Below are 56456 nucleotides of genomic sequence, written 5' to 3'. Positions count from 1 at the left end.
GCGATGCGCGAGGCCGACGACTTGCTCGACTGGCCCGATGACCCCGCACCGAAGAAAGCGCAGTGGCGGGCGCTGGCGGAGATCGCAGGCACGGCATGGCGCGAGCGCATCAGCCTGCAGGCAGCCTCGACCCGCGATATGGAATGGAACGGCCCGCTGCAGAGTTGAATCATCCGATTCAGGAAACCTGGCTATCCTGTTGCCAAGGCTTGGCTTTTCCGCAGGCTGCGCCCTCAGCCGGCGCCAGCGTTTCTGTTACGCTGGCGTCACAGGCTCATTGACCATGGCCTCGATGTTGTAGCCATCGGGATCAAGAACAAAGCAGGCATAGTAGTTCACGGCATAGTCCGGACGCGGGCCGGGCGCGCCATTGTCGGTGGCACCCGCGTCGAGAGCAGCCCGATAAAACGCCTCGACCTCTGCCTTGCTGTTGACCCGGAAAGCGACGTGCAAATGCGTCAGGGGTGGTTTGCTGTCCGATGTCTGGATCTCGAACAGGGCGCCGTCGCCAACATCAAAGGCCCAGAACACGCCCTCCTTGCCGAACGAGAGGCGATATCCCAAAGGCTCAAGCGCTCTCTCGTAGAAGAGCTTGCTCGTCTGCAGGTCGCTGACCGCGATGGTTATGTGATCGATCACGTCTTGGGCGCTCCAGGAAGGCGGACTTTGCCAGGGAAGCTAGCACTTATCGGAGGGTCGAAAACAGGCATCATTCCGAAAACCGGCTTTCGCTAAAGCTCGATCTGGTGGACGCGCGGCCTGGCCGCGGATGCCGGCATCTCGCCGTCCATGATGGCGGCGATGTCGCGGCGCAGGAAATCGAGCGGACCGATCGCCGGGCGCGCCGGCGGCTCGAAGCGGGCGTTGTCGCTCGCCGATTTCAGCACGCGGCGATCCTGCTCGAGGGCGATGTTGAACAGCGGCTTGAAGGCGAGCGCCTTGATCTCGCCGAGCCATCCCTGGCGCGGGCCGATCAGCCAGCCGACACCCTCGACGGTGCGCTCGTCGGCCTGGCGCAAATGGAAGGTCGTGGCCAGCGCCAGCCCGCCCTTGCCCCAATATTCCAGCTCGGCGATGCCGGGGTGGCGGAAGCGGCCGATGGTTTTCGCCCGCTCGCCCTCCAGCAGCCGACTGATCAGTCCTTGCTGGCGCTCCTCGCCGGTGTAGCAGGCCTCGACCCAGCCCTCCCCGCCGGTCACTTCGACGCGCACGAGATGGCGCTTCGAACTCAGGCCGCGCAGCAGGCCCTTGTGGGTGAAGTGGGTGTGGGTGGCATCGAGGATGTTCTCGGCCGCGTCGACGACCGTCGATTGGGTCGAGGAGCGCACCCGCCGCACGACGATGTCCTTGCCCTGCATGCAGTGGAGATAGGGTTCGCTCTCAGGCGCGCCCGACGACACGAAGACGACGCCGTCGCGTTCGATGGCGCTAAAGCTGCGCACCCGGTAGTGCGGCATCTCGCCGACATGGCCGGGAATGGCGGTGCAGCGTCCGTCGCCATTGTAGCGCCAGCCGTGATAGGGGCATTCGATCTCGCCGCCGACCACCTTGCCGGTCGACAGTTCGACCAGCCGGTGCGGGCAGCGGTCGAAAAGCGCTGCAATGCCTTGCTCCGAGCGGAACAGCACCAGCGGCGCGCCGTCGAACAGGATGCGCTTCGGCTTGTCCCTGATGTCGGTCGACAGCGCCACCGCCTGCCAATGATTCTTGCTTTTTTGGCGCTCGCTCATAGTTCGAACCTCCTGAGCAGCGGGATGCCGATCCGCGCCAGCACGGTTTCCATGATGCGGATCGCCACGCGGCGGCGGCGCGGCAGATGGCCGGCATAGACGGCGTTGTACTCGATCGCCGGTACGGCGCCGCGCCGGCGTTTGAAGTCGGCGGCACCGGCGCTCATGTTGAAGAACAGGCCGCGCGCCGTGGCATGGTCCTGCGCCATCGCCATCACCATGCGGTAGAGGCCTTCCTCGATCGGCAGGCCGGTGTCGTAGCCGACGATCGGCTGGGTCAGCGTGCGGCCGTTCTCGAACAGGGCGGTCACGGCGACAAGCTCACCACCCGGCCGGCGCAGGCCTGCCAGGCTGATTATGCCGCGGCGGTGCATCTCCGCAATGTAGCGGGCGGTGTAATGCGGATTGAGCGGCGTGTATTTGTCGAGATAGAGCATGCGGTAGAGTTCTTCTGAGCGCGCATAGTCGGCCTCGCCGAAATCGGCATTGCTGACCCTCTCGAAGCCGGTCATGCGCAGCCGCTTGCGGTCGCGCTTCATGTCGTTGGTCATGGCCGGCGCGGCGCTGCGGTCGGCAAAGATGTAGATCTGGCGCGCCGCCAGCATGCGAAAGCCTTCGGCCTTCAACGCCGCGATGGTCGCGGGATCGGCGATCTCGTTCAGCGAACGGATGACGATGGCGCGGTCGAGGAACCGCGCGGCAAGGTTGGCGCGCAGTGCGATGACCGCGGCGCGGTCGAGCAGAGGCACCGGATTGGTCGAATAGAGCCAGTTGTTGACCTGCACCTGATGGTCGAGACCGCTCGCCCTGACCAGCGGCGCGCAAGCGCCGATCAATGCCCGAAGCGCCCGCCGCAGCAAGGGGTGCGCGACGAAATTGCGTGTCTCGTCGACGGCATAGTCGATATAGGCGCTGGACGGGCAGCAGATGTAACAATTCGGCGCCTCGCTGGCGTCGTTCAGCGTCAGCGGGAAGGCGCGGCCGGCGATCTCCAAGGTCTCGACCGAGACCGTCAGATTGGCAACGAGATCATGCACCGGGATGTCGTTGAAAAGCTCGACGAATGCCCGGACCTTGGCGGGGCTGTTCTCGACCCGGTCCGCCTGCTGAAGCGGGATTTCCAACGTGGCAGCATCCGGCCGGCTCACCGCGCCACCCGACATTCGACACGGCGCAGCTTGCCGACGGTCTCCAGCGGCAGCGGCACGCGGATAAGAGCGACCGTCGCGGCAGACTTTCGCACCGCCAACAGCGCCAACACCGCCTGATGCGCGGCGGCTGCGGCTTCGTCATCGAGATCAGGCGCGAGCCTGAGCTCGATCGCATCGGGCGCGGTCTGGATCAGGCGGAAATCGTCGATGCGGCGGTCGGCCTTGAGCACGGCGTTGCGCAGGATGTCGGGTGTCAGCAGGATCGGCCCATCCGCCGAGGCAAGCCGGAAGACATCGTCCATGCGGCCGACGATCTCGTCCACGGTGCGCAGCGGCGAGCCGCAACGGCATGGAGCATCCGACAGCCGTAACAGGTCGTTCATCCTGTATCGCGCCATGATCTGTGTCTGGCGGCGGAAGGCGGTGACCAAAGGCGTGACCAACCCGTCGCCGGCCGGCTCGAATTCGAAGAAGACCGAGTCTTCCGCAAGATGCAGCCCGCCCTGCCGGCAGGTCACCGCGAACAGCCCTTCGGTCGCCATGTAGATCTGGTCGAGCGGCAGCCGGAAGAAGGCCTCGATAACAGTACGATCGACCGGATCGAGCGTCTCAGCCGCCGAAAAGACGCGATGCGGCGAGAGCCGGAAGTCGGCTGCGGCGAAGTACCGGAGCATCTTGGGCGGCGCGATGATCACCGTCGGCGCGAAATCCTCGAGTGCTGCGCGCCAATGTTCGGGTCCGAGCGTCAGGTCGAAGAAGCGCAAGTCGATACGCCGGGATTTGCGCGCGCTGTCGTAGAGGCCGGTGTTCTGCGGCAGGATCACGGCGACGCGCATGCCGTGCCAGAGCAGGTCCGGCACCGCCTTGGCCAGGATCGTCCCCAGCCAGCGGTATTTTTCCACCTCGGAAATGACGAACAGGCCGCGATTGCCCGATGTGCCGGTGCTTGCTCCGACCGTCAGGTCGCCGAGGCGGCCATCGGCGGAAGCGGCGGCCCAGGCATCGCGGGCCGACACACCGCCGATGTTGAAGCGCTCGAAATTCGCCATCAGCAGCGCCTTGTCGGTCACCGGCAGCTCGCCGAGGTGATGCGGTGCCTTGCCATAGAATGGCGCCAGCGGCAGGTCGCGGTCGAGCCAGCGGCGCAAGGTGCGCGCCTGCCAGCGCTCGAAGGCGGGACGGCTCTTGCGCGACACCCATCGAGTGACGGCAAACGACCGGAGCGCTTCGGCGAGCCCGTTCATCCGCTCGCGCCGCCCAGGTCATATTGCGTCGGCGCCGGATCATGGCAGAGCATGACCTCGCCGCCGGCCGAGAGAAAACGGCGCAGCATGGCGCTGGTCGGCTCGATGGAGGCAAAATCCTCGGCCAGCAGGCTTGCCGGAAAACCTGGCGTCCGCTCCTCCTTCAGCGCGCCGAGCAACCACTGCACATCGACGGCGTAGAGCAGTGGACGCTCCATATTGGGGAGGAGCAGGCCGAACTGGCCGTCGGCATGGCCGGGAAGGTCGACCGCCACCACGCTGCCGTCACCGAACAGGTCGGCCCCGCCGGGCATACCATCGTGGGGTGCTATCTGTTGCTTTGACGACAGTCCGTCGAGCCGGCTCTCGAAATCAGCCGGAAACAGTTCGGTGAATACGCCATGGCGCAAATTCTGCCAGGCTGTCCGTGCCTTCAGCCGCGCCCAGGCCGCATCGCTGGCGATGAAGCGAGCCTTGGGAAACAGCGACAGGCCCGAGATATGGTCGGCATGGAAATGGGTGACGATGACGGCGCTGATGTCGCTGGGCGCAAGGCCAAGGCGGGCCAGCACGGGCAGCATCTGCCCGGCCGCATTGAGCTCGGGCTTCAGCAGCGCCCCGTAAAGGCGCAGCATCGTGCCGCGTCCCGGCCCGGTGACCGCTTCGGGCGTGTAGCCGGTGTCGACAAGCACCGGCCCGGCGACGGGATGCAGGATCAGCCCGTAGCGGACGCGCAGCCGCACGCTCTTCCAGCTGCCGCCGCGCAGGATGAGCCGTTCGGCCGCACTCACCCAGGCGCTGTTGGCAAAGACGATCTTCACGCCAGGCCTCCCCGGGTGAAGGTACGGTCGAGCCCTGCCTCGAAGGAGATTTTCGGCGCCCAGCCCAGCACGCGCTTCGCCTTCGCAAGGTCGAGGCTCTGGGCATAGGCGAACAGGCCGAGTCCATAGCGCGTCACCGCCGGTTCGGGACGACCGGGCAGTCGCAGCGCCACCGCCTCCATTACACCTGCGGCCAGCATCGCCGGCCACAGCGGCATCTTGCGCCAGCGCGCCGCAAAACCGGCCCGCGCGCAGGCCGCGTCGGCGATGCGGCGCACCGGCAGCACCTCGCCGCCGGAGACGTTGAAGATCTGGCCTTCGGCCTGGCCCGGCGCCGACAAGGCGGCCAGCACGGCGTCGACGACATCGCCGACATAAGTGAGATCGATGCGCGCCCGGCCGTCGCGAAACAGCGGCAGCGGACGGCTTTTTGCGGCCTTGAGCAGGCGCGGCAGCAGTGCACGATCGCCGGCACCGTAGATGCCGCGTGGCCTGAGCACCACCGGGTGGCTGACAGGCGCGGCCAGCACGAGCCTCTCGGCCTCACGCTTGGTGCGGGCATAGTGGTTGACCGGGTCAGGCAAGGCCGCGTCTTCGGCGAGATCGAGCTGGTCGCGATAGGCGAAGCACACCGAGGGGCTGGAGATGTGGACGAAGCGGCCGATGCCTTGCCGCGTCGCGAAATCGAGGAGGTTGCGGGTTGCCGTCACATTGGCCGCCTCGAAATCCGCGAGCCGGCCGAACGGCGCCGACAGTGCGGCGCAATGAACGATCCGGTCGACCTTGCCGAGCCGTTGATCGAGTTTCGTGTCCAAAGGCGCCGACAGATCATGACGGATGAGTTGATGGCCCTCTGCTTCCAGCATGGCACAGCGCGCCGCGTCACGACCAAAGCCAAACACCGGGGTACCGGAGGCCGCCAGCCGCGCCATGACGTGTGCGCCGAGGAAGCCGCTGGCGCCGGTGACGAGCACATGTCCCATGCTCATGCTTCCAGCGCCATGCCGCCGAAGGACACGCCGGCGGAGGTTCCCAGGAACAGCAGCTTCGCGCCTGCTTCGACGCGGCCCTGCCGTCGCGCGACATCGAGCGCGAAGGGAATGGAGGCGGCGATCTGGTTGCCGTAGCGCGCCGAGATGTCGACGATCTTTTCCGGCGCAAAGCCGGTCTGGCGCGCCATGTGGGCGAGCGCGAACGGGCTTGCCTGATGCGGCACGACGAGGTCGACATCCTCATGCCGCCAGCCGGCGCGCTCGAGCAATTCGGCGACGAAGCCATTGAAATGGCGCGAGGTGACTCGGAACAATTCCTTGCCGTCCATGTGGAACAGGCTGTGACGGGCAAACTCTTCCGGCTGGCGATGGAAATCGAAACGCGTGCCGCCGGAGCCGATGCCGCAGGCCTCCCAGGCCGAAGGGTAAGTGCGCATCAGGTTTGCCGCCATCCTGCCCTCGCCGGGCTCGCCCCTCTGCAAGATGGCCGCCGCCGCGCCATCGCCGAACAGTGCCGCGACCTCCGGCTGCTCCTCCCACGGCAGAGCCCGCGAGGCGACCTCGGAAGAAAACACCAGCGCCGTTTCGCATTGCCCGGCCCCGATCAGGCGGGCGGCGGTCTCGAATGCGGTGAGAAATCCGAGGCAGGTGCTGTTGACGTCGAAGGCGGCGGCCGAACCGTCCGCCAGGCCGAGGCGCTGCATGACCAAAGGCGCCGTCGACGGCAGCGGCTGGTAAGGCACGCCGCAGCCGCCGATGATGAGATCGACGGCGCCGACCTCGATCCCGGCATCGGCGAGCGCCAGACGCGCCGCCGCGCAAGCGAGGTCAATCTGCGATTCAGCCTCGCAGACATAGCGCTCGACAACGCCCGTGGCGGCTTCGAGTTTGCCCTCGGCGAGGCCGAGCTTTTGCTCCAGCGCGCGCGACGTCACGCATGAAGCCGGCACCGCCCTGCCGGTTCCGATGATCCTGACCCGCATTCTCAACCCGCCGAATGAGTTCGCGTCTATAACCCGGATTGCGTGTGATGGTAATGATGTGTCTCGAAATGCCGGCTGGCTCCGGCGAGTAGTGCTCCGTCGACCGAGGTGCCGGATCAGGCCGCCACCTCGACGGCCATTCCGGCGGCCCTCCACTCGGGCATGCCATCCGCGAGCCGGCGCGCGGCATAACCGTGGCTGCGAAGTGCCGCCACCGCCTCGAAGGACATCACACACCATGGACCGCGGCAGTAGGCGACGACTTCCTTGTCCTTGCCGAGCTCGGCAAGCCGGGCCGGAAGATCGCCAAGCGGTACGTTGATCGCGCCTGGTACGTGGCCGAGCGCAAACTCGTCCGGCGGGCGGACATCGATCACGGTCACCAGCCCATCGCGCATGCGCGTGGCCAGTTCCTGGCGCGTGACCGGCTCCATGTCGTCGCGGGCTTCGAAATAGCCGCGCACGATGCGGTCGACTTCCGCCAGATGGCGCTCGGCGACGGTGCGCACTGAGGCAAAGGCCGCCAGCCCGCTGTCGTCCACGAGACGGTAGTTGACGAACTTGCCGTTGCGCTCGGCCGACAACAGCCCGGCGCGGCGAAGTGTCTGCAGATGCTGGGAAACGTTGGCGATCGGCAGGCCGAGCTTCATTGCCAGCGCCTCGACGCTGCGCGGACCCTGCGCCAGGTGCTCGATCAGTTCCAGCCGCTGCGGATGGCCGAGCGCCTTGGCGACGATCGCGAACTGCTCGTACAGCTTCTGTTTCGGATTGCGGATTGACATCGACTTCCAGGTCACGATACATCATTCAATAAAATCATTGAATGACAGCCCCCAGCCGAGCTGTCAAGCTTTCGCCCGTTCGCGGGCGCGCCGGAGCGTGGCGATGATCCTGAGACAATTCCTTCATTCGCAGCCGGTCGGCGCGTCCTATCTGTTCGGTTGCGGCGGCAAGGCGGCCGCAGCCGTCGTCGATCCGATCGGCGACATCGCGCCCTATCTCGAGGTAGCGCAAACGACCGGCATGCGCATCCTCTACGTCATCGACACCCACATCCACGCCGATCATATTTCGGCGGGCCGCGCGCTCGCCGCGGCCGCCGGTGCCGACTACGTGCTGTTCGAGGGCGCGCAAGCCGCCTTCCCGTTCCGGGCGGTCAAGGATGGCGATGTCCTCGAACTCGGCAACGTGACCGCGACGGTCATGCACACGCCCGGCCATACGCCGGAGCACATAACGCTGCTGGTGACCGACCGCACCCGCGCGCCGGAACCGTGGTTCGCGCTGACCGGCCACACGCTGATGGTAGGCGACGTCGGCCGCACCGAACTCGCCTCCAACGCTGAGGACGGCGCCAGGGCGCTGTTTGCGAGCGTCGGGCGGCTGAAACAACTGCCCGATCATATCGAGGTGCTGCCCGGGGCCTTTTCGGGCTCGGTCTGCGGACGGTTTCTGAGCGGCAAGCCGACGTCGACGATCGGCTTCGAGAAGCGCTTCAACAAGGCCTTCCGCATCGACGACGAGGCCGCGTTCGTCCAGGCGATGACCGCCGATATTCCACCACCGCCGCCCGATGCAGCCCATAACCGCGCCTCGAACGCTGGCGCTGCGCAGTGACGGCGGCGGTGGCCGAATCCTCCATCGCACTCGGTCTCAAGGCAAACTGGCGGCAATTCGCCCTGCTGGTCCTTATCAACGCCTTCGTCGGCGGCATGGTCGGCATTGAGAGAACCGTGGTGCCGCTGATCGGCTCCAAGGAGTTCGGCATCACCTCGACGACGCTGGTCGTTTCCTTCATCGTCAGCTTCGGCGTGGTGAAGGCCTTCGCCAACCTCGTCTCCGGCCAGCTTGCCGACAGCTGGGGCCGCAAGCGCGTGCTGGTGCTCGGCTGGATGTTCGGCCTTCCCGTGCCGTTCATGATCCTGTGGGCCCCTAGTTGGAGCTGGATCATCGCAGCCAACGCCCTGCTCGGCGTCAGCCAGGGGCTGGCCTGGTCGATGACGGTGCTGATGAAGGTCGACCTCGTCGGGCCGAAGGGGCGCGGACTGGCGGTCGGCCTGAATGAGTTCGCCGGCTATTTCGCCGTCGGCATCACCGCTTTCCTGACCGGCTATCTGGCCGGGCAATACGGCCTTCGCCCGGTCCCCATCTATCTCGGGATCGGCTACGCGATCGTCGGAACCGCGCTGTCGGTCCTGCTGGTGCGGGACACGCGCGGGCATGTCCAACTGGAGGCGGCAAACGTTGCGAAGGCGGCCTCTCCCCTCACCTTTCGCGAAATCTTCGCCTTGACCTCGTTCCGCGACCCGAACCTGTTCGCGGCCTCGCAAGCGGGGCTGGTCAACAACCTCAACGACGGCATGAGCTGGGGCATCTTCCCGCTGTTCTTCGCCGCGAACGGCCTCGGCGTGGAGCGGATTGGAATTCTGAAAGCCGTCTATCCGGTCGCCTGGGGGGTGCTTCAGGTCGCCACCGGACCGCTCAGCGACAAATGGGGCCGCAAGGGCCTGATCGTGGCGGGCATGTGGGTTCAGGCGGCAGCCTTGCTGCTGACCGCCCTCACCCGCGACTTCCGCTGGTGGCTGGCGGCAAGCCTGCTGCTTGGGCTCGGCACGGCGATGGTCTATCCGAGCCTGATCGCTGCCGTGTCCGATGCATCCCACCCGTCGTGGCGGGCGCGCTCGCTCAGCGTCTATCGCTTCTGGCGCGACCTCGGCTACGCGATCGGCGCGCTCTCGGCAGGTCTTGTCGCCGACTTCTTCGGCTTCGCCTGGGCGATCGGATCGGTCGCGGCGCTGACATTTGTCTCAGGCGCTGTCGTTGCCCTCATGATGCGCGCACCGGACAGAGGGCCAAACAGCTAGAGTGTGGTCCGACATGGCCGGTTCGCAGCCTTCCGCGTCCGCCTCTAAGCCTTGCGCTCCCAGCGCCGGTCGGACGTCTGCTGCCAGTAGGTCACCGTATGGCCGGCATCCTTCATCGTCTTCCAGTGGCTACGCGCGCCTTCGAGCTGGGCCGTGTCGTGGCCGTCGAACAGGAAGACGGCGCGCTCGTAGCCGCCGAGATCCGCAGGTGCCGCGCCATCGACGAGGAAGCGGATCTGAGCCTGGTTCGGATTCTCCTGCCCCGTGGTCAAAAGAATCGGCTGCTCGGCCGGATAGGCCTCGCGGTCGGTCGTATGCGCCAGGAAGGAATCGTCGCGGAACGTCCACAGGTGCTGGTCGAGCGCGTCGCGCCGCTCCTCGGTGCCGGTCTGCACCACGGCGCGCCAGCCGCGGTCGACACTGCGCTCGAGCAGCCCCGGCAACGCATCTTCCAGCGTCGATTCGGTCAGGTGATAGAACAGGACTTCGGCCATGGCGTTGGCCTCATCCCTCGTAGTGGTCGCGCACCAGCCGGTCGAGCAGCCGGACGCCGAAGCCCGAGCCCCAGGACTGGTTGATCTCGCTCGGCGGCGAGCCCATCGCGGTGCCGGCGATGTCGAGATGCGCCCAGGGGGTTTCCTTGACGAAGCGCTGCAAGAACTGCGCGGCGATGATGGCGCCGCCATAGCGGCCGCCGATGTTCTTCATGTCGGCGTTCTTGGAATCGATCAGCTTGTCGTATTCAGCGCCCAGCGGCATGCGCCACAGCCGCTCCTGCGTCGCCTGCCCGGCATTGGCCAGCCTCTCTGCCAGTTCGTCATTGTTGGAGAAGAGGCCGGCGTAGTGCTGGCCGAGCGCCACCATGATGGCGCCGGTCAGCGTCGCCAGATTGACCATGAACGCCGGCTTGAAGCGGTCGTTGCAGTACCAGAGCGCATCCGCCAGCACGAGGCGGCCTTCGGCGTCGGTGTTCAGCACCTCGATGGTCTGGCCCGACATCGAGGTGACGATGTCGCCAGGGCGCTGGGCGTGGCCGTCGACCGCGTTCTCAACAAGGCCGATGACACCAATAACGTTGGCCTTGGCCTTGCGCGCGGCCAGCGCATGCATCAGCCCGGTGACGGCGGCGGCACCGCCCATGTCACCCTTCATGTCCTCCATGCCGGAAGCCGGCTTCATCGAATTGCCGCCGGTGTCGAAGGTGACGCCCTTGCCGACAAAGGCGACGGGGCTCGCCTTGGCTTTGCCGCCGTTCCACTGCAGGACGGCCATGCGGGCGCCGCGCGGCGACCCTTGAGCGACGCCGAGCAGCGAGCCCATGCCGAGTTTCTTCATTTCCTTCTCGGTCAGGATCTCAACGGTGACGCCGAGCGCCTCCAACTCCTTGGCGCGGGCGGCGAATTCCACCGGGCCCAGCGCATTGGCCGGCTCGTTGACCAGGTCGCGCGCCAGAAGCACGCCGTCGATCACCGCCACCTCGTCGGCGAAGGCCTTTTTCGCCGCGGAAGGATCGGCGCAATGGATGGTCACCTTTGCCGGCTTCTTCGGCTGTCCGTTGTCCTTGTCCTTCTTCGTCTTGTACTTGTCGAAGGCATAGCTGCGCAAAAGGATGCCAGCCGCGACGTTCGCCGCTTGCCTGCCGCCGGCCTGGGCGCCCGCAACGTCGAGCACGACGGCGACCTCGGCTGCCTTGCGCAGCGATGCGGCGATGCTGCCGCCGAGTTTCAGCCATGCATGATCGTCGAGGCTGGAAGCCTTGCCGGCGCCGACCGCCACGAGACGGTCGAGTGCTGTTCCTTGCGGCGCGAACACCTCGACGACGCTGCCGAACTTGCCGGAGAAATCCGCCGCCGGAAACGCCCGCGCAAGCGTGCCGGCCGGATCGCAGGCCTTGGCGGCATCGCTGACGCCGCCATCGTCCGCCGCCAGCACGAAGACGCTGCCCTTCCTCGACGTTGCGGTCTGGGGTGCGGCGAATTTGGCGAAGGCGATCGTAGGTGTCGAATTCATCAGGTGCTGCTTTCAGGGGTGCTGGGTGCCGGACAACGGCTTTCAAGAGTGCGCGACATTTGGTCGTTTTACGGCATTTGGCAAGACTTTGGCCGAAATCGCAGCCTATATGCGCGCCTCGATCACTATCGGATTCGCTGCGGCATGACACCACCCTGTTGTCGCAACTTATTGTTAACCATCAATGTTTTGCATTTCTTATCCATTGGAGCCGACACTCCGCCCGCCGGGGCGAGTGATGTGGGAAGAGAAACCGGATCGAGCCGCCGATGGAGCCAGTTGTGCAGGCGTCGCCGGATGACTACTTTGTCCGCGGGCATGATGCCGTTCGGCAAAATCGAGAAAAGCCTTCATGAAGGTCGTTGAACGCTACATCATGCGTCGGACATCGGCGGTCTTCCTGGCTGCGCTGACCTGGACGCTGGCGATCGTGTGGACGACGCAGGTGCTGGCCAAGATCGACCTCGTCACCGACAGCGGCCAGTCGGCGCTGACCTTCTTCGAGGTCGCGGCGCTGATCATCCCGACGATCATCCCGATCGTCGTGCCGTTCGCGCTGGTGGTGGCGGTCGCCCAGACGCTCAGCGTCATGAACACGGATTCGGAACTGGCCGTGATCAATGCCGCCGGCGCCTCGCGCTGGACCATCGCGCGGCCGATCCTGCTCCTGGCGCTGGCGGCAAGCGTGTTTTCCTTCGTCGTCGACAATGGCGTCGACCCCTATGCCAGGCAGAAGAACCGGCAGCTGGTGGCGGCTTCGCGCGCCGACCTGGTGTCGCTGATCATCCAGGAGGGCACGTTCCGCAAGATCGACGACGGCCTGTTCCTGCAGGTCGGCGAACGGCTGCCCGACAACAAGCTGGGCGGCATCTTCGTCGCCGATTCGCGCGAGGAAGGCGCCAACCTGATCTATTACGCCAAGAGCGGCAGCATCGTCGAAAAGGGCGACGAGAAGGTGCTGATGATGAATGACGGCGTCATCCATCGCAAGACGCTGACCGGCGACCTCTCGGTCATCCGCTTCACCTCCTACGCCTTCGACCTCTCGGCCTTCATGTCGGCCGCCAACGAAATCACGCTCCTGCCGAAGGACCGCACGACCCAGTACCTGCTCAACCCGAGCCCCAACGACAAGATGTTCCAGCGCAACCCGGGCGAGTACTCGGCCGAACTCGAGCAGCGTTTTTCCGAATGGTCCTACTCGCTGGTGTTCGCGCTGATCGCGCTGGCGGTGGCAGGCGACGCGCGTTCGCATCGCGAGGCGCGCATCCACCCGCTGATCACCGCAATCGTCATTGCGCTGTTCGTGCGCTGGCTTGGTTTCTTCGCCGCCGGCAAGGCGGACAAGGTTCCGCAATACGCCTATATGGTCTTCGGCGTGCCGATCGTGGCCTCGGCGATCGCCGGCTGGTTCATCCTCTCTTCGAGAACCATGGAACTGCCGGTCGCTTGGGCGGACTGGATGACCAACCTCGCCAGCCGCGCCGGCGAAACCTGGACAGCCCTCAAGCTGCGCTTCTCGCGCCGGGCTACCGGCCAGGGAGCCGGCTGATGGGCTGGACTCTGGGCCGCTATTTCTTCTTCCGCTACGTGTCGATCACGGTGTGGTTCTTCCTCGGCCTTTTGGCGCTGGTGTTCCTGATCGACTTCACCGAGCTGTCCGGCCGCACCACCGGCCTGCCGGGCTTTACCTATGGCACGGCTTTCGCGATTTCGGCGCTCAGGATGCCGATGATCATGCTGCAGACGGTGCCGTTCGTCGGCCTGTTCTCGGCGATGGCGACGCTGGTGTCGCTCAACCGCAAATACGAGCTGGTCATTGCCCGCTCGGCCGGCGTCTCGGCCTGGCAATTCCTGTTGCCGTGCTGCATCGGAGCGCTGATGGTCGGCATGCTGTCGGTCGGCGTGCTCAACCCGGTGGCGGCGCATGCCTTCTCCTGGTCCGAGCGGATGGAAAACCAGCTGCGCGCCGGCAAATCCAACACCGTTTCGGCCGACTCGACACCTTGGATCCGGCAGAAGACCGCCTCCGGCGACACCATCATCGGTGCCCGCGCCATCCTCAACCAGGGACTGGAGATGGCGGATACCGTCTTCTTCGTGCTCGATCAGCAAGGCAACATCGTCGAGCGCAAGGACGCGGCGCGTGCCTTCCTGCGCGACGGCTATTGGGAATTGCAGGACGTCAAGGTCTTCAAGAACGGCACCATCCGCTCCGAAGCGACCGACCGCGTGGACACCAATCTCAAGCCGGAATTCGTGCAGGAGCGGCTTGCCCGGCCGGAAACGATTCCCTTCTACGACCTGCCGGGCAAGATCGAGGTTGCCCGTTCCTTCGGCCTCAAGGCAAATGCCTTCGCCATGCAGTTTGATTCGCTGGTGGCGTTGCCGTTCCTTCTCGTCGCCATGACGCTGATTGCGGCAACAGTATCAATGCGATTTGCAAGGATGGGGCAGTCGGCGACGATGATTCTGGGTGGCGTCCTCGCCGGCTTTCTGCTTTATGTCGTTTCGGTATTGGTCAAGGCATTCGGCGTGGCGGGATTCGTGCCCACAGCCGTGGCTGCATGGGTTCCGGTTGTCGTGGCTATGTTCTTCGGGGTGACGTTCCTGCTTTACAAGGAAGACGGCTAGTGAGGGAGGCGGTTTTGCGCAGCCATAGGCAGGCCGGTTTGGCGCGCCTTTATGGGGCGAGCGCCTTGGCATGCCTGTTCGCCTGCGCGGTCCCGCTGGCCCCTGCGCTGGCGCAGGACGTCACCGACATGGCGACGAACGTTCCTTCCGGCTCGCAGATGCTGCTTGCCGCCGATACGCTTGTCTACAACAACGACGATCAGACCGTGACCGCCGTCGGTGCCGTGCAGATCGACTATGGCGGCAACAAGCTCGTCGCCCAGCGCGTCGTGTACAACCGCAACACCAAGCGCATGGTCGCCAGCGGCGCCGTCGAGATCATCAACAGCGACGGCACCAAGATCAATTCCGAGCATCTCGACATCACCGACGATTTCGCCGACGGCTTCGTCAACGCGCTGCGTGTCGAAACCCCGGAAAAGGCCTATTTCGCCGCCGAAAGCGCCGAACGCATGGGCGGCGTGCTGACGACCTTCCACAATGGCGTCTACACGGCTTGCGAACCCTGCGAGGACAAGCCGGACAAGGCGCCGACCTGGCGCGTCAAGGCGCGCAAGATCATCTGGAACGGCGAGAAGAAGACGGTTCGCTTCGAGAACGCGAATTTCGAGTTCTTCGGCTTTCCGCTTGCCTATCTGCCGGCGTTCGAGATCGCCGACCCGACGGTCAAGCGCAAGAGCGGCTTCCTGATCCCCGGCATCAACTACAAGACCGACCTCGGCTTCGGCGTCAAAGTCCCCTATTATTTCGCACTGTCGCCGACTTACGACCTCACCGTCACCGGCACCGGCTACACCAAGCAGGGCTTCCTCGGCGAGGCCGAGTGGCGCCAGCGCTTCAACAATGGCGAGTACACGCTGAAGATGGCCGGCATCCGGCAGGAGAGCCCGGAAGAGTTCATCAACAGCAGCGGCGTCAATGTCGATTCCGGCCCCGCCAGCGATCCGAACAAGTTCCGCGGCATGATGGGCACCAAGGGCCAGTTCGCCATCAATCCGCGCTGGAATTTCGGCTGGGACGTGCTGCTGCAGAGCGACAAGAATTTTTCGCGCACCTACTCCATCGACGGCTTCAGCGACGTCACGCATCAGTCGACGATCTACCTGACCGGCCTCGACGGCCGCAATTACTTCGATGTGCGCGCCATGCGCTTCGAGGTCCAGGAGAACACGCTGTCCAGCGATCCGTCCGCCCGTGCCGCCCAACAGCCATGGGTGCTGCCGTCGCTCGACTACGCCTATATCCCCGACATGTCGGTGGCCGGCGGACAATTGTCGTTCAACGTCAATGCGCGGGTCATCAGCCGCGACCGGCTGGATCAGGCCTTCGAAACTCCCTATGACGACAGCACGCCCGTCGAGCGGGTGCGCGGCATCGAAGGCCAGTCGAGCCGCCTCACCGCCGAAGCCGAATGGAAGCGCACCTTCACCACCGATGGCGGCCTGCAGCTGACGCCGCTGCTGGCGCTGCGCGGTGACGCCGGCTATGTCAACGCGACCTCTAACTCGCTCGCCGCCATCAACGAGATGGCGACGAATCTCGGCGTCGACGACAATATGCGCACCTCGCTGGCGCGCTACATGGCGACCGCGGGGCTCGAAATGCGCTGGCCGGTGCTGTTCTCGATGCCGAGCTCCAGCCATATCGTCGAACCGATGGCGCAGGTGTTCGTGCGCCCGAACGAGCAGTATGTCGGCGGACTCGCCGTACCCAACGAGGACGCGCAGAGTTTCGTCTTCGACGCCACGACGCTGTTCGAGCGCGACAAGTTCTCCGGCTATGACCGCATGGAAGGCGGCACCCGTGCCAATGTCGGTTTCCGCTATTCCGGCGCCTACGACAATGGCTGGAGCACCAACGCGATCTTCGGCCAATCCTACCAACTGGCAGGCCAGAATTCGTTCACCGCGCCCGACCTGGTCAATGTCGGCGCCTATTCCGGACTGGACAAGCCGACCTCCGACTATGTCGGCCTGATCGGCTTCAGCAGTGCGAGCGGCTTCTCCGGCTCGGTCAGCGGCCGTTTCGACGAACAGAGTTTTGACGTCCGGCGCGCCGAGGTGAAAGCCGCCTATTCCGGCCTGCCGGTTTCGCTCAGCGCCAAATATGCCTTCATCCAGGCGCAGCCGCTCTACGGCTTCACCACCGATCGCCACGAGGTCACGCTCGGCGCCTCGACGCATCTTGCCGAGAACTGGCGCGTCTTCGGCACCGGCACCTACGACCTGAAGCAAAGCGTGCTGGTCAAGGACGGCGTCGGTTTTGCCTATAATGATTCCTGCTTCACCTATTTGATGACGTTCTCCGAATCGCGCGACACGATCACCAAGGAAGTGTCGCAGAATGTCGGCTTCAACCTGTCGTTCCGCACGCTCGGCGATTTCGGCACGTCACAGAGCTCGATCGACACGATCCAGTAGAGACGGGCCAGTAGCAGACTGGGCCATGCGCTGGTGACATCGTTTCGCCGTATAGAGCGGGCACGGGTTTCGATCACAGCGCATGACTCCGAAAATCGATCTCGATTTTCGGAAAGGATCATGCGCAAAGTTAAGATGCTACAGCATCCTTTGCGCGTCCGAGGAACGCGCGGCGCTGTAGGAGCGGGATGGAATATTTGGGATGCTCTCGATGAGGAAATATCTGTTTTCGGCAGGATTCGCGCTGCTGATCGCGGCAGCCTCGGTCTCGATTACGGTCATGACGCCGCCGGCTTTCGCCAGCGAGATCAAGTATGTCGTCAACAACGTGCCGATCACCACCGGCGACATCGCGCATCGGGCCGCTTTTCTAAAACTGCAGCGCAAGAAGGGCGATGCCGCCCAGGAAATGATCGACCAGACGCTGCGCATGGCCGAGGTTAAGCGCCTCGGCATCAAGGTCACCGATGAGCAGGTCGACGCCGCCTACCAGCGCTTCGCCACGAACAACAAGATGCAGCTCAAGCAGCTGGACGGCGTCATGGCGCAGTCGGGTGTCGGCAAGGAGCATTTCAAGGAGTTCATCCGGGCCCAGATGGCCTGGAACCAGGCGCTTTCGGCCCGTTATCGTTCGGGTGACGGCGGCTCCGTGACCGAACAGGACGCGGTCAGGCGCATGCTCGACAAGGGCGGCTCCAAGCCGACCGCCATGGAATACATGCTGCAGCAGGTCATCTTCGTGGTGCCGGCGTCGGAACGCAGCGCAACCCTTGGCAAGCGCAAGCGCGAGGCCGATGCCATGCGCGCCCGCTTCAACGGCTGCAACACCACGCGCGAATTCGCCAAGGGCCTGATCGACGTCACCGTTCGCGATCTTGGCCGGGTACTGGCGCCGCAATTGCCGGCGGAATGGGCCGACCAGATCAAGGCCACCAAGGTCGGCGGCGCCACCGCCACGCGCGAGACGGAGCGTGGCGTCGAGTTCATCGGCATCTGCTCGTCGCGCGAGGTCTCCGACGACAAGGCCGCGCAGATGGTGTTCCAGAGCGAAGGCAACAACGACAAGAACGCCGACGATCTCAGCAAGAAGTACGTCGAGGAGCTGCGGAAGAAAGCCCGCATCGTCGAGCGCTAGGCCGTGGTCGGACAAGACGGAGCCCTGCCCTCTCTCGGTCCGGACGGGTCCGCCGGCAAAGCGGCATAGACATGCGCCGGACAGATGCCCCGCTGGCCTTGAGCGTCGGCGATCCATCCGGTGTCGGCCCGGAGATCGCCATCGCCGCATGGCAGGCCGGCGACAGCGCCGGCGTGCCGCCCTTTTATCTGCTTGCCGACCCGGCGCTGATTGTGGCGCGGGCGCGCCAGATCGGCGCCAACGTGGCGATCGCGGAAACCATGCCAGAGCAGGCAGCGCGGATCTTTCACCGCGTCCTGCCGGTCGTGCCGCTCGACGCCACCCAGGTCGACAGGCCCGGCAGGCCCGACAAGGCCAACGCCGCCGGCACCATCGAGGCCATCGACCGCGCCGTGGCCGACTGCCTCGGCGGCCGCGCTGCGGCGGTCGTCACCTGTCCGATCGCCAAGAAGCCGCTCTACGACGCGGGCTTCCGCTTTCCCGGCCACACCGAATATCTGGCGCATCTGGCATCACTCCATACCGGCGCCGAGGTGACGCCGGTGATGCTGCTTGCCGGTCCGGAATTGCGCACCGTTCCGGTCACCATCCATATCCCGCTCTCGGAAGTGCCGAAGGCGCTGACGACGGAGCTGATCGTCACCACGGCCCGCATCACCGCCGCCGACCTCGAGAGCCGCTTCGGCATCGCCAGGCCGAGGCTGGCGATAGCCGGCCTCAACCCGCATGCCGGCGAAGGCGGCTCGATGGGCCTGGAGGACCAGCGCATCATCCGCCCGGCGGTCGAGCAGCTGAGAGCGGAAGGCATCGACGCCTTCGGGCCGCTGCCGGCCGATACGCTGTTCCATGCCCACGCGCGCGCCAGCTATGACGTGGCGCTGTGCATGTATCATGACCAGGCGCTGATCCCGGCCAAGGCGCTGGCCTTCGACGAGGCGGTCAACGTCACGCTCGGCCTGCCCTTCATCCGCACCTCGCCCGACCACGGCACCGCCTTCGACATCGCCGGCCAGGGCATTGCGCGCGCCGACAGCCTGATCGCGGCGCTGCGGCTCGCCCGCCGGCTTGCCGACAGCGGGACGGAAGCAGCTGCCGCATGAGCGCATCGGCATGAGCATCGACGGGCTGCCGCCGCTGCGCGAGGTGATCGAACGCCACGGGCTGCAGGCGAAGAAGGCGCTTGGCCAGAATTTCCTGCTCGACCTCAATTTGACCGGCAAGATCGCACGCGCGGCCGGCGACCTCAGCGAGACCACTGTGATCGAGGTCGGCCCCGGCCCAGGCGGGCTGACGCGGGCGCTGCTTTTCAGCGGCGCCAGGCGGGTCGTCGCCATCGAACGCGACGAGCGCTGCCTCGAAGCGCTGGCACAGGTCTCGAACCACTATCCAGGCCGGCTCGAGATCATCCCGGGCGATGCGCTGAAAACGGATTTTTCCGCCCTTGCCGAGGGCGCCTCGGAAGGCGGCCCGGTGAAGATCATCGCCAACCTGCCCTACAATATCGGCACCGAACTGTTGATCCGCTGGCTGACGGTGACAGCATGGCCACCCTTCTATGCTTCGATGACGCTGATGTTCCAGCGCGAGGTGGCCGAGCGCATTGTAGCCAGTGCCGGCAGCGACGCCTATGGCCGGCTCGGCGTGCTGGCCGGCTGGCGCACCGAGGCGAGGATCGCCTTCGACGTGCCGCCGCAGGCATTCACGCCGCCGCCCAAGGTGACGTCGTCGGTGGTGCATCTGGTGCCGCGCACGAGCCCCTTGCCCGCTGACGTGACGAAACTCGGCCGCTTCACCGAGGCCGCCTTCGGCCAGCGGCGAAAAATGCTCAGGCAGAGCGTGAAAAGCCTTGGCGGCGAAGCCCTGCTCACCCGCGCCGGCATCGACCCGACGCGGCGCGCCGAAACGCTCAGCGTCGAGGAATTCGTGCGGCTGACGAACGCGGTGTGAGAAGCTGCCGATCTCCCCCCTCGTGGGGGAGATGTCCGGCAGGACAGAGGGGGGCGCGAAGGATCACTACCTCTGTCTGGTCGACCTAACCAACGGCCGTCAGCCGGCTTAGGATGGAGTCTAATTCACTCGAACGCCGGCGGGACAGCGCCCCCCTCTGCCCTACCGGGCATCTCCCCCACAAGGGGGGAGATTGGCGCTCCACCGCCTCAATCCGTCTTCTCGTCCAGCAGCCCCGAGACGAAGTCGAAGAGACCGGGCCGGCGGTCGCGCCTCAGCCGCTCGGCGATGACGATGCCGCGCACTTCGGCGAAGGCGCGATCAAGATCGTCGTTGACGATGACGAAATCATATTCCTTCCAGTGCTCGATCTCGTTGCGGGCGTTCTTCAGCCTGGTCTCGATCACCGATTCCTGGTCCTCGGCGCGGCGCTTCAGCCGTGCCTTCAACTCCTTCATCGACGGCGGCAGGATGAAGATCGAGACGATGTCGACGCGCATCTTCTCCTTGAGCTGCTGGGCGCCCTGCCAGTCGATGTCGAACAGCATGTCGCGCCCTTGCGCCAGCGCCAGTTCCGCCGGCTCGCGCGGGGTCGCGTAGCAATTGCCGTGCACCTCGGCCCATTCGAGCAGCGCATCGGAATCGCGCAGCCGTTCGAACTCGCGCATGGTGCGGAAATGATAGTGGACGCCCTCGATCTCGCTGCCACGGCGCGGCCTGGTGGTGACCGAGACCGACAGTTCGAGGCTTGAATCGCTTTCCAGAAGATTGCGCGCGATCGTCGACTTGCCGGCGCCGGACGGCGACGACAGAACCAGCATCAGCCCGCGGCGGCGGATGCGGGAACCCAAATCCCTGGCGACCATTCGGGCTACTCCAGATTCTGGACCTGTTCGCGAAACTGATCGACGACCGCCTTCAGTTCGAGCCCGATGGCGGTCACCGCGGCGGCGTTCGACTTGGAACACAGCGTATTCGATTCGCGGTTGAATTCCTGCGCCAGAAAATCGAGCTTGCGGCCGATGGCGCCGCCATTGGCGAGCAGCACCCGTCCCGATGCGACATGCGTCTTCAGCCGGTCGATCTCTTCGCGGATGTCAGCCTTGGTGGCGAGGAAGGCCGCCTCCTGATGCAGCCGGCTGGCGTCGAGATTGGCGGAGGCATCCATCAGCAGGCGGACCTGCTCGGCAATGCGCTCGCGGATCGCCGCCGGCTCGCGCGACGGATCGGCCTCGGCCCTCAGCGTCAGCGCCTCGATGGCGTCGATATGGCCGCTGAGCAGCGAACGAAGCGCATCGCCCTCGCTCTGGCGCGCCTGCTCCAGCCCGGCGAGCGCCACGTCCAGCGCCGACAGGATCGCCGCATCGAGCGCGGCCCGCGCCTCTTCGGTCTCGATGGTTTCCGGCATATCCAGCACGCCACGTAGCGCCAGCAACCCATCGGCCGTCGCAGGGGCCAAGCCGAACTGCTCCTGCAGCCGCTTGGCCAGTCCCGCCAGATCCTTCAGGAAGGCCTCGTTGACCACGGGCTGGGTTTGCGCGCCGGCGGCCCGGCCGACGGTCAGTGTCGCCTGGAAGTTGCCGCGCGAAAATCGCTTCTGCATCGTCTGCCTGACGGCCGGCTCCAGCCGCTCGAAGCCTTGCGGCAGCCGCAGCCTGACCTCGACGCTCTTGCCGTTAACCGACTTGACCTCCCAGGCGATCGAGGTGCCCTGGTGTTCGGCGACCGCGCGCGCAAAACCGGTCATGCTCTGCAAATTCATGATGCCCGTACGCCCCTTGGCGCGTGATCCCGGAACCCGTTCCCGATCAAACCACGCGCGGCTACAAAATGCCGAAACGTCCAATGCCTTCAAGCCGGCGCCGTACGTTTTCTTCAAAAATCAGCGCATCGCTTGCGTTAAACCCGCAAGGGATGATTTCAAAACCGCCCGGCGCTACTGGGCGGCCCCCGCATCGCCACCGGCGTCGCCGCTATCGCCGGCATCGGCGGGGGCATCGGTCTGGCCTTCCACCTTGGCTCCGGCCTTGGCGGCGTCGTCGGCCTGCTTCTTCTGCAGTGCCCGGTAGCGGGCGACGTTCTGGTTGTGCTCTTCCAGCGTCGAGGCAAAGACGTGGCCGCCGGTGCCGTCGGCGACGAAATAGAGGTCGTCGGTCTTGGACGGGTTGGCGACCGCCTCGAGTGCCGCACGGCCCGGATTGGCGATCGGCGTCGGCGGCAGGCCGTTGATCAGATAGGTGTTGTAGGGTGTCTGCTTGTCGATGTCCGACTGATAGATCGGGCGGTCGGCGGGTTTGCCCTTGCCGCCGAACAGGCCGTAGATGATCGTCGGATCGGACTGCAGCCGCATGCCCTTGGCCAGCCGGTTGAGGAAGACGGCGGCCACGCGCGAGCGCTCGTCGCCCTTGCCCGTCTCCTTTTCGACGATCGAGGCAAGCGTGACGAAGTCGTCGATATTGGCCAAGGGCAGGTCAGGGGCGCGCCGCTGCCAGACCTCATCGACCAGCTTCTTCTGGTCAGCCAGTAGCTTGTCGACAATCTGCTGGCGCGAGTAGCCGCGGGTAAAGCGCAACGTGTCCGTGGCAAGACTGCCCTCGGGCGGAACGGTCTTGGGCATGTCGCCGCTCAGCGTATCTTCTTGGGCAACGCGCTGCAGTGCCTGCTCGACCGTCAGCCCCTCCGGGATGGTCAGCGAATACATCACCGACTTGCCGCTCTTCAAAAGCTCCATGATGTCGCGCATCGAAGCCCGCGGCTTGATCTCGTACTCGCCGGGCTTGAGCACCGAATCATTGCCATAGGCGCGCACGCCGAGGCGGAAGATGCGGGCGTCGCTGATCAGCTCGCGCCGCTCGAGCTGTTCAGCAATGTCCTGGACAGGCGTGTTCGGCTTGACCAGGAAGGTGTCGCCGGCGGCAGACGGGCCGGGCTCGTTGAAGGCCTGCTTGCCGAAATAGAGCGCGGCGCCAGCGGCCAGAATCATCAGCATCACCATCGAGATGACGAAGTTCATGAACACGACGACCTGGCTGCGCGAGGCGCGCGAGCGCCTTGGCGGCGGCGTGCCGGCCTCGGGCCGCAAGGCCTCGGCGGCCGTCTTCGGCACGATCGGACTGGATGCGGCCTGCTGCTGTCCGAATTCTCCGCCGCCCGGATTTGTGTTCATAGCGCCCTACCATCTGTCATTGCGACGAATCCCCTGGGGCAGAGTAGGGGCGAATATGGCAAAAATGACGACAGGGTGCGAGGACGCCTGCCTGCCGGCCGTTCAGCCATTGTAGCGTTGGAAGACGAGCGAGGCGTTGGTGCCGCCAAAACCGAAGGAATTGGACAGCGCCACGTCGATCTGTCTGGAACGCGGCGTGTTCGGCACCAAGTCGATCGCCGTCTCGCGTTCCGGGTTGTCGAGATTGATGGTCGCCGGCGCGATGTTGTCCCTAATGGCGAGGATCGAAAAGATCGCCTCGGCCGCACCCGCCGCGCCCAGCAGATGGCCGATCGACGATTTGGTCGACGACATCGAGATCTTCGACGCCGCGTTGCCGACCAGCCGCTCGACGGCGCCGAGCTCGATCGTGTCGGCCATGGTCGAGGTGCCGTGCGCGTTGATGTAGTCGACGTCGGCGGGCGACAGCTTCGCCCGGTTCAGCGCCGCCGTCATGCAGCGGAAGGCGCCGTCGCCGTCTTCGGCGGGCGCGGTGATGTGGTAGGCGTCGCCGGTCAGGCCATAGCCGGTGACCTCGGCATAGATTTTCGCGCCGCGCGCCTTGGCGTGTTCGAGTTCCTCGAGCACGACGACGCCGGCACCCTCGCCCATGACGAAGCCGTCGCGGTCGCGGTCATAGGGACGGGAGGCTTTTTCCGGTGTGTCGTTGCGCTCGGTCGACAGCGCCCGGCAGGCGGCGAAGCCGGCAAGCGAAAGCCGGGTCACCGGCGATTCGGCGCCACCGGCCAGCATCACGTCGGCATCGCCGAAGATGATCAGCCGGGCGGCATCGCCGATGGCATGCGCGCCGGTCGAGCAAGCGGTGACGACGGCGTGGTTCGGGCCTTTCAGCCCGTGCCGGATCGACACCTGGCCGGACACCAGGTTGATGATGTTTCCCGGAATGAAGAACGGGCTGATGCGGCGCGGTCCGCGCTCGTGCAGGATCAGCGCGTTCTCGGCGATGCCCTCGAGGCCGCCGATGCCGGAGCCGATCATGACGCCCGTGGCGCAGCGCTCCTGCTCGGTCTGGGCCTCCCAGCCGGAATCCTTCAGCGCCTCGTCGGCGGCCGCAATCCCGTACAGGATGAAGTCGCCGATCTTGCGCAGTTCCTTCGGCTCGAGCACGGCTTCGGGATTGAGCGAGCCGTCGGAGCCGTCACCGCGCGGAATGACGTGGGCGATCTTGCAGGCAAGATCCTCCACTTCGAATTCGGTGACGCGCTTGGCGGCGCTGCGGCCGGTCAGCAGTTCCTTCCAGCCATGCTCGAAGCCCATGCCGAACGGCGAAACCAGGCCAAGGCCCGTGACGACGACACGCCTCATCGCAGGTCCTCCCCGGTAATGCCTGCGAAAAGCCTCAGGCCGAAGCCTTGTCGATGTACTTCACGGCATCGCCGACGGTCAGGATGGTCTCGGCCGCATCGTCCGGGATCTCGACGCCGAATTCTTCTTCGAAGGCCATGACGAGTTCGACCGTGTCGAGGCTGTCAGCGCCCAGATCGTCGATGAAGCTCGCCTGCTCCGTCACCTTGTCGGCGTCGACGCCAAGATGCTCGATGACGATCTTCTTGACGCGCTCTGCGGTGTCACTCATTTGGGGCATCCTCGTCTTTTGGTTGTCTGTCTTCGTTAGCGGGCGGAATGCCGCTAATCAAGCTGAAAGATGGTCCTGCCGGAAACACAACAAACAGGACCGGTTTTTGCCCGAACCGCCGGGTTGCGGGCCGCATTACACGAAAAATGGCCGAGGTCCAAGCCGAAATGGGCCTTTTCACAACCCGCCGGACCTTGGTCCGTCAGATCATGGCCATGCCGCCATTCACATGAATGGTCTGGCCGGTCACATAGGCCGCTTCATTGGAGGCGAGATAGGCGACGGCCGAGGCGACCTCGGCGCTGGTGCCCATGCGCCGGGTCGGGATCGCCGCCATGATCGTCTCCTTCTGCTTGTCGTTGAGCTTGTCGGTCATGGCCGATTCGATGAAGCCCGGGGCGACGCAGTTGACGGTGATGTTGCGGGTGGCGATCTCCTGCGCCAGCGACTTGGAAAAGCCGATCATGCCGGCCTTGGAGGCGCAGTAGTTGGTCTGGCCGGGATTGCCCGTCACCCCGACCACCGAGGTGATGTTGATGATGCGGCCATGCCGGCGGCGCATCATCGGATGGGTGAGTTCGCGCGTCAGCCGGAACACGGCTGTCAGGTTGACCTCCAGTACCGCATCCCAGTCGGCATCCGACATGCGCACGAACAGGCCGTCCTTGGTAATGCCGGCATTGTTGACGAGGATGTCGACGCCTTCAAGATCGGCCTCCGCCTTCTGGCCGAGCGCCTTGACCTCGTCACGGTCGGACAGGTTGGCCGGAAACAGTTTGACCCGGTCGCCGAGCTCGGTGGCCAGCGCCTCCAGTTTTTCGACGCGGGTGCCGTGCAGACCGACGATGGCGCCCTGCGCATGCAGCACTCTAGCGATCGCCTCGCCGATGCCTCCGGTTGCGCCGGTGACAAGCGCCTTGCGGCCGGTCAGTTCGAACATGTCTTTTCCTTCTCTCTAGTCGGACAGCCGTCGAGTTTGGCTATCTGTAGACGTCGCCGCGGCGGCCTATGGTCACTACCAGAATGACGAGCCGATCGTCCTGCACATCGCAGATAATCCGATAGTCTCCAACCCGATACCTCCAAAAGGTGGCAAGCGGCCCCTTCAGCGGCTTGCCAGCCTCACGCGGATTGTCGAGGACGGCAATACGGTTCTCAATGAAGTCGCGGACGCGGTGACGTGTTTGCGGATCCAGTTTTTCGATGAATTTGCGCGCCGAACGGGCGTATTCAAGCGTCCAGGCCACGCCAGAAGTCCTCGGCTTTCACGACCTCTTCCTCGCCGCTTCTGATACGCTCCAGAACTTCGGCTGCGAGGTAGTAGTCCTCTACGTCCTCAAGACCGCGTTCGATAAGCTCACGCAGATAATAAGCCTTGCTGCGACCGGTCTTGGTCGCAAGAAAATCCAGACGCTCTTCGATTTCGGGAGCAAGGCGGATTGAGGTTGGCATTTCCGAACTCCTGTGAATACATGTATTCATGTACTGCAACGGGACTAGGAATTCAAGTTCACAACGCCGCCAGCGCCGCCTCGACGTCGGCCGCCGTGCCAACGGCGGCGGTCGCGACATCGCGGTTGATGCGTCGCGCCAGACCCGACAGCACCTTGCCGGCGCCGACTTCGTAGAGCGTCGTGACCCCATTGGCGCCAAACCACTCCACCGTTTCGCGCCAGCGCACGCGGCCGGTCACCTGGTCGACCAGGCGGCGGGCGATCTCGTCCGGATCGCTGGTCAGCGTGACCGAGACGTTGGAGACGACAGGCACCAGCGGCGCGTTCTTCCTGACGCCGGCCAGCGCCTCGCGCATGATTTCGGCCGCCGGCTTCATCAGCGCCGAATGAAAGGGCGCGGAGACCTGCAGCATCAGCGCCCGCTTGGCGCCCTTTTCGGTGCAGAGTTTTGCCGCCAGCTCGACCGCGGCCCTGGCGCCCGAAATCACCAGCTGGCCGCCGCCATTGTCGTTGGCGATCTGGCACACCGAGCTTTGAGCGGCTTCAGCGCAGGCGGCTTCGACATCGGCCTGCTCCAGCCCGATAATGGCCGCCATGGCGCCCTCGCCGGCCGGCACCGCCGCCTGCATGGCATTGCCGCGCACGCGCAGCAGGCGCGCCGCATCGGCGACCGAAACGAAGCCGGCGGCGGCAAGGGCCGAATATTCGCCCAGTGAATGGCCGGCGACGTAAGACACCTTGTCCTTCAGCGAAAAGCCGCGCGCCTCCAACGCCCGGATTGCGGCCAGCGACACCGCCATCAGCGCCGGCTGGGCGTTGGCGGTCAGCGTCAGCGTCTCCTCCGGTCCTTCCCAGATCAGTTTCGACAGCTTTTCGCCGAGCGCGTCGTCGACTTCCTCGAAGACCTTGCGCGCCTCGGGAAAGGCATCCGCCAGATCCTTGCCCATGCCGACAGCCTGGCTGCCCTGTCCCGGAAAGGTGAATGCGACGGCCATTTGGGCTTCTCCAGAGGCTGGTTTTTCCCTGCCTGTGACGCAAGGCGGACGGCCAAGTCAAGCCCGCGGGCAGCGTTTCAGCCTTCGTTGCGCCCGGAAAAACCGGACGAGTCCCTGATCCGAAAGCCTTTTTGGCGATCACACCTGATGAAAACCGCTCACGAATCGTTTGCTGGCTCTTCTTATTTTCGCCACAGCCGCTAGCTTTTGGATGACAGTTCTATGACAGATCAGTGACGCGAGTGGGAAAGACGCGTTGCGTGGGCCGGGGGAAGTGAAGTGGCAAGGATCGGAAAGGGCGTGGCCAAACACGCGCCGCAGTTTCTGGAAGGCGATCCGTCCACCGGCTATTTGCCGGGGCGGAAGTGGCCGGTCGTCCGCTATGGCCTGATCAGCCTGCTCGCCTCCGCCATACTGGTTTTTGCCATCGAATGGATCGTGCGCGGCGACTTTTACGGCACCGTAGGCTTCTTCCTGCAACCCTTCAAACCGGGCTGGACCACCATCATCGTGTTCGCGCTGGTGCTGGTTGGTCTCGACGCCGTGCTCGGCCGCAGCCACCAGAGCCTGATGATCGTGGCGCCGCTGACGCTGGCGCTGGCCTTTGTCGGCCACCAGAAGTCGCATTATCTCGGCGACCCGCTCTATCCGACCGATTTCCTGTATTCCAGGCAGATCATGTCGCTGATGCCGCTTTTGGTGCGCGAGCGGCCGATGACCGCCATGGCCATCGCGATCGGCATCGTCGGCGGCCTGTCGCTGCTCGTCTATGGCTGGCGGCAGTGGCGGCGCCGGGTGCCGATCCTCAGCCGCAAGGGACGCCTTGCCAGGCTGACGCTGACCGTGCCGCTGCTCGCCTTCTTCGTCTCGATCATGGACTACGCCACCTTCTCATGGACGCGCGACCGGCTGCAGATCATCCCGATCATGTGGGACCAGAAGGAAAACTACGCCTCCAACGGCTTCGCGCTGGCCTTCGCGCTCAATGTGCCGATGGCGCATGTCTCGGCGCCGGCTGGCTATTCCGACAAGGCGATCGCGGCGATCGACAGGCCGGGGGTGACGGCATCGGTGCCGGCCGACAAACCCGACATCATCATCGTGATGAGCGAATCCTTCTGGGATCCGACCAAGCTGCCCGGCGTCACCATCACGCCGGATCCGATCCCCAACGTGCGGGCACTGCGCTCGGGCTACATGTTCTCGCCTGAGTTCGGCGGCATGACGGCCAATATCGAGTTCGAGGCGCTGACCGGCTTTTCCAATGCCTTCCTGCCGGCCGGCTCCATCCCCTACCAGCAATATGTGCGCTCGCCGACGCCCTCGCTGGCCACCTTCCTGAAGAGCGAGGGCTACAGGGCGCGCGCCATTCACCCGGGCACCAACTGGTTCTGGAACCGCGGGGCGGTCTATGCCGATTTCGGCTTCAACGACTTCCGCTCGGAAGAGACGCTGCCGCCGATGCAGAAGCGCGGACCGCTGGCCTCCGATGCGGCAATGACCGACGAGATCATCCGCGAGGCCGACGCCAGCGAAGACCCGGTCTTCTTCTTCGCCGTCAGCCTGCAGAACCACGGTCCCTACGAGCCTTATCGTTATTACAATCCGACCCACAAGGTGCAGGCGCCAATCAGCACATGGGCGCGGGAATCGCTGCTCAGCTACACCGAAGGCTCCGCCGATGCGGACCGCGGCCTAGAGCGCCTGATCGAATGGGCCAGGAAACGCGAGCGGCCGACGGTGGTCGCCTTTTTCGGCGACCATCTGCCGCCGCTCGGACCGGTCTATGTCGAGACCGGATTCATGAAAGACAATGTCGCGCCGCGCAAGGAACCGGCCGACCAGATGCTGGAGCATCACCAGACGCCGCTGATCATCTGGTCGAACCGCACCGGTCCGGCCGAGGACATGGGCGCGGTCAGCCCGGCCTTCCTGCCCTACCACATATTGACCACGGCCGGCATCACGCATCCCTATTACACCGGCTTCCTCGGCGTGCTGCGCGAGCGCTACCGCGTCGTCGACCGCAACCTTCTCTTGACGCCGGCCGGCGAGGCGACGCCCGACTGGGCGCGGCAGAAGAAGATCGACCCGGCGATCAACGATTTCCGCCTGCTGCAATACGACATGATGTTCGGCAAGCGCCGCGCGGCGCCCGACTTCTTCCCGGAAACGATCAACAGGCTCGTCGCCCACACGAGCTGAAGTCTGGAGTTCTTCGGCCCTGCGACGCCAAGGACGCTGTCTGCAACACCGCTTGCCCTTGCCTTCCAGCCGGATTGCTGTATAGACGCCCGCAATCTGCCGGTCCTTGCTGGGGGCTGAACGGAGGGCCGTTGCTTTTCTCGAAAAGCGGTGTGTGAAGCCAGAAGCGCTTCCGCCTCCCGTGTCTCCGCTCTCGACCGTCTCGAAATGCTCCTTTCTTCCCGCCCCCCTTTTACTGGGAATCAGCGGTCAGAGAAGTTGCAGAGGCTTTTGCCGCGAGAACCGGGAGAGAAACGAAGAAAGGCACTGATACACTATGGCTCTCTACGAACATGTGTTCCTTGCCCGGCAGGACCTCTCGCAGCAGCAGGTCGATGCGCTTGTCGAGCAGTACAAGGGCGTCATCTCCGCCAATGGCGGGTCCGTCGGCCGGGTCGAGAACTGGGGACTGAAGTCCCTCACCTACCGGGTCAACAAGAACCGGAAGGCATACTACACGCTTATGGACCTCAACTGCCCGCCGGCAGCGCTCAACGAGATGGAGCGCCAGATGGGCCTTTCCGAGGACGTGCTGCGCTTCCTGACCGTCAAGGTCGAGGCGCATGAGGAAGGCCCGTCGGCCATGATGCAGAAGCGCGAAGAGCGCTCGGAACGCGGCGGCTTCGGCGACCGTGACCGTGGCGATCGTGGCCCGCGTTCGTTCGGCGACCGCGATCGCGGCGACCGTGGCGATCGTCCGCCGCGCTCGTTCGGCGACGCCGGTGGCGATCGTGGTCCGCGCCGTCCGCGCGAAGGCTTTGAAGGGGGTGCAGAATAATGGTCGACATCAATCAGATCCCGACCCGGCGCCCGTTCCATCGCCGCCGCAAGACCTGCCCGTTCTCCGGCGCCAACGCGCCCAAGATCGACTACAAGGACGTGCGCCTCTTGCAGCGCTACATTTCCGAGCGCGGCAAGATCGTGCCGTCGCGCATCACCGCCGTCAGCCAGAAGAAGCAGCGCGAGCTCGCCAAGGCGATCAAGCGCGCCCGCTTCCTCGGCCTGCTGCCCTACGTGGTTCGCTAATCTCTCTGATGCGGGCGGTTCGCCGCCCGCTCTTCTCCCACGGCGACGGGCGCCGCAGGGTTGAACGTCAAATCCCGAGTTGAGGTGAAAAGCCTCTAACTGCCGCGACAGGCAGGACAGCGACACCGGCGGCAACGCCCCTTTTGCTTCCTGACCTGTTCCAGACAATCCGGCGCCTTCCAGAAGCTGGCGCCCAGATGAAGGAACAAAACCATGGAAGTCATTCTTCTCGAACGCGTTTCCCGCCTCGGCCAGATGGGCGATACCGTCAAGGTCAAGGACGGCTTTGCCCGCAATTTCCTGCTGCCGCAGGGCAAGGCGCTGCGCGCCAACGAAGCCAACAAGAAGAAGTTCGAGGGCCAGCGCGCCCAGCTCGAAGCCCGTAACCTCGAGCGCAAGTCGGAAGCCGCGCAGGTTGCCGAGAAGCTCGACGGCAAGAGCTTCATCGCCGTGCGTTCGGCCGGCGAGACCGGCCAGCTCTACGGTTCGGTGTCGACCCGCGACATCGCCGAGCTGCTGACGGCCGAGGGCTTCTCGGTCAACCGCAACCAGATCCAGCTCAACCAGCCGATCAAGACCATCGGGGTCACCAATGTGGCGATCGCGCTGCATCCGGAAGTCGAGGTCACCATCACGCTCAACATCGCCCGCACGGCCGACGAAGCCGAGCGTCAGGCCAAGGGCGAGACGCTGACCACCGCCGAAGCCATCTATGGCGAAGACATCAACGACAATGCGCGGCCGGAGAACTTCTTCGACCCGAACGCCGAGTTCGAAGGCGGCGAAGAGAACGCCTGATCACGCCCGGCGGAGTGTCAGAGCAGCGCTCTGATCACTTTGTCGGCATTTAGCCTTTGTGGACCAATGCCCGGGCCTCGCGCCCGGGCATTTTTGTGCCAAATGGAACTTTCGAACCCCTATATATTGAGGCAGACTACAACCCCGGGCGTCCTATGACGCGCAAAGGGCGCTGTGGCACCTTGGATTGGCGCATGATCCCCGGCGAAAGCCGGTTGCGATTTTCGGGTCATGCACCAGCACAGCATGTCTGATGTGAGGGAACATTTGGTCATGAATATCCTGTTGAAGCGCCTTCTCGACCGTCTTGTGCGCACCGGCAATCTCAAGGTGACCGGGCCTAAGGGCTCGACAGTGATCTTCGGCGACGGCAGCGGCGAGCCGGTGCATATGCACATCAAGACCAAGCACGCCGAACGCGCCATCACCTTCGACCCGATGCTGGCGGTGCCGGAAGCCTACATGGATGGCGAGCTCGATATCCTCGAAGGCGGCGTGCTAGGCGTGATGCGCATCGCCTTCCAGAACATGGGCAGCGGCGGCATCGACGCCACCTGGTCGAAGGCGATCGAAGGCCTGCGCCATGCTTTCCGCCGCCTGCAGCAGATCAACACCGCCTCGCGCGCGCGCCGCAACGTGCAGCGCCACTATGATCTGTCGGGCGACCTCTACCGGCTCTTCCTCGATGAGGACATGCAGTATTCCTGCGCCTATTTCGAGCAACCCGACATGACGCTCGACGAAGCGCAGGCCGCCAAGAAACGTCACATCGCCGCCAAGCTGAGGCTGAAAGCCGGCCAGACCGTGCTCGACATCGGCTCCGGCTGGGGCGGGCTCGGCATCTATCTGGCGAAATACTTCGACGTCGATGTCCAAGGCGTCACCCTGTCGACCGAACAGCACGGTGTCGCCACCGACCGCGCCCATGCGCTAGGGCTTCAGGACCGGGTGCATTTCGACCTCAAGGACTATCGCGAACTCAACGAGCGCTTCGACCGCATCGTCTCGGTCGGCATGTTCGAGCATGTCGGCGTCAACCATTACCGCACCTTCTTCGAAAAATCGGCGACGCTTCTGAAGCCGGACGGCGTCATGCTCTTGCACACGATCGGCCGCTCCGGCGTGCCGTGGGCGACCAGCGCCTTCGTCCGCAAATACATCTTCCCGGGCGGCTACATCCCTGCATTGTCCGAGGTGATGCCGGCGATCGAGAAGTCCGGCCTCGTCGTCACCGACGTCGAGATGCTCAGGCTGCACTATGCCGACACGCTGAAGCATTGGGGCGAGCGCTTCGCCGCCAACCGCGACAAGGCCAAGGCGATCTATGACGAGCGCTTCTGCCGCATGTGGGAGTTCTATCTGGCCGCCTCGGAAGCGGCCTTCCGCTGGCAGGACCTGGTGATCTTCCAGATCCAGCTCGCCAAGAAGAACGACACGCTGCCGATGACGCGCGACTACATCGGCAAATGCGAGAAGGCGCTTGAAATGCGCGACATGGGCCATCGCCGACAGGCGCCCGTCGCCAAACCGGCCCGCCGCCGCAAGGTTGCGGAGTAGAAGGGCGCCGGCCCGCGGCCATTGGTCTTGCCATTACCTGCCCAAGCATGAAAAAGGTCTCGTTATCGCGAGACCTTTCATGACCTACCTCATCTACATCGCAGCCGCGCTTGCCGAGATCGCCGGCTGCTTCTCGTTCTGGGCCTGGTGGCGGCTGGAGAGGTCACCGTTGTGGCTGGCGCCCGGCCTCGTCTCGCTGGCGCTGTTCGGTTTCCTGCTGGCGCTCGTCGACACCAATGCCGCGGGCCGTGCCTATGCCGCTTATGGCGGCATCTACATCGCGGCATCGCTCGGCTGGCTGTGGCTGGTGGAAGGTGTGCGTCCCGACCGCTGGGATCTTGGAGGGGCGGCACTCTGCATCGTCGGCGCCTCGGTCATCCTGCTCGCGCCCCGGGGAGCCTGAGCCGTGGAACTGCCTGCTCCCCTCAGACAGGGCGTCGAGCGCCTGCTCGACAAGTTGCCGCTGCCCGCCTTAAAGCAGGCGGCAAGGACGCTGTCCGACCGCTATCGCGCCGAACTGCGTGACGGTCGCCTGCATATGGCCGAGGAGATGGCTGTCAGGGCGTATCTGGCGACGCGGCTGCCGGCGACCTACGCGGCTGTGCGCGCCAGCCTCGATGCACTGGCGGACGCCCAGCCTGATTTTGCGCCAAAGACCATGCTCGATGTCGGCGCCGGCCCTGGCACGGTGCTTTGGGCCACCAGCGACCTCTGGCCCGATCTCGAAGCGGCGGTGCTGCTCGAAGCGAGCGCTGCGGTGCGCAAGATCGGCGAGACGCTCGCCGCCGACGCGATCACGGCCAAGACATCGTGGATTGCCGGCGACGCCACCATCGACCTTGCCGACCTCAAAGCGGCCGACCTGGTCAGCTGCGCCTATGTGCTGGACGAGATCACGCCGGCATCGTTGCCGAAGCTGGTCGACCGGCTCTGGCAATTGACCGCCGACACGCTGCTGATCGTCGAGCCGGGAACGCCGGCCGGCTGGCAACGCATCCTTGCCGTGCGGCGGCAATTGATCGAAGCCGGCGCGCATATCCTGGCGCCATGCCCGCATGAAGTGCCCTGCCCGCTCGCCCAGCCCGACTGGTGCCATTTTTCCCGCCGCGTCGCCCGCTCGCGCCTGCACCGGTTGGCCAAGGACGCCGACGTGCCCTGGGAAGACGAGAAATTTATTTACGTCGCTGCCTCGCGGCATCCAGCGCCTTTGCGCGCCGCGCGGGTGATCGCGCCGCCCAAACCCGGCTCCGGCAAGGTTGTGCTCAAGCTTTGCGAGCTGGACGGCAGCGCCGGCGAAAAACTCTTCACCAAGCGCGACGGCGATGCGTTCAAGGTGGCGCGGCGGCTGGACTGGGGCGATGCCGTCTAGCGGTTGCATGCAACTTGCTTTTGTTCCTTATTTGTTCTATCATAGACAGAATCAACACCTTGCCGAGTCAACCGGAATCGGAGCACGGGAATTCTGTCCTGTGGAGGATGTGCCTCGCCTGTGAACAGTGGGCATCAAAGCTGGTTGGACGGGCACTGTTGCAGATAAGTCAGCACCGGCTTTTGTCCGTTCTGATATCGAGAATGCGGGATCGAAATTCGGGGACATCATGGCTGAGGCAGCGCGCAAGTTCGGCGTGGCGGAAACACCGCTTTATCGCGAGGCACCAAACAACATCGAGGCCGAGCAGGCGCTGCTCGGCGCTATCCTCGTCAACAATGATGCCTTCTACCGCGTCTCCGACTTCCTCAAGGCCGGGCATTTCTACGAGCCGCTGCACCGCAAGATATTCGAGATTGCTGCCGAGCTCATCCGCATGGGCAAGGTGGCGACGCCGATCACGCTGAAAACCTTCCTGCCGGCCGACGAAAAGGTCGGCGACATGACGGTGGCGCAATATGTCGTGCGCCTCGCCGTCGAGGCCGTCACCGTCGTCAACGCCACCGATTATGGCCGCGCCATCTATGACCTGGCGACGCGTCGCGCGCTGATCACCGTCGGCGAGGACATGGTCAACATCGCCTATGACGCGCCCGTCGACATGGCACCCTCCGAGCAGATCGAGGATGCCGAACGGCGCCTGTTCGAGCTGGCCGAAACGGGCCGCTACGACGGCGGCTTCGAAAGCTTCACCGATGCGGTCAAGACCGCCGTCGACATGGCCAATGCCGCCTATATGCGCGACGGGCATCTGTCGGGCGTCGCCACCGGCTTGCGCGACCTCGACCGCCGCATGGGCGGCCTGCAGCCGTCCGACCTGATCATCATCGCCGGCCGTCCGGGCATGGGCAAGACGTCTCTAGCCACCAACATGGCCTTCAACATCGCCGAGGCCTATGTGCCGGCGCAGCAGGCCGACGGCTCGTTCAAGGCCGCCAATGGCGGCGTCGTCGGCTTCTTCTCGCTGGAAATGTCGTCGGAACAGCTCGCCACGCGTATCATTTCCGAGCAGACCGAGATCCCGTCGTCAAAAATCCGCCGCGGCGAGATTTCCGAGATGGATTTCGAGAAGCTGGTCGCCTGCTCGCAGACCATGCAGAAGATCCCGCTGTTCATCGACCAGACCGGCGGTATTTCCATCGCCCAGCTGTCGGCCCGCGCACGGCGCCTGAAGCGCCAGCGCGGCCTCGACCTCATCGTTATCGACTATATCCAGCTGATGCAGGGATCGAGCGCCAAATCCTCGCAGAACCGCGTGCAGGAAATCACCGAGATCACCACCGGCCTGAAGGCGCTGGCCAAGGAACTCAGCGTGCCGATCATCGCGTTGTCGCAGCTGTCGCGTCAGGTCGAAAGCCGCGACGACAAGCGCCCGCAGCTGTCGGATTTGCGCGAATCCGGCTCGATCGAGCAGGACGCCGACGTGGTGATGTTCGTCTATCGCGAGGAGTATTACCTCAAGAACCGCGAGCCGAAACCCGGCACCGACGAATACGTCAAGTGGGAAAACGAGATGAACGAGATGCGCGGCAAGGCCGAAGTCATCGTCGCCAAGCAGCGCCACGGTCCGACCGGTTCGGTCAGCCTCGCCTTCCAGGGCGAATTTACGCGGTTCTCCGACCTTGCCGAGGAGCACCATCTGCCGGATCGGTTTGAGTAGACATGGGCAGCCGTTTCGGGTTTCCGGCCTCTCTTGCTCTCGCTCTCCTCGGCGCGGTTGCGCTGCCCGGGATCGCTTCCGCTTGTTCCATGCCTCCAGGCTGGACGCCACAGCGAGCATTTGCAGAAGCCGCCCTGGTATTCCATGGCTTGGTGACAGCGACGGAGCTTAGCTCAACAAAGGTTGGAGGTCCCCCAACCGATGTGGGCGATGGCCGGATACTGGTCAACGTACGCTACGAGATAGCAGAGGTGTTCAAGGGCAAGCCGCAAGCGAATGGTGCAATCTCTACGACCACGCTGATCATGGGAGGATGCGGCGTACCCGTTCTGGCCGGGCAGCATTTCCTGTTTTATGTCAACGGGATTGATGAGGCGACGCGGAAAGACATGCCTGATCTTGCCGGCCAGACACAAGGCATGATCTCCATTTACGACACACAGATGCTGCCGCCCAATCCGATGTTGCTCGATGAGGCACTTGCCGAAGTTCGCGCTCTTGCCAAGAAGCACTGAGTTGTACCTGCGCTTGCCAAACCATGGTCGAAAATGCGGACGGCCTTGGTCCGGATTTTTTGAAAAGTGGCGGCAGTTTCATGGCTAAATCCCGCGTCCAGTTCATCTGCCAGAATTGCGGTTCGGTGCATCAGCGCTGGGCCGGCAAATGCGATGCCTGCGGCGAGTGGAACACGCTGGTCGAGGAAGGCACCGCCGGCGGCATCGGCTCGGGGCCGGCCAACACGCGCAATGCCCGCAAGGGCCGCGCCGTGGTGCTGACCAGCCTGTCCGGCGACATCGAGGATGCGCCGCGCATCGTCTCCGGCATCGGCGAGCTCGACCGCGCCACCGGCGGCGGTTTTGTCCGCGGCTCGGCACTTTTGGTCGGCGGCGATCCCGGCATTGGCAAGTCGACACTTCTGACCCAGGCCGCGGCGGCGCTGGCGTCAAAAGGCCACCGCATCGTCTATGTCTCGGGCGAAGAGGCCGTCGCCCAGATCAGGCTGCGCGCGCAGCGACTCGGCGTCGCCGACACGCCGGTCGAACTCGCCGCCGAAACCAATGTCGAGGACATCCTGGCGACGATCGCCGACGGCAAGCGGCCGGATCTGGTGATCCTCGATTCGATCCAGACGCTGTGGACGGACATGGCCGATTCGGCGCCGGGCACCGTCACCCAGGTGCGTGCCGCCGCCCAGGCGATGATCCGTTATGCGAAATCCACAGGTGCTGCGATCGTGCTGGTCGGCCATGTCACCAAGGAAGGCCAGATCGCCGGCCCTCGCGTCGTCGAGCACATGGTCGACGCCGTGCTCTATTTCGAGGGCGAAGGCGGCCATCACTACCGCATCCTGCGCACGGTGAAGAACCGTTTTGGGCCGACCGACGAGATCGGCGTCTTCGAGATGTCGGACAAGGGCCTGCGCGAGGTCGCCAATCCGTCGGAGCTGTTCCTCGGCGAACGCCATGCGAAATCGCCGGGCGCCGCGGTTTTCGCCGGCATGGAAGGCACGCGTCCGGTGCTGGTCGAGATCCAAGCGCTGGTGGCGCCCTCCTCGCTCGGCACGCCGCGTCGCGCCGTCGTCGGCTGGGACGGCGCCCGGCTGTCGATGGTGCTGGCCGTCCTGGAGGCCCATTGCGGGGTGCGCTTCGGCACCCACGATGTCTATCTCAACGTCGCCGGCGGCTACCGGATTTCGGAGCCTGCCGCCGATCTCGCGGTGGCGGCGGCACTGGTTTCGTCGCTCACCGGTCTTGCCCTTCCGGCCGATTGCGTCTATTTCGGCGAAATCAGCCTGTCGGGCGCGGTGAGGCCAGTTGCGCATGCGCAGCAGCGCCTCAAGGAGGCCGAAAAGCTGGGTTTTGGAAGCGCGGTTCTGCCCTTGGGCAGTGAGGACCTTGTTGGTGGTAATGGGGCCGGGGGGATCGGGGCCAGCGCTTTCCAGCCCACCGAGCTTGCCGATCTCGTGGCGCGCATAGCCGGCTCACGGCGCAGCCGCGCCGACGAGGAAGAGTGACGCGGCTCGTCGAGCCATGAAAAAAGACAGGGGCGAAAGACATGCCGATTACGCTGCTTGACGGAATTCTCGTCGGCTTCACCCTGGTCTCGGCGATGCTGGCCATGGTTCGCGGTTTCTCCCGCGAGGTGCTGTCCGTGGTTTCCTGGGCAGCGGCGGCGGCAGCCGCCTTCTTCTTCTACAAGCCGGTTCTGCCCTACGTTCAGCCCTATGTCGACAACGACAAGATCGCGATGGCGGCGGCCGCCGCCATCGTCTTCGTCATCGCGCTTATCGTCGTTTCCGTCATCACCATGAAACTCGCCGACTGGATCATCGATTCCAGGATCGGCGCGCTCGACCGCACGCTGGGTTTCCTCTATGGCGCGGCGCGCGGCATCCTGGTGGTCGCGGTGGCGCTTTTGTTCTTCAACTGGCTGGCCGGCGCCAAGGCACCGGCCTGGGTCGCCAACGCCAAGTCGCGGCCGCTGCTGGAACAGATCGGTGCCAAGCTGGAAAGCCTGCTGCCCGAGGACCCGGAAAACGCCATCCTGAAGAAGCTGAACCCGAATCAGCCGGCCGCACCCGAGGCTGGCGCTGAAGCCCCCGCCGCGCCGACAACGGAAGCACCGGCAGCAACCGGCGACGACGCCGATGCCCCGGCGCCCGACGACAGCGGAAGCGATGCGCCGGCCGACAATGCACCGGCCCAGCCCGCCAATCCCGCACCCGCGGCGCCGGCAAACTGATGGCTGGCCAACGAGGCCCAGGCCTGACGATGATGTGAACGCCGCGCGGCATGCGTTGCTTTCGACGCGCTATCACCTTATATGGCGATTTTAGCGGAGCTTGAGCCCGACATGGCAGACGCAGACGATTTGCTTTCCGCCGAGGCCGACGACCATTTCCACGACGAATGCGGCGTGTTCGGCATATTCGGCCGGCAGGATGCCGCAGCCATCGTCACGCTCGGCCTGCATGCGTTGCAGCATCGCGGCCAGGAAGCCGCCGGCATCGTCTCCTATGACGGCAGCCAGTTTCATGTCGAACGCCATGTCGGCCTGATCGGCGACACCTTCACCAAGCAGCGCGTCATCGACAGCCTGCAAGGCAACCGCGCCATCGGCCATACCCGCTATGCCACGACCGGCGGCGCCGGCCTGCGCAACATCCAGCCCTTCTTCGCCGAGCTTGCCGATGGCGGTTTTGCCGTCGCCCACAATGGCAATCTGACCAACGCCATGACCGTGCAGCGCGCGCTGCAGAAACAGGGCGCGATCTTCTCGTCGACCTCCGACACCGAGACGCTCTTGCATCTGGTCGCCACCAGCAAGGAGCGCGATTTGAATTCGCGCTTCATCGACGCGGTGCGCCAGGTCGAAGGCGCCTTCTCGCTGGTGGCGATGACGGCCAAGAAGATGATCGGCTGCCGCGACCCGCTCGGCATCCGCCCGCTGGTGCTGGGCGATCTCGACGGCGCCTGGATCCTGGCTTCCGAAACCTGCGCGCTCGACATTATCGGCGCCCGCTTCGTGCGCGACCTCAAGCCCGGCGAGATGGTCGTCGTCACCGCCAAGGGCATCGAGAGCCTGTTCCCATTCGAGCAGCAGAAGACCCGCTTCTGCATCTTCGAATATGTTTATTTCGCGCGGCCGGATTCCTCGGTCGAAGGCCGCAACGTCTACGAGGTGCGCAAGCGCATCGGCGCCGAACTGGCGCAGGAAAGCCCCGTCGACGCCGACATCATCGTGCCGGTGCCGGATTCCGGCACGCCGGCGGCGATCGGCTTCTCCCAGGCCGCAGGCATCCCCTTCGAGCTCGGCATCATCCGCAACCACTATGTCGGCCGCACCTTCATCCAGCCCGGCGATTCGATCCGCCACATGGGCGTCAAGCTGAAGCACAACGCCAACCGCCGCATGATCGAGGGCAAACGCGTGGTGCTGGTCGACGACAGTATCGTGCGCGGCACCACCAGCCAGAAGATCGTGCAGATGGTGCGCGATGCCGGCGCCAAGGAGGTGCATATGCGCATCGCCTCGCCGCCGACCAGCGCCTCCTGCTTCTATGGCGTCGACACGCCGGAGAAGTCGAAGCTCTTGGCCTCGCGCATGTCCATCGAGGAGATGGCCGAATTCATCCGTGTCGATTCGCTCGGCTTCCTGTCGATCGACGGCCTCTACCGCGCCGTCGGCGAGGCCGGCCGCGACAATGAGCAGCCGCAATTCTGCGACGCCTGCTTCACCGGCCAGTACCCGACCCGCCTGCTCGACTTCGAAGGCCACGACAATGTGCGCACGCTGTCGCTGCTGGCGACAAGCGGGGCGTAGGGTTGCCAGTCTATCATTTGGTTTCGCCAGTTTACCCCCCTCTGTCCTGCCGGACATCTCCCCCTCAAGGGGGGAGATCGGCTGAACTGTCGGCTTTCGCCAATCACCAGGGCCGCAGAACGAGAGCCAAGTTCGGCGAAGTCCAATCTCCCCCCTTGAGGGGGAGATGCCCGGCAGGGCAGAGGGGGGTGTTTCACGCCGACTTGACGGAAACTCTCGCATGACCCTCGACCTCTCCGGCCGCACCGCCGTCGTCACCGGCGCCTCGCGCGGCATCGGCTATTTCATCGCCAAGGAACTTGCCGCCGCCGGCGCGCATGTGATTGCGGTCGCGCGCACCGTCGGCGGACTGGAAGAGCTTGACGACCAGATCAAGGCCGAACGCGCCAAAACCGGCAAGGGCGAAGCGACACTGGTGCCGCTCGACCTCGCCGACATGGCCGGCATCGACCGGCTGGGCGGCGCCATCCATGAGCGCTGGGGCAAGCTCGACGTCCTCGTCGCCAATGCCGGCGTGCTCGGCGTGATCTCGCCGATCGGCCATGTCGAGGCAAAAACCTTCGAGAAGGTGATGACCATCAACGTCACCTCGACCTGGCGGCTGATCCGCTCGGTCGACCCACTGCTTCGGCTCTCCGACGCCGGCCGCGCCATCATCCTGTCTTCCAACGCGGCGCACTCGGCGCGCGCCTTCTGGGCGCCCTATGCGGCCTCGAAGGCGGCGGTCGAGACGATGATGCGCTCCTGGGCGCATGAGACTCAGAGCCTGCCGCTCAGGGTCAATGCCGCCGATCCCGGTGCCACCCGCACCGCGATGCGGGCACAGGCCGTTCCCGGCGAGGATCCGGAGACACTGCCGCATCCCTCGGAGATCGCAAAACGCATCGTGCCGTTGGCGAGCCCGGACCTGAAAGAGACCGGGCTGATCTTCCAGGCCAAGCACAACCGCTTTGTCGCCTACCGGCAGCCGGAATAAACAGGCATTTCAGGCGGAAGAATTCCGCGCTCGGCGACGTTCTTCGAATGTAGAACATTCGAAACCCGAAGAACGGAGGACCACCATGCGCAGATTGCTTCTCGCCACCGCCGCCACCTTCCTTGCAGCTGCTGGCGTCGCCTATTCACAAGGCGCGACGATGAGTTTCTTCGTCACCAGCGTCGGCTCCGGCAAGGGCGCCGACCTTGGCGGCATCAAGGGCGCCGATGCGCATTGCGCCTCGCTGGCCGAGGCCGCCGGGGTCACCGGCAAGACCTGGGCTGCCTATCTCTCGACCAGCGCCGAGGATGCGCGCGACCGCATCGGCAAGGGGCCTTGGGTCAACGCCAAGGGCGTCAAGATCGCCGACGATGTCGCCTCGCTGCACGGCGACGCCAACGCCATCAGCAAGGAGACGGCGCTCAATGAAAAAGGCGAAGTGGTCAACGGCCGCGGCGACAAGCCGAACCGGCACGACGTGCTGACCGGCTCCAAGCCCGACGGCACCAAGATCGCCGACCAGACCTGCGGCGACTGGACGATGAGCGGCGCGGAAGGCGTGGCGATGGTCGGCCACCACGACCGCACCGGGCTTGACGATTCGGCGGCGGCCAAGTCGTGGAACTCCTCGCATGCCTCGCGCGGCGGCTGCAGCCAAGAGGCGCTGCAGGGCACTGGCGGCGATGGGCTCTATTACTGCTTCGCCGTGGAGTGAGCGGCTCTCGCGACGGGCTGACATCACGCGGCTGTGATGCCGGGGCGGGGCGACGCGCACGACGCGCGCTTCCGCCACCCGGTCGGAGTTGCTAGGGTCGCGGCGACTCCCACAACAGCAAAGCGAGGAATTCCCATGGCTGCTCCCAGTGTCGCACTTGTTTGGTATCTGGTGATCGCCGGCCCGCAGGGCGGCATGGTGGTGCTGCCCAGCACCTTCGACACGCGAGACCAGTGCACCAACGCCATCACCGAATACCAGAAGCAACCGACGCCGGCCGGCTGGGCGGTGAACTGCGTGCCGAGCGCCTCGCCGTTCACCGACGAAGGCGACGCGGAGGAACCGGCGGCGCAGTAGAGGGGAAGTTAGCGAAGGCCGGCAAGACAGCCGATCTCCCCCCTCGTGGGGGAGATGTCCGGCAGGACAGAGGGGGGCGCAAAGGATCGCCTACCTTCGTCTAACCTACGCAGATCGCGCACCGATTTAAGTCTGCAATCGCAATTGCAATTGCTGAGACGCTGGCGGGACAGCCCCCCTCTGCCTTGCCAGGCATCTCCCCCACAAGGGGGGAGATCTGCAGCTTCAACGCCGCGCGCTCACCGTCAGTTCCGGCTTGTTGCTGATCGTCTGGAACACCACGCAGTAGCGTTCGGTCAGCTTCAGCAGCGCATCGATGCGTTCCTGCGGTTCATCCGTGTCGAGACTGAAATTGAGCCGGATGGCGCGGAAGCCGACCGGCGCATCCCTGGCCATGCCAAGCGTGCCGCGAAAGTCGAGGTCACCCTCGGCCTCGACGGTTGCGGCGCCAAGCCTGAATTCGAGTGCGGTGGCCACCGCCTTCAGCGTCACGCCGGCGCAAGCCACCAGCGCCTCGAGCAGCATGTCCCCGGAGCACAGTTCGAGCCCGGAACCGCCGGTGGCCGGGTGCAGGCCGGCAATGGCCAGCGCCCTGCCCGTTTCCACCTTGCAGGCGATCGACTGGTCGTCGATCGAACCCTTGGCCCGAAGCGTGATCAGCGCCCGCGAGGCGTCGTCGCGATAGGCTTCCTTGAGCGGCGCCTGCATAGCCTTCAGTGCGGTGGCGTCCATTCCTTCCCTCCCGACGGTCTTTCGTGCCTTGATAGCACTGTCTGCCGCTGCATGTGAGCGAATCCAAAGTGGCTGCGGACCCTCGGATGCGGCGGCGCGAAGGAACCCGGCGCTTTGCCCGATGCTCCGATGCGTTGTTGGATTTGCCGAAACCGGAACGTCCTTTGGCCGTTGACAGACAGGAAGGAGGTCCGACATGGCCAAAATCACCTCACATCTGTGGTTTGAAAAGGACGCGCGCGAAGCCGTCGAATTCTACGTGGCGACCGTGCCGAACTCGGCGATCGGCCGCACGACGACAGTGCCTGCAGAAACGCCGAGCGGCCCCGCCGGCAGTGTCAAGATCATCGAATTCGTGCTCGACGACCAGAACTTCACCGCGCTCGAAGCCGGCCCGCTCGATGCCTTCAACCATTCGTTCTCGATCCAGGTCGAGTGCGGCAGCCAGGCCGAGATCGATCGCATCTGGAACGCTTTCCTCGGCAATGGCGGCCAGACCGAGCAGTGCGGCTGGCTGAAGGACCGCTGGGGGCTGTCGTGGCAGATCGTGCCCAGCCTGCTCGGCGACATGGTCTCGCATCCCGATCGCGAACGCGCCAGACGCGCCACGGAGGCGATGCTCGGCATGGTCAAGATCGATATTGCTGGGTTGGAAAGGGCATTTGGCAGGAATTGACGGCCCCCCGATGCGCTGGCGGGACAGCGCCCCTCTCTGGCCTGCCGGCCATCTCCCCCACGAGGGGGGAGATCGGATGTCGCGCCGGCTTTCGCCAATCGCCAATGTTCAACCGCGCAAGCCATTTCCTTTGACTTCATTCGCCTCGGCCATACCTATGCGGGAACCGTTCCCGGAGATGTCATGCGTTCCAAGCTGAAACTTGTCCCCCTCATCCTGCTGACGCTTGCCGTCGGTGCGCAACCAGTCCTTGCTGAAACAGCGGAGCGGCCGGCGCCTACAGGCGGCGTCCTGTCGCTGCTGCCATCGCCGCAGACCACCAGCCATTCGATCATGCTTGCCGGGCGCAAGCTGGACTATCAGTCGAAGGCCGGCACGCTGTCGCTGCTTTCCGGCAAGGGCGACGTCACGGCGGAGATCTTCTATGTCGCCTACACGCTGCGGTCGCCGGACAGCGTCGAGAAGCAACCGCAGCGGCCCATCACCTTCGTGTTCAATGGCGGCCCGGGAGCGGCCTCCGCCTATCTGCATCTTGGCGCGCTCGGTCCGCGCGTCATCGCGACCGGTACCAACGGGGAGTTCCTGCCCTCGCCGCAAAGACTCATCGACAATCCAGACAGTTGGCTCGACATGAGCGACCTCGTCTTCGTCGACCCGGTCGGCACCGGATACAGCCGCGAGGCTCCGGGCCAGGACACGCACGACTTCTGGGGCGCCAACCAGGATGCCAGTTCGATCGGCGCTTTCATCCGGCTCTTTCTTGCACAGAACGGCCGCACCGGATCGCCGCTCTTCCTCGCCGGGGAAAGCTATGGCGGGTTCCGCGCGGCACTGCTCGCCAGGACCCTGCAGGAGGATATCGGCATCAGCCCGAGCGGCATCGTGCTGATCTCGCCGGCGCTGGAGTTCATGCTGGTGCAGCCGGACGAATTCGAGCCGCTGCATTGGGCGCTCGAACTGCCGTCGCTGGCGGCGGTTCGCCTGCGCGCCGAAGGCGTCAGCGGCGATGCGCTGCGCGAGAAGCTCGCCGAAGTCGAGCACTATGCCATGGGCGACTACCTTACGGCCTTGGCCAGCGGGCTGGAGCAGGGCGGCCGGCTGGCGAGCCAGCGCGTGGCGGAGATAACCGGACTGCCGCTCGACCTCGTCCAGCGGAATTTCGCGCGTATCCCGACCGGCCTGTTCGCGAGGGAATTTGCCCGCGCCAGCGGCAAGGTGCTCAGCCCTTATGACGGCACGATCGCGACGGCCGACATCGCCCCCGAAAGCGCTCGCATCGCCGGCCCGGACCCGGTGCTCGACCGCAGCGTGCCGGTGCTGACCTCGGCCTTCGTCGCCTATGCCCGCGACGAGCTGAACTTTCGCACCGATGTCAGCTACCGGTTGCTCAACGGCGAGATCAGCCACAATTGGGACTATGGCACCAGCGCCTCGCGGCAAGGCTATGTCGGCGTGATGGACGATCTGCAGCGGGCGCGCTCGCTGAACCCGGCGCTCGGCGTCGTCATCGTCAACGGCTACACGGACCTGGTCACGCCCTATCTCGCCTCGCGCTACCTGGTGAACCAGATCCCGTCGCTCACCAATGCGAAACCGATCCGCCTCGATGTCGTCGAGGGCGGGCACATGATGTATTTCAGGCCTGACGGACGGCGTGCGCTGAAGGAGGCTGCTTCGGAGCTTTATCAGGCGACGCAGTGAGAATCGCGACAGCGCGGCTCGCCAAGGAACCCCTGCCCCAACGCAAGGCCGGCGCTGGCGTAGCGCCGCGCTGGGTCTCGCCCGTATAGCCTGCGGTGTGGAGCCTGATTGGGCAGGCTTCCTTCTCGACAGCTGCGGGCCCCGTCGCATGGCCGATATCGCCATTCTGGAAACCCGCGAAAGGGTGCTTGCCGGCATCCTGTTCACCGGTGGCGCCTATTTCCTGTTTTCGACGCAGGACGCCGCGATCAAGCTGCTCGTCGTCGGCATCAGCGTCTGGCAGATCATGTTCTTCCGCAGCATCACCGTGCTCGCCGGCTGCGCGGTGATCGGCGGGCGGCGCGTGTTCGCCGACACAGCGCGCTCGCCCATCATACGGCCGATGCTGGTGCGCAGCGCCTTCACGCTTGCTGCGTGGCTTTGCTACTACAACGCCGCCCGCAGTCTCCAGCTGGCCGAGCTCACCACCGTCTATTATGCCGCCCCGATCATCGTCACCGTGCTGTCGGTGTTCATGCTCGGCGAGAAGGTACCGCTGCTGCGCTGGGTGGCGGTGCTGATCGGCTTTGCCGGCGTGTTCGTGGCCTGCGACCCCACCCATCTCGGCCTCTCCATGCCGATCCTTCTGGTGCTGGCCGCCGCGCTGCTGTGGGGCATCGCCGTGGTGCTGCTGCGCAAGACCGCGATGCAGGAGCGAACGATGATCCAGCTCATCCTCAACAATTTCTACTTCCTGGTTTTTTCGGCGGTGCCGGCGCTCATCTTGTGGCAGACGCCGGATGGCGCCCAGTTGCTGCTCCTCATCAGCGTCGGCGCGCTCGGCGGCGTCGCGCAATTCCTCCTGTTCGAAGGCATGAAGCGCGCGCCGGTGTCGATCGTGGCGCCGTTCGAATACACGTCGCTGGTCTGGGCCTTCGCGCTCGGCCTCGCCATCTGGGGCGACGTGCCGCGCCGCGAAGTGTTTTTGGGGGCCGCGCTGATCATCGGTGCCGGCCTGCTGATCGTCGGCAACGAGCATTTCCGCAAGCGGCTGTAGGATATGACACTGAGATGTGGACAACGGATCGCTGCTGACAGGATGGTGTCAGGACGTGACGGCGTAGTCTCCTGAAATGACAGAGGCTCTGAGCATGCCACCCACCGACACCGCCGCCGAGCGCACGCTCGGCATCATGCTGGTGTCGGCATCGGCGGCCTTCTTTGCGCTGACCGGGGTTCTCACCAAATCGATCGATGCCGACCCGCTGACCATCACCTGCTGGCGCGGCTTCGTCGGCTCGATCCTGATCACCGTCTATGTGCTGTGGCGACGCCGTCGCGCGGGCGGGCGCGAAAGCCTTGGGCTCGGCTGGCGCGGCTGGCTGCTGGCGGTCGAAGGGGCGCTTGCCAGCATCGCCTTCATCGCCGCCTTCAAATTCACCTATGTCGCCAATGTCGCCATCATCTATGCCACGGCGCCTTTCATCACCGCGCTGCTTGCCTTCATCCTGGTGCGCGAACCGTTCCGCATGCAAACGCTGGCCGCCGCCGCGGTGTCGATGTGCGGTGTGGCGATCATGGTCGGGTCCGGCTTCGGCACCGGCCATCTTCTGGGCGACGGGCTGGCGCTGCTGATGACCGCCGGCAGCGCGCTCTACATGATCATGGTGCGCGCCTTCCGCGACACGCCGGTGGTCTGGGCGAGTGCTGTGTCGGCATTCCTTCTGTTCGCGCTCGGCTGGTTCGTCACCGATCCGCTGGCCGTTTCGACCCGGGATGCCGTGCTGCTCGCCACGTTCGGCGCCACCTTCGCGACGGCCTCGATCCTGTGGACGGAGGGCTCGCGGCTGATCCCGGCGCCCGAATCCGGCCTGCTGGGATCGGCCGAGGTGCCGTTCGCGATCCTGTTCGCCTTCCTGTTCCTGGCCGAGATCCCGCCGGCCGCCAGCATGATCGGCGGTGCCATCGTGCTTTCCGCGGTGTTTGCCCATGCCGGACGCGACTGGCTGCTGGCCAGGCGGAGCGCAGACGACGGCTAAAATATTTTCGCGGTCACGGAACCATCATCCGACTCGGGCATTGTTGCTGCGACGGGTCACCCCCCAAGTCCCCCCAAACCCCTCGACCCGTCCTACTTAAAGCCGATCGTAAGGTCGGCTTTTTCTTTGGATCAACCTGTACTGCCTGTCAGAGCGAGATTGCCGCTCAGCAGCGCCGCCAGATCCCGCGCCGGCAGATCGGCGCCCTGGCGCAGCCGGATGGCGAATTCGGCTGATGGAACCGGCGGCAGGCCAAGGGCGCGTGGCGCTTCAACAATACCGGAATGGGCAAAGCGCGCGGTGCGCAAGGTCAGCGCGATGCCGGCATTGACCGCGGTGCGCAGGCCGGCAAGGCTGGCGCTGCCGGCGGCGATGCGGTAGCGGCGGCCAGCGGCATCAAGGGCCGCAAGTGCCGCTTCGCGAAAACCGCAATGCGGATCGAGCAGCGCCAGGGGTATCTCCTCTTCCCGTGCGGCCAGCCCCTCTTGCGAGCAGAGCCAGAGCATCGGCTCGCGGAGCAGGCCGACCTCGTCCGGCGCCTGGGCCTGGCGCATGGTGATCGCCAGATCGAGCAGACTGGACTGCAGCGCTTGCTTGAGCTCAGCGGAGCGGCCGACGCGCAGTTCGATCCTGACCCGCGAATGGCTGGCGGCGAAGGCGCGCAGCAGTTGCGGCAGGCCGCTGTCGGCAAAATCCTGCGTGGTACCGATGGCGACGCGGCCATCGGCGCGCGCGCCCTTTAGCGCCAGCCATGCTTCGGTGTGGACGGCGAGAATGCGCCTGGCATGGCCGACCAGATCCTCGCCAGCCGGCGTCAGGCCGCGCCCCCGCCCCTGCGCGAGAAGCAGCGGCTCGCCGACGATCTCCTCCAGCCGCTGCATCTGCGCCGTCACCGCCGAGGGCGAGCGGCCGACGACAGACGCCGCCTGCGCCAGCGAACCGCCGTCGACGAAAGCGAGGAAGGTTTTGAGAAGGTCTGGATCGAGTGTCTGCATAATTCGATTGTATCGAATTATAAGTTGAAAACAATTCGATTTTTTTGATTCGATGATCGTGACATGGTTTTCCCAACGGCGAACAGACGCCGCAGCAGCTCGAGGAGAAAACAATGCCGATCATCACTATCAGCGTCACCGGCAAGCCCGACGCCAAACTGTCCGCCGCAATCGCCAAGGAAGTCACCGAACTGACGGCCACGCATCTGCGCAAGGATCCGACCATCACCGCGGTCGCGATCAACTATCTCGACCCGCAGCACTGGTTCGCCGGCGGCAGGTCGCTGGCCGAGCAAGGCTCCAACACCTTCTGGCTCGACATCAAGGTGGTCGACGGCACCAACACCAAGCTCGAGCTGGAGGCTTATCTCCGGGCGGTGTTCGCCGCCTTCGGTCGCTTGCTGGGTCATGTGCACGAGGAAAGCTACGCCTTCGTGCACGAAGTGCCGGCGGCGGCTTACGGCTATGGCGGCAAGACGCAGGAGTTTCGTTTCATCAGCGGGAGGTTGAAGGCGGCCTAGCACCTCTTCACCTTCTCCCCTTGTGGGAGAAGGTGGATCGGCGCGCAGCGCCGAGACGGATGAGGGTGCTGGAGGAAACGCCGCGTTAAAAATAAAATGATTTCAGGTGCTTATATCTTCGACGTTGCGATCCTTCCAACACCCCTCATCCGACCGAGCTTCGCTCGGCCACCTTCTCCCGCAAGGGGAGAAGGTCGGAGGGCACTCAGTCCACATTGACGCCGCCACCACTTCCGCTAGGCTCTGCCCTCGAAGCGGCCGCCAAAGAGCCGCGGCATGGAGGACGTTGGGAGAGACGCGGCATGATCCTGACACTGGCGCTGCTTGCGGGTCTCGTTGTGGCCTGGCTGCTGATCGGCGTGGTCGAGAAATTCCGCCTTGGCCTGCGTTTTACCCAGGCGTTGCTCTACGTGCCGTTCAAGCTCGCCTACCGGATCGCCGACGAGCGCATCAGGATCGCCCGCAACGCGCCGGCGCCGGTGATCTATGTGGTCTCGCACCAGTCGCGTTTCGAGCCGGCGCTGATGCTGTCGCTGCTGCCGGACGACACGCTGCACATCCTCGACGATGCGTCAGCGAAATCGCCCTGGCTGGAGCCGTGGCGTGAGCTGGGGCGCAGCATCGCCTTCAATGCCGAACATGTTTTCGTCAGCCGCCGGCTGGTGCGGGTGCTGAAGGGCAAGGGGCGCTTGGCCGTCTATCTGCCCGAAGCGGTCGAGCCCGACGTCAAGGCGTTCCGGCTGTTTCGCGCCATCACCCGCATCGCCATGCAGGCCGATGCCAGGATCGTGCCGATCTTCGTCTCCGGCGCGCGCGATCTGCCGGTGTCGCTGACGCCAGCGGACAGGGCGCCGCGCCACTGGTTTCCGCGGCTGTCGATCAGCGTGCTGGAGCCGATGACCATTGCCGAGCTCTTGGCGCGCAACCCCGACCAGGCCTCGAACACCAACGCGCTGTTCGACCGTGTCGCCGAGGCGCGGCTGTTCGGCAGCAATCTCGATCGTGGCCTGTTCCTGGCGATGCGCGACGCCGCTGACCGTGTCGGCGCCTCGCATCCGATAATCGAGGACGTCATCTCGGGCGCGATGAGCTACCGCAAAATGTTCATCGGCGCGCGCGTGCTTGGCCGCCGCTTCGAAGCGGTGACGGCGCCGGGCGAAGCAGTCGGGCTGCTTTTGCCCAACGCCAATGGCGTGGTGCTGTCCTTCGTCGGGCTTTTGTCGGCCGGCCGGGTGGCGGCGATGATCAACTACACCGCCGGGCCGGCCAGCGTGACCGCCGCCGTGCGCACCGCCGTCATCCGCACCGTCGTCTCCTCCCGCGCCTTCATCGAGAAAGCCGGCATCGCCGACATCGTCGAAGCGGTCGAGGCAGGCGGCGCCAGGATGCTGTGGCTGGAGGACGTGCGCGAGAGCGTGACGGCGCTGGACAAGCTGGCCGCAGCAGTGCTGTGGCGCTTTCCCCTGCAGCCGCAGGATGCGGCCAAGCCGGCGGTGATCCTGTTCACTTCAGGCTCGGAAGGCACGCCCAAGGCCGTGGTGCTGTCGCACCGCAACCTCCACGCCAACGCCATGCAGGCCGAAGCCCGCATCACCATCTCGCCGGCCGACATCCTGCTCAACGTGCTGCCGGTGTTCCACTCCTTCGGCCTGACGGGCGGCACCATCCTGCCTTTGGTCACCGGGGTGAAACTGTTCCTCTACCCCTCGCCGCTGCACTACAAGATCATTCCCGAGATCGCCCGCAAGGTGAAGCCGACCATCATGTTCGGCACCGACACCTTCCTCGCCAATTATGCGCGCACCGCCAAGGACGGCGATTTCTCCAGCCTCCGCTTCGTCGTCGCCGGCGCCGAGGCGGTGAAGCCGGAAACGCGGCGCGTCTACCGCGAACGCTTCCAGGCGGCAATCATCGAAGGTTTTGGCCTGACAGAGGCAGCTCCCGTGGTTGCCGTCAACACCGCCATCCATGGCCACGACGGCACGGTCGGGCGGCTGCTGCCGGCGATACGCATGAAGCTCGAGCCGGTCGAGGGCATCGACGATGCCGGCCGTCTCTGGCTCGACGGGCCGAACCTGATGATGGGCTACATGACTGCCGATCGCCCCGGCGAATTGCAGCCGCTGGACGGCTGGCACGACACCGGTGACATCGTCTCGGTCGACCGCGATGGCTTCATCACCATTCGCGGCCGCGCCAAGCGCTTCGCCAAGATCGCCGGCGAGATGGTGTCGCTGGGCGCCGTCGAGATGCTGGTGCAGTCGCTGTGGCCGGAGGAGCGCCACGCGGCAGTGGCGGTGCCGGACAAACGGCGCGGCGAGCGCATCGTGCTGGTCACCACCGCCGACGACGCCGATCCAGAGGAACTGCGCAAGTTTGGCAAGCAGGCCGGCGCGGCCGAGCTGATGGTGCCCAACGACATCGTCAAGGTCGAGGAGATCCCGGTGCTGGGCTCGGGCAAGACCGACTATGTCTCGACCCGCAGGCTGGTGATCGAGCGGCTGGGGCTGAGCGCCGCAGCGTGAGGCCGATCAACGGCTTCGCCAGTACCCCTTAACCGATATCGGAAGGCGGAACCTTCTCGCCCTCAAGCTTGGCGCGCCTCGAATAGGCGCGCACGCTGAACGGCAGGAAGGCAAGGTAGCCGGCGACCGAAGCGGTCAGCGTGTACCAGGGATAGGTCATCAGCAGCAGGACGTAGAGCACGACGGCAAGGATGACCGGCAGCACCTTGTCGCCCGGCACCTTGACGCTCTTGCCGGAATAGACCGGCAGCCGGCTGACCAGCAGGAAGGCGACCAGGACGGTGAAGCCGGTGGCGACAAGAGCGACAGGACGGCTGGGCTCGATGCCGAGCCTGAGAAAGGACAGATAGAGCGGCAGCATGACCAGCACCGCGCCCGCCGGCGCCGGCACGCCGACGAAATACTCGGTCTGCCAGATCGGCCGATCTGTCTCATCGTCGAGCACGTTGAAGCGGGCAAGCCTCAAGCCGCAGGCAATGGTGAACAGAAGTGCGGCGATCCAGCCGAACGAACCGGCGCGGTCGAGCATGAAGGCGTAGAGGACGAGCGCCGGTGCTACGCCGAAATTGACGATATCGGCCAGCGAATCCATCTGCGCGCCGAATTTCGATGTCGCCTTCAGCATGCGCGCCAGGCGACCGTCGATGCCGTCGAGGAAGGCGGCAAGCAGTACCATCACCACCGCCGGCTCGAAGCGGCCTTCGAAGCCGAAGCGGATGCCGGACAGGCCGGCGCAGATGGCAAGCACGGTGACCAGATTGGGCAGCACCATGCGCATCGGGATTTCACGGATGCGCGGACCGCCGCTGCCATGCGCCTCGAACTTCTTGAAGGGCGCGCCCACCGCTTACGAAATCCTGACGAGCGGCGTCGCGGCAGCGCCGCCGAATTCGGCCAATACGGTTTCGCCGCCGACCGCGGTCTGGCCGACGGCGACGCGCGGCGTCGCGGCGACCGGCAGGAAGACATCGACGCGCGAGCCGAAGCGGATCAGCCCAAAGCGCTCGCCGATGGCGATCGAGCCACCGGTCTCGGCCCAGCAGACGATGCGCCGCGCCACCAGGCCGGCGATCTGCACCGCAGCGACCGTGCCGTTGGGGCTGTCGATGACGACACCGTTGCGCTCGTTCTCGGTGCTCGCCTTGTCCAACTCGGCATTGAGGAATTTTCCGGGCCGGTGCTCGATTTTTGTGATGCGGCCGCGCACCGGGGCGCGGTTCACATGGCAGGAAAACACATTCATGAACACCGAGATGCGGGTCATTTCACCGGAGCCGAGGCCAAGTTCGCGCGGCGGCACGGCCGGGCCGACCGCCGAGATGATGCCGTCGGCCGGGCTCACCACCAGCCGGTCGTCGACCGGCGTGACGCGCTCGGGATCGCGGAAGAAATAGACGCACCAGGCCGTCAGGATCAGCCCGATCCAGAACAGGATCGAGGAAAAATAGCCGAGAAACAGCGTGCCCGCGCCAAAGGCGGCGATGAACGGATAGCCCTCGCGATGGATCGGTACGAACGCATTCTTGATCGTGTCGACGAGGCTCATGGGATGGGGGCAGCCCTTGTTTCAGGTCCGGCCTCAATAGCCGAAAGCCCCCGTCGTCGCAACGCAACAATGGGGGGAGGTTTTGGTGCATGCTGTTGGCAGAACCTGAGATGCTGGCGGGACAGCGCGCCCCTTCCGTCGCGGTACCGGCACCCGGGCGGGCTGACCTTCCTACATTTCAGGCAAGCGCTGATAGTTGGCGATATCGGCCCTGACGCCAAGGCGGGCGATCGTCTCTTGAGGATTGAAGCCAGCTCGTTCGTGAACCGCCTTGACGATCGGCACGACCTTGTCGACGGCCGCCTGGTTTTCCCATTCGACAATGGTGACGAGGTTGAATTCTCCCGGGCCCGAGAATTGCTCAAGCAGGAAATCCTGCACGAAGCCCTGCTGCAGGCGCAGCAATTCATGCGTCGCCCTGACCTTGCGCAGTATCTCCTCGCGGGCGTCGGCCGGGACGACGAATTTGTCGACCCTGAACACGGCTTCATTGCCAAGCTTTTGATTTGTCTCGCTCATTTCAATCCATCTCCGTTCTTGAACGATATGCTGTGCAGGGGCTCTCGGAGACGGTTTGCAATCTCAAGCTATGTTGAGGTCAAGAGGAGATTTTTTCGACGTTTGCCGGATGGCTCCGGCGGTGACGCGCCAAATCTCCACCTCGAGGGGGAGATCGGCAGCTTCAGCATCGCCCTACCCCACCTCGGACGTGCGCCTGCGCACGATGACACCCAGCTCGTCGCTCTCGCGCGCGATGCGCAGCCGCTCTTCGGCTTCGGTCGCCTCGCGCTGGCGGTCCCACATCGAGGCATAGAGGCCGTGTTTGAGCATCAGTTCGGCATGGGTGCCGCGTTCGGCGATCTGGCCGTCCTTGAGCACGATGATCTCGTCGGCCGTGATCACAGTCGACAGCCGGTGGGCAATCACGATAGTTGTGCGGCCCCGGCTGACGAGGTCGAGCGCGGCCTGGATCTCCTGCTCGGTGTGGCTGTCGAGCGCCGAAGTCGCCTCGTCGAGCATCAGGATCGGCGGCGCCTTCAAAATGGTGCGGGCGATCGCCACGCGCTGCTTCTCGCCGCCCGACAGTTTCAGCCCGCGCTCGCCGACCATCGAGCGGTAGCCGTCCGGCAGCCGCTCGATGAACGGTCCGATCTGGGCGAGCTCGGCCGCCTTGCGCACCTCTTCCTCGCTGGCGCCGACGCGACCGTAGCGGATGTTGTAGGCAATGGTGTCGTTGAACAACACGGTGTCCTGCGGCACCATGCCGATCGCCGCGCGCAGGCTCTCCTGCGTCACGTCCCTGACATCCTGGCCATCGATCAGCACCGCCCCGCTCTGAATGTCGTAGAAGCGGAACAGCAGCCGCGAGATGGTCGACTTGCCGGCACCCGAAGGCCCGACGATGGCGACCGTCTTGCCGGCCGGCACCTCGAAGGAGACGCCCTTCAGGATCTTGCGGTTCGGATCATAGGAGAAATGCACATCGCGGAATTCGACCTTGCCGGCCGGAACGGCGAGCGCCTTCGCATCGGGCTTGTCGACGATCTCCTGCGGCACGTCGAGCAGGTCGAACATCTGCTCGATGTCGGTCAGGCCCTGGCGGATTTCGCGATAGATGAAGCCGATGAAATTGAGCGGCACCGAAAGCTGCATCAGCATGGCATTGATGAAGACGAAGTCGCCGACCGACTGCGTGCCGGCCTGCACCTCCAGCGCCGACATGCACATGACGATGACGGTGCCGATGCCGTAGATGACGCCCTGGCCGAAATTCAGCCAGCCGAGCGAGGTCCAGATCCTGGTTGCCGATATCTCATAGCGCGCCATCGAGCGGTCGAAGCGCTCGGCCTCCATGGCTTCGTTGTTGAAATATTTGACCGTCTCGAAATTGAGCAGCGAGTCGATCGCCTTGGTGTTGGCGTCGGTGTCGCTGTCGTTCATGTCGCGGCGGATCGAGATGCGCCAGTCGCTGGCCCTGACCGTGAACCAGACATAGACCGAGACGGTGACCGCCACCACGACCACGTATTTCCAGCCATAAGTGTAGGCGAAGATGGCCGTGGTGAGCGCGAATTCGAGGATGGTCGGCGCCGTGTTCAGCATGATGAAGCGCACGATCGTCTCGATGCCCTTGGTGCCGCGCTCGATGATGCGCGACAGGCCGCCGGTGCGCCGCTCGAGATGGAAGCGCAACGACAGCTGGTGCATGTGGACGAAGGTGCGGAAGGCGAGCTGGCGCACCGCATACTGGCCGACGCGGGCAAACAGCGCGTCGCGCAGCTGGTTGAAGCCGAGCTGCACCAGCCGCAGCACATTGTAGGCGATGACCAGCATCACCGGCGCCAAGAGAAACGCCGGCAGCGGCGGCGCAGACCTGGCGTCGCCGGCCAGCGCGTCGGTCGCCCATTTGAAGAAATAGGGCCCGGCGACCAGCGTCAGCTTGGCGACGACCAGCAGAAGCGTCGCCCAGGTGACCCGCGCCCGGAGGTCGGCGCGGTCGGCCGGCCACATATAGGGCCACAGATTGCGCAAGGTGCTGAAGGTCGAGGAGTCGGAGACGGTTTTTTCGGCCATTCTTTTTTGCCTCGTTATTTTTAGCCGCCGGAACAGCAGGAATCGACCAGTGCCGCGAGCGACGCCGACACATCGGCGAGCGCGGCGTGGTCGACTTCATAACGCGAACGCTGGCGGTCGGGCTCGAAGCGCACGAGCCCGGCTTCGACCAGTATCTTCAAATGCTGGGACACGGTGGACTGCGCCAGGTCGAGATGATCGACCACCTCGCGGCAGCAGCAGGAGCGGCTGGCCGAAAGGTGCTTGAGGATCTCTATGCGCGCCGGATGCGAAAGCGCCGCAAATCGAGCCGCGACAATGCGGCTGTCAGGGGTGCAGGTGGGCAGCGCGCTCGCCGCGCGGTCTGGTTCAGCCAGGGATTCGGTCATCGTTCATCGGCGATAGACGATGAACGATGATGGGGCAAGCTATCCCGATGACCAGATCGCCGGAACTGCCAATCTCCCCCGAAGCCCTCTTACTCGGTCTTGGCTGGAGGTGTCGTCATCTGGTCGCCCATTGCCTTGAGGTCGGCGTCCTCGCCTTCTTTCGACTTTTGCGGGACCTTGAACACCTGACCCGGCCAAATGCGGTCGGGATCGCGGATCTGGTCCTGATTGGCGAGATAGATGGTCGAATAGCGCACGCCACGGCCATAGACGCGCCGCGAGATCCGCCACAGCGTATCCTTGCGGCGGATGATGACGGTGCCGTCGGTAGGTTCGAGCTTGGGCGCCACCGTCTCAGGCACGGCGGGCGTCGCCGCCGCCACCTCGGCGGGAGCCTCGGCCGCGGGTGCCGCGGGGGCTGTCGCATCAGCGGCCGCAGGCGGCGTGGCTGGCTCGGTTGCGGGTGCCGCAGGCTCCGTTGCCGGCGCGGCCGGTGCTTCGGCCACGGTTGCCGGCGCGGCAGGCTTTGGCTC

The 56456-nt window shown here is 64.9% G+C and carries 58 protein-coding genes (1 of these 58 running past the window's edge); 31 read left to right on the top strand and 27 right to left on the bottom strand.

What is annotated here, in order from left to right; translation table 11 throughout:
* A protein-coding gene (locus DH08_RS22165; protein WP_192181321.1) for an ATP-grasp domain-containing protein crosses the window boundary here: on the top strand, positions 1-168 show its end. It extends 996 nt beyond the left edge of the window; only the last 168 of its 1164 coding nucleotides appear in the window; its start codon lies beyond the left edge, outside the window; it ends in the stop codon at positions 166-168.
* Between the two features lie 87 nt (positions 169-255).
* Here DH08_RS22165 and DH08_RS22160 read toward each other — a convergent pair whose 3' ends face one another.
* From DH08_RS22160 to DH08_RS22125, 8 genes are all read right to left on the bottom strand, one after another.
* Positions 256-639, bottom strand: a complete 384-nt coding sequence (locus DH08_RS22160) for a VOC family protein (RefSeq protein ID WP_192181320.1) — start codon at positions 637-639, stop codon at positions 256-258.
* A 92-nt stretch (positions 640-731) separates the two neighbouring features.
* A complete protein-coding gene (locus DH08_RS22155; protein ID WP_192181319.1) occupies positions 732-1730 on the bottom strand; it encodes a Rieske 2Fe-2S domain-containing protein in 999 nt (332 codons plus the stop codon).
* Positions 1727-2854: a GNAT family N-acetyltransferase gene (locus DH08_RS22150; protein WP_246800957.1), complete on the bottom strand. Its 1128-nt coding sequence runs from the start codon at positions 2852-2854 to the stop codon at positions 1727-1729. The genes DH08_RS22155 and DH08_RS22150 overlap by 4 nt, the downstream gene beginning before the upstream one ends.
* A gap of 20 nt (positions 2855-2874) precedes the next feature.
* A complete protein-coding gene (locus tag DH08_RS22145) occupies positions 2875-4125 on the bottom strand; it encodes a F390 synthetase-related protein (protein ID WP_192181317.1) in 1251 nt (416 codons plus the stop codon).
* Positions 4122-4946, bottom strand: a complete 825-nt coding sequence (locus DH08_RS22140; protein ID WP_192181316.1) for an MBL fold metallo-hydrolase — start codon at positions 4944-4946, stop codon at positions 4122-4124. Before DH08_RS22140 ends, DH08_RS22145 begins: the two co-directional genes overlap by 4 nt.
* Positions 4943-5929 (bottom strand): NAD-dependent epimerase/dehydratase family protein, encoded by a 987-nt coding sequence (locus DH08_RS22135; RefSeq protein ID WP_192181315.1) that lies wholly within the window; start codon positions 5927-5929, stop codon positions 4943-4945. The genes DH08_RS22140 and DH08_RS22135 overlap by 4 nt, the downstream gene beginning before the upstream one ends.
* 2 nt (positions 5930-5931) lie before the next feature.
* On the bottom strand, positions 5932-6921 hold the full coding sequence (locus tag DH08_RS22130) for a 3-oxoacyl-ACP synthase III family protein (protein WP_192181314.1): 990 nt from the start codon (positions 6919-6921) through the stop codon (positions 5932-5934).
* Between the two features lie 116 nt (positions 6922-7037).
* Positions 7038-7703, bottom strand: coding sequence for an ArsR/SmtB family transcription factor (locus DH08_RS22125; RefSeq protein ID WP_192181350.1), 666 nt, complete (start codon positions 7701-7703; stop codon positions 7038-7040).
* A 103-nt stretch (positions 7704-7806) separates the two neighbouring features.
* Here DH08_RS22125 and DH08_RS22120 point away from each other — a divergent pair, with 103 nt between their 5' ends.
* Both DH08_RS22120 and DH08_RS22115 read left to right on the top strand, forming a co-directional pair.
* Positions 7807-8538, top strand: coding sequence for an MBL fold metallo-hydrolase (locus tag DH08_RS22120; RefSeq protein WP_192181313.1), 732 nt, complete (start codon positions 7807-7809; stop codon positions 8536-8538).
* 8 nt (positions 8539-8546) lie between these two features.
* Positions 8547-9785, top strand: a complete 1239-nt coding sequence (locus DH08_RS22115) for an MFS transporter (RefSeq protein ID WP_192181312.1) — start codon at positions 8547-8549, stop codon at positions 9783-9785.
* 44 nt (positions 9786-9829) lie between these two features.
* On the opposite strand, the gene DH08_RS22110 is transcribed toward DH08_RS22115, so the two are convergent.
* Positions 9830-10279 (bottom strand): DNA polymerase III subunit chi, encoded by a 450-nt coding sequence (locus tag DH08_RS22110; RefSeq protein WP_192181311.1) that lies wholly within the window; start codon positions 10277-10279, stop codon positions 9830-9832.
* A gap of 10 nt (positions 10280-10289) precedes the next feature.
* A complete protein-coding gene (locus tag DH08_RS22105) occupies positions 10290-11795 on the bottom strand; it encodes a leucyl aminopeptidase (RefSeq protein WP_192181310.1) in 1506 nt (501 codons plus the stop codon).
* 25 nt (positions 11796-11820) lie between these two features.
* Between DH08_RS22105 and DH08_RS36960 the strand changes: the two genes are divergently transcribed.
* From DH08_RS36960 to rsmA, 7 genes are all read left to right on the top strand, one after another.
* Positions 11821-11943, top strand: a complete 123-nt coding sequence (locus tag DH08_RS36960) for a hypothetical protein (protein WP_282595054.1) — start codon at positions 11821-11823, stop codon at positions 11941-11943.
* A gap of 204 nt (positions 11944-12147) precedes the next feature.
* Positions 12148-13347, top strand: a complete 1200-nt coding sequence (gene lptF / locus DH08_RS22100) for an LPS export ABC transporter permease LptF (protein ID WP_192181309.1) — start codon at positions 12148-12150, stop codon at positions 13345-13347.
* Positions 13344-14429 (top strand): LPS export ABC transporter permease LptG, encoded by a 1086-nt coding sequence (lptG, locus tag DH08_RS22095; protein WP_192181349.1) that lies wholly within the window; start codon positions 13344-13346, stop codon positions 14427-14429. The genes lptF and lptG overlap by 4 nt, the downstream gene beginning before the upstream one ends.
* Entirely contained in the window at positions 14429-16849 is a 2421-nt protein-coding gene (locus DH08_RS22090; RefSeq protein WP_192181308.1) for an LPS assembly protein LptD, read from the top strand. Before lptG ends, DH08_RS22090 begins: the two co-directional genes overlap by 1 nt.
* A 202-nt stretch (positions 16850-17051) precedes the next feature.
* Positions 17052-17984 (top strand): peptidylprolyl isomerase, encoded by a 933-nt coding sequence (locus tag DH08_RS22085; RefSeq protein WP_192181307.1) that lies wholly within the window; start codon positions 17052-17054, stop codon positions 17982-17984.
* A 71-nt stretch (positions 17985-18055) separates the two neighbouring features.
* The gene (pdxA, locus tag DH08_RS22080; protein ID WP_192181306.1) at positions 18056-19084 is read left to right on the top strand and encodes a 4-hydroxythreonine-4-phosphate dehydrogenase PdxA; all 1029 of its coding nucleotides are present in this window, start codon (positions 18056-18058) and stop codon (positions 19082-19084) included.
* A gap of 10 nt (positions 19085-19094) precedes the next feature.
* The gene (gene rsmA, locus DH08_RS22075) at positions 19095-19931 is read left to right on the top strand and encodes a 16S rRNA (adenine(1518)-N(6)/adenine(1519)-N(6))-dimethyltransferase RsmA (RefSeq protein ID WP_192181305.1); all 837 of its coding nucleotides are present in this window, start codon (positions 19095-19097) and stop codon (positions 19929-19931) included.
* A 209-nt stretch (positions 19932-20140) separates the two neighbouring features.
* Here rsmA and gmk read toward each other — a convergent pair whose 3' ends face one another.
* From gmk to fabD, 9 genes are all read right to left on the bottom strand, one after another.
* Positions 20141-20797 carry a guanylate kinase gene (gene gmk, locus DH08_RS22070; protein WP_192181304.1) on the bottom strand — a complete coding sequence of 219 codons (657 nt, stop codon included), beginning with the start codon at positions 20795-20797 and terminating at the stop codon, positions 20141-20143.
* Positions 20798-20802: 5 nt separating this feature from the next.
* Positions 20803-21693 carry a YicC/YloC family endoribonuclease gene (locus tag DH08_RS22065; protein WP_192181303.1) on the bottom strand — a complete coding sequence of 297 codons (891 nt, stop codon included), beginning with the start codon at positions 21691-21693 and terminating at the stop codon, positions 20803-20805.
* 174 nt (positions 21694-21867) lie between these two features.
* Positions 21868-23097 carry an endolytic transglycosylase MltG gene (gene mltG / locus DH08_RS22060; protein WP_192181302.1) on the bottom strand — a complete coding sequence of 410 codons (1230 nt, stop codon included), beginning with the start codon at positions 23095-23097 and terminating at the stop codon, positions 21868-21870.
* A gap of 102 nt (positions 23098-23199) precedes the next feature.
* Complete coding sequence (gene fabF, locus DH08_RS22055; RefSeq protein ID WP_192181301.1) at positions 23200-24462, bottom strand: beta-ketoacyl-ACP synthase II; 1263 nt, start codon at positions 24460-24462, stop codon at positions 23200-23202.
* Between the two features lie 34 nt (positions 24463-24496).
* Positions 24497-24733: an acyl carrier protein gene (locus DH08_RS22050; RefSeq protein ID WP_006203723.1), complete on the bottom strand. Its 237-nt coding sequence runs from the start codon at positions 24731-24733 to the stop codon at positions 24497-24499.
* A gap of 202 nt (positions 24734-24935) precedes the next feature.
* Entirely contained in the window at positions 24936-25673 is a 738-nt protein-coding gene (gene fabG, locus DH08_RS22045) for a 3-oxoacyl-[acyl-carrier-protein] reductase (RefSeq protein WP_192181300.1), read from the bottom strand.
* Positions 25674-25713: 40 nt separating this feature from the next.
* Entirely contained in the window at positions 25714-25980 is a 267-nt protein-coding gene (locus tag DH08_RS22040; protein ID WP_192181299.1) for a type II toxin-antitoxin system mRNA interferase toxin, RelE/StbE family, read from the bottom strand.
* Entirely contained in the window at positions 25964-26185 is a 222-nt protein-coding gene (relB, locus tag DH08_RS22035; RefSeq protein WP_192181298.1) for a type II toxin-antitoxin system RelB family antitoxin, read from the bottom strand. The genes DH08_RS22040 and relB overlap by 17 nt, the downstream gene beginning before the upstream one ends.
* Positions 26186-26243: 58 nt before the next feature.
* A complete protein-coding gene (gene fabD, locus DH08_RS22030; RefSeq protein WP_192181297.1) occupies positions 26244-27182 on the bottom strand; it encodes an ACP S-malonyltransferase in 939 nt (312 codons plus the stop codon).
* Between the two features lie 279 nt (positions 27183-27461).
* Here fabD and DH08_RS22025 point away from each other — a divergent pair, with 279 nt between their 5' ends.
* From DH08_RS22025 to DH08_RS21955, 15 genes are all read left to right on the top strand, one after another.
* A complete protein-coding gene (locus DH08_RS22025; RefSeq protein ID WP_192181296.1) occupies positions 27462-29387 on the top strand; it encodes a sulfatase-like hydrolase/transferase in 1926 nt (641 codons plus the stop codon).
* A gap of 316 nt (positions 29388-29703) precedes the next feature.
* Complete coding sequence (gene rpsF / locus DH08_RS22020) at positions 29704-30204, top strand: 30S ribosomal protein S6 (protein WP_192181295.1); 501 nt, start codon at positions 29704-29706, stop codon at positions 30202-30204.
* Positions 30204-30452: a 30S ribosomal protein S18 gene (gene rpsR, locus DH08_RS22015; RefSeq protein WP_006203718.1), complete on the top strand. Its 249-nt coding sequence runs from the start codon at positions 30204-30206 to the stop codon at positions 30450-30452. The genes rpsF and rpsR overlap by 1 nt, the downstream gene beginning before the upstream one ends.
* 213 nt (positions 30453-30665) lie before the next feature.
* Positions 30666-31250: a 50S ribosomal protein L9 gene (gene rplI, locus DH08_RS22010; RefSeq protein WP_192181294.1), complete on the top strand. Its 585-nt coding sequence runs from the start codon at positions 30666-30668 to the stop codon at positions 31248-31250.
* 273 nt (positions 31251-31523) lie between these two features.
* The gene (locus tag DH08_RS22005) at positions 31524-32807 is read left to right on the top strand and encodes a cyclopropane fatty acid synthase (protein WP_192181293.1); all 1284 of its coding nucleotides are present in this window, start codon (positions 31524-31526) and stop codon (positions 32805-32807) included.
* 79 nt (positions 32808-32886) lie between these two features.
* On the top strand, positions 32887-33210 hold the full coding sequence (locus tag DH08_RS22000; protein ID WP_192181292.1) for a YnfA family protein: 324 nt from the start codon (positions 32887-32889) through the stop codon (positions 33208-33210).
* 3 nt (positions 33211-33213) lie between these two features.
* Positions 33214-34176, top strand: coding sequence for a small ribosomal subunit Rsm22 family protein (locus DH08_RS21995; RefSeq protein ID WP_192181291.1), 963 nt, complete (start codon positions 33214-33216; stop codon positions 34174-34176).
* Between the two features lie 229 nt (positions 34177-34405).
* The gene (locus DH08_RS21990) at positions 34406-35896 is read left to right on the top strand and encodes a replicative DNA helicase (protein WP_192181290.1); all 1491 of its coding nucleotides are present in this window, start codon (positions 34406-34408) and stop codon (positions 35894-35896) included.
* A 2-nt stretch (positions 35897-35898) separates the two neighbouring features.
* On the top strand, positions 35899-36411 hold the full coding sequence (locus DH08_RS21985; RefSeq protein ID WP_192181289.1) for a hypothetical protein: 513 nt from the start codon (positions 35899-35901) through the stop codon (positions 36409-36411).
* An 80-nt stretch (positions 36412-36491) separates the two neighbouring features.
* Positions 36492-37910, top strand: coding sequence for a DNA repair protein RadA (radA, locus tag DH08_RS21980; protein ID WP_192181288.1), 1419 nt, complete (start codon positions 36492-36494; stop codon positions 37908-37910).
* 41 nt (positions 37911-37951) lie between these two features.
* A complete protein-coding gene (locus DH08_RS21975; protein ID WP_192181287.1) occupies positions 37952-38638 on the top strand; it encodes a CvpA family protein in 687 nt (228 codons plus the stop codon).
* A gap of 111 nt (positions 38639-38749) precedes the next feature.
* Positions 38750-40219 carry an amidophosphoribosyltransferase gene (gene purF, locus DH08_RS21970; protein ID WP_192181286.1) on the top strand — a complete coding sequence of 490 codons (1470 nt, stop codon included), beginning with the start codon at positions 38750-38752 and terminating at the stop codon, positions 40217-40219.
* Between the two features lie 220 nt (positions 40220-40439).
* Positions 40440-41195, top strand: a complete 756-nt coding sequence (locus DH08_RS21965; RefSeq protein ID WP_192181285.1) for an SDR family NAD(P)-dependent oxidoreductase — start codon at positions 40440-40442, stop codon at positions 41193-41195.
* Between the two features lie 85 nt (positions 41196-41280).
* On the top strand, positions 41281-41910 hold the full coding sequence (locus tag DH08_RS21960; RefSeq protein ID WP_192181284.1) for a hypothetical protein: 630 nt from the start codon (positions 41281-41283) through the stop codon (positions 41908-41910).
* A 135-nt stretch (positions 41911-42045) separates the two neighbouring features.
* Positions 42046-42267, top strand: a complete 222-nt coding sequence (locus tag DH08_RS21955) for a hypothetical protein (protein ID WP_006202291.1) — start codon at positions 42046-42048, stop codon at positions 42265-42267.
* Positions 42268-42492: 225 nt separating this feature from the next.
* On the opposite strand, the gene DH08_RS21950 is transcribed toward DH08_RS21955, so the two are convergent.
* The gene (locus DH08_RS21950; protein ID WP_192181283.1) at positions 42493-42999 is read right to left on the bottom strand and encodes an OsmC family protein; all 507 of its coding nucleotides are present in this window, start codon (positions 42997-42999) and stop codon (positions 42493-42495) included.
* A gap of 196 nt (positions 43000-43195) precedes the next feature.
* Between DH08_RS21950 and DH08_RS21945 the strand changes: the two genes are divergently transcribed.
* The 4 genes from DH08_RS21945 to DH08_RS21930 all read left to right on the top strand — a co-directional run bounded on the left by DH08_RS21945 (position 43196) and on the right by DH08_RS21930 (position 47394).
* The gene (locus tag DH08_RS21945; protein ID WP_192181282.1) at positions 43196-43675 is read left to right on the top strand and encodes a VOC family protein; all 480 of its coding nucleotides are present in this window, start codon (positions 43196-43198) and stop codon (positions 43673-43675) included.
* A gap of 183 nt (positions 43676-43858) precedes the next feature.
* Complete coding sequence (locus DH08_RS21940) at positions 43859-45376, top strand: S10 family peptidase (protein ID WP_192181281.1); 1518 nt, start codon at positions 43859-43861, stop codon at positions 45374-45376.
* Between the two features lie 148 nt (positions 45377-45524).
* Positions 45525-46412, top strand: coding sequence for a DMT family transporter (locus DH08_RS21935; RefSeq protein ID WP_192181280.1), 888 nt, complete (start codon positions 45525-45527; stop codon positions 46410-46412).
* Positions 46413-46506: 94 nt separating this feature from the next.
* On the top strand, positions 46507-47394 hold the full coding sequence (locus DH08_RS21930) for a DMT family transporter (RefSeq protein WP_192181279.1): 888 nt from the start codon (positions 46507-46509) through the stop codon (positions 47392-47394).
* Between the two features lie 131 nt (positions 47395-47525).
* On the opposite strand, the gene DH08_RS21925 is transcribed toward DH08_RS21930, so the two are convergent.
* Positions 47526-48389, bottom strand: a complete 864-nt coding sequence (locus DH08_RS21925; RefSeq protein WP_192181278.1) for a LysR substrate-binding domain-containing protein — start codon at positions 48387-48389, stop codon at positions 47526-47528.
* 113 nt (positions 48390-48502) lie between these two features.
* Between DH08_RS21925 and DH08_RS21920 the strand changes: the two genes are divergently transcribed.
* Both DH08_RS21920 and DH08_RS21915 read left to right on the top strand, forming a co-directional pair.
* Positions 48503-48910 (top strand): tautomerase family protein, encoded by a 408-nt coding sequence (locus tag DH08_RS21920; protein ID WP_192181277.1) that lies wholly within the window; start codon positions 48503-48505, stop codon positions 48908-48910.
* 302 nt (positions 48911-49212) lie between these two features.
* Positions 49213-51435, top strand: a complete 2223-nt coding sequence (locus DH08_RS21915) for an AMP-binding protein (RefSeq protein WP_192181276.1) — start codon at positions 49213-49215, stop codon at positions 51433-51435.
* A gap of 28 nt (positions 51436-51463) precedes the next feature.
* Here the strand turns inward: DH08_RS21915 and pssA are convergent, their stop codons facing one another.
* The 6 genes from pssA to DH08_RS21885 all read right to left on the bottom strand — a co-directional run.
* Positions 51464-52279, bottom strand: a complete 816-nt coding sequence (gene pssA, locus DH08_RS21910; protein ID WP_192181275.1) for a CDP-diacylglycerol--serine O-phosphatidyltransferase — start codon at positions 52277-52279, stop codon at positions 51464-51466.
* Positions 52280-52282: 3 nt separating this feature from the next.
* On the bottom strand, positions 52283-52981 hold the full coding sequence (locus tag DH08_RS21905) for a phosphatidylserine decarboxylase (RefSeq protein WP_192181274.1): 699 nt from the start codon (positions 52979-52981) through the stop codon (positions 52283-52285).
* Positions 52982-53152: 171 nt separating this feature from the next.
* Positions 53153-53500 carry an antibiotic biosynthesis monooxygenase family protein gene (locus DH08_RS21900; RefSeq protein WP_192181273.1) on the bottom strand — a complete coding sequence of 116 codons (348 nt, stop codon included), beginning with the start codon at positions 53498-53500 and terminating at the stop codon, positions 53153-53155.
* A gap of 174 nt (positions 53501-53674) precedes the next feature.
* Positions 53675-55555 (bottom strand): ABCB family ABC transporter ATP-binding protein/permease, encoded by a 1881-nt coding sequence (locus tag DH08_RS21895; protein WP_192181272.1) that lies wholly within the window; start codon positions 55553-55555, stop codon positions 53675-53677.
* Positions 55556-55575: 20 nt separating this feature from the next.
* Positions 55576-55923, bottom strand: coding sequence for an ArsR/SmtB family transcription factor (locus tag DH08_RS21890; protein WP_192181271.1), 348 nt, complete (start codon positions 55921-55923; stop codon positions 55576-55578).
* A gap of 89 nt (positions 55924-56012) precedes the next feature.
* A partial coding sequence (locus tag DH08_RS21885) for a LysM peptidoglycan-binding domain-containing protein (protein ID WP_192181270.1) occupies positions 56013-56456 on the bottom strand: 444 nt, incomplete at its 5' end.

The sequence above is a fragment of the Mesorhizobium amorphae genome, assembly GCF_014843845.1.
In the GTDB taxonomy this organism is placed as follows: Bacteria; Pseudomonadota; Alphaproteobacteria; order Rhizobiales; family Rhizobiaceae; genus Mesorhizobium; species Mesorhizobium amorphae_A.
Note: the sequence above shows the minus strand (reverse complement) of the source record. Positions and strands in the feature narration are given on the sequence as shown.

Coding starts and splice junctions, on each gene's coding strand:
- DH08_RS21930 (WP_192181279.1), top strand. CDS start 46,507: ATGCCACCCACCGACACCGCCGCCGAGCGCACGCTCGGCATCATGCTG.
- DH08_RS22005 (WP_192181293.1), top strand. CDS start 31,524: ATGAATATCCTGTTGAAGCGCCTTCTCGACCGTCTTGTGCGCACCGGC.
- DH08_RS22145 (WP_192181317.1), bottom strand. CDS start 4,125: ATGAACGGGCTCGCCGAAGCGCTCCGGTCGTTTGCCGTCACTCGATGG.
- lptF (WP_192181309.1), top strand. CDS start 12,148: ATGAAGGTCGTTGAACGCTACATCATGCGTCGGACATCGGCGGTCTTC.
- DH08_RS21890 (WP_192181271.1), bottom strand. CDS start 55,923: ATGACCGAATCCCTGGCTGAACCAGACCGCGCGGCGAGCGCGCTGCCC.
- DH08_RS22120 (WP_192181313.1), top strand. CDS start 7,807: ATGATCCTGAGACAATTCCTTCATTCGCAGCCGGTCGGCGCGTCCTAT.
- DH08_RS22110 (WP_192181311.1), bottom strand. CDS start 10,279: ATGGCCGAAGTCCTGTTCTATCACCTGACCGAATCGACGCTGGAAGAT.
- rplI (WP_192181294.1), top strand. CDS start 30,666: ATGGAAGTCATTCTTCTCGAACGCGTTTCCCGCCTCGGCCAGATGGGC.
- DH08_RS21965 (WP_192181285.1), top strand. CDS start 40,440: ATGACCCTCGACCTCTCCGGCCGCACCGCCGTCGTCACCGGCGCCTCG.
- rpsR (WP_006203718.1), top strand. CDS start 30,204: ATGGTCGACATCAATCAGATCCCGACCCGGCGCCCGTTCCATCGCCGC.
- DH08_RS21990 (WP_192181290.1), top strand. CDS start 34,406: ATGGCTGAGGCAGCGCGCAAGTTCGGCGTGGCGGAAACACCGCTTTAT.
- DH08_RS21955 (WP_006202291.1), top strand. CDS start 42,046: ATGGCTGCTCCCAGTGTCGCACTTGTTTGGTATCTGGTGATCGCCGGC.
- DH08_RS22130 (WP_192181314.1), bottom strand. CDS start 6,921: ATGCGGGTCAGGATCATCGGAACCGGCAGGGCGGTGCCGGCTTCATGC.
- mltG (WP_192181302.1), bottom strand. CDS start 23,097: ATGAACACAAATCCGGGCGGCGGAGAATTCGGACAGCAGCAGGCCGCA.
- DH08_RS21935 (WP_192181280.1), top strand. CDS start 45,525: ATGGCCGATATCGCCATTCTGGAAACCCGCGAAAGGGTGCTTGCCGGC.
- radA (WP_192181288.1), top strand. CDS start 36,492: ATGGCTAAATCCCGCGTCCAGTTCATCTGCCAGAATTGCGGTTCGGTG.
- DH08_RS21945 (WP_192181282.1), top strand. CDS start 43,196: ATGGCCAAAATCACCTCACATCTGTGGTTTGAAAAGGACGCGCGCGAA.
- rsmA (WP_192181305.1), top strand. CDS start 19,095: ATGAGCATCGACGGGCTGCCGCCGCTGCGCGAGGTGATCGAACGCCAC.
- DH08_RS22125 (WP_192181350.1), bottom strand. CDS start 7,703: ATGTCAATCCGCAATCCGAAACAGAAGCTGTACGAGCAGTTCGCGATC.
- DH08_RS21900 (WP_192181273.1), bottom strand. CDS start 53,500: ATGAGCGAGACAAATCAAAAGCTTGGCAATGAAGCCGTGTTCAGGGTC.
- rpsF (WP_192181295.1), top strand. CDS start 29,704: ATGGCTCTCTACGAACATGTGTTCCTTGCCCGGCAGGACCTCTCGCAG.
- DH08_RS21905 (WP_192181274.1), bottom strand. CDS start 52,981: ATGAGCCTCGTCGACACGATCAAGAATGCGTTCGTACCGATCCATCGC.
- fabD (WP_192181297.1), bottom strand. CDS start 27,182: ATGGCCGTCGCATTCACCTTTCCGGGACAGGGCAGCCAGGCTGTCGGC.
- gmk (WP_192181304.1), bottom strand. CDS start 20,797: ATGGTCGCCAGGGATTTGGGTTCCCGCATCCGCCGCCGCGGGCTGATG.
- DH08_RS21975 (WP_192181287.1), top strand. CDS start 37,952: ATGCCGATTACGCTGCTTGACGGAATTCTCGTCGGCTTCACCCTGGTC.
- DH08_RS22050 (WP_006203723.1), bottom strand. CDS start 24,733: ATGAGTGACACCGCAGAGCGCGTCAAGAAGATCGTCATCGAGCATCTT.
- DH08_RS21895 (WP_192181272.1), bottom strand. CDS start 55,555: ATGGCCGAAAAAACCGTCTCCGACTCCTCGACCTTCAGCACCTTGCGC.
- DH08_RS21985 (WP_192181289.1), top strand. CDS start 35,899: ATGGGCAGCCGTTTCGGGTTTCCGGCCTCTCTTGCTCTCGCTCTCCTC.
- DH08_RS21925 (WP_192181278.1), bottom strand. CDS start 48,389: ATGCAGACACTCGATCCAGACCTTCTCAAAACCTTCCTCGCTTTCGTC.
- purF (WP_192181286.1), top strand. CDS start 38,750: ATGGCAGACGCAGACGATTTGCTTTCCGCCGAGGCCGACGACCATTTC.
- relB (WP_192181298.1), bottom strand. CDS start 26,185: ATGCCAACCTCAATCCGCCTTGCTCCCGAAATCGAAGAGCGTCTGGAT.
- DH08_RS22065 (WP_192181303.1), bottom strand. CDS start 21,693: ATGAATTTGCAGAGCATGACCGGTTTTGCGCGCGCGGTCGCCGAACAC.
- DH08_RS21950 (WP_192181283.1), bottom strand. CDS start 42,999: ATGGACGCCACCGCACTGAAGGCTATGCAGGCGCCGCTCAAGGAAGCC.
- DH08_RS22085 (WP_192181307.1), top strand. CDS start 17,052: ATGCTCTCGATGAGGAAATATCTGTTTTCGGCAGGATTCGCGCTGCTG.
- DH08_RS21915 (WP_192181276.1), top strand. CDS start 49,213: ATGATCCTGACACTGGCGCTGCTTGCGGGTCTCGTTGTGGCCTGGCTG.
- DH08_RS22155 (WP_192181319.1), bottom strand. CDS start 1,730: ATGAGCGAGCGCCAAAAAAGCAAGAATCATTGGCAGGCGGTGGCGCTG.
- fabF (WP_192181301.1), bottom strand. CDS start 24,462: ATGAGGCGTGTCGTCGTCACGGGCCTTGGCCTGGTTTCGCCGTTCGGC.
- DH08_RS21960 (WP_192181284.1), top strand. CDS start 41,281: ATGCGCAGATTGCTTCTCGCCACCGCCGCCACCTTCCTTGCAGCTGCT.
- fabG (WP_192181300.1), bottom strand. CDS start 25,673: ATGTTCGAACTGACCGGCCGCAAGGCGCTTGTCACCGGCGCAACCGGA.
- DH08_RS22000 (WP_192181292.1), top strand. CDS start 32,887: ATGACCTACCTCATCTACATCGCAGCCGCGCTTGCCGAGATCGCCGGC.
- DH08_RS22105 (WP_192181310.1), bottom strand. CDS start 11,795: ATGAATTCGACACCTACGATCGCCTTCGCCAAATTCGCCGCACCCCAG.
- DH08_RS21920 (WP_192181277.1), top strand. CDS start 48,503: ATGCCGATCATCACTATCAGCGTCACCGGCAAGCCCGACGCCAAACTG.
- DH08_RS22135 (WP_192181315.1), bottom strand. CDS start 5,929: ATGGGACATGTGCTCGTCACCGGCGCCAGCGGCTTCCTCGGCGCACAC.
- pdxA (WP_192181306.1), top strand. CDS start 18,056: ATGCGCCGGACAGATGCCCCGCTGGCCTTGAGCGTCGGCGATCCATCC.
- DH08_RS21940 (WP_192181281.1), top strand. CDS start 43,859: ATGCGTTCCAAGCTGAAACTTGTCCCCCTCATCCTGCTGACGCTTGCC.